Source organism: Salmonella sp. 32120201201600049SM (genome assembly GCF_017572835.1).
Taxonomy (GTDB): Bacteria; Pseudomonadota; Gammaproteobacteria; order Enterobacterales; family Enterobacteriaceae; genus Salmonella; species Salmonella enterica.
Genome location: NZ_JAGESA010000008.1, coordinates 1 through 57,671, shown reverse-complemented (window position 1 = coordinate 57,671; position 57,671 = coordinate 1). Strand labels below are relative to the sequence as shown.

Sequence of the window (57,671 nt, the reverse complement as noted above, 5' to 3'; positions counted from 1 at the left end):
GACTTTCGCTTTTGATGACGGCACATTCGCCATTTTCTGAATGATAACCAGCGCGGCCATCGACAGAATATACGGAATAATGTTCGTCACCACCGCCAGGTTAACCAGGACGTTAAACTGACTATTCAGCGACGGGCTAATGGTCATCAGCGACAGGCCAGTCTGAATAATCACAATAATCAACATCCCCTGAACCGGCGCGTCGACTTTCGTTACACGAGAGAAGACTTTCGGGAAATAGCCTTCGTCAGCGGAGGATTTAAAGACCTGAGCGATAGTGAACTGCCAGCCCAGCAGCGAGCCGCAGCAGGACATTACCATCAGCGCCATGATCACTTTACCTACCGCAGGCGTGAACATCTGTGCAAACGCCAGACCAAACGGCGCCGTGGAGTTCGCCAGATCCATGTTCGGCACAATCCCGGCAATCACGTTAGTCGAAACGATATAGATGACCGCCGCGCCCAGCGTACCGCCCAGTACCGCGATGGGGACGTTCTTTTCCGGATTCTCGACCACGTCTGCGTTGGCGCAGGCGGATTCCAGTCCAAGAAATGCCCACAACGTCATGGCGATGGAAGAACCGACCGCGCTAAAGAACGGAACATGGTGCGGGTTCCATGACGCTACGTACATGCTGGGGCTAAACCAGAACCAGCCAATAATGCACAGGCCGACAACCGGAATGATGACGCCCCAAACGGTAACGCTACTGATCTGTCCGGTAATACGCGCGCCGCCAAAGTTTGCGATGGTACAAACCCACAATACGGCGATAGTCGCCAGACCGATCTGGAGCGGCGTCAGCGCGGCGCCGAACAGCTCGGTGCCATAGCCGACAGCGGAGATGGCGATAGCCACGTTGGCGATCAGCAGCGAGACGCCGTAGGTATAGTTCGCCATAAAGTTGCCGGATTTACCGAAGGCATATTCGGCGTAACCGCCCATGCCGCCGGATTTACGGCTAAACATACCGCATTTCGCAAACGCCCAGGCCAGCGCCATCGAGCCGACGGCGGTGACCAGCCAGGAGATAATGGATATCGTGCCGACTTCAGACAGTTTGGTCGGTAGCATGATGATCCCGGAGCCCATCATGTTGACCATAGTCAGAATTGTGAGCTGCACGACACCCATTTTATTGGATTTAGGTTTACTCATAATTTTTCCTCCTTCAGCAGGGAGCGCTGCGCGTCACGAGGTTTAATGACGTAGCACCAGACCTGCTTACGGCCGTCGTGTTCTTCGATATAAACGCCCTGCAGTTCAGGCGCAAAGCCCGGCAGCAGGTTGATCCCTTCTTCCAGGGCGCTGAAGTAACGCAGGACAGAACCGCCCCAGATTTCACCCGGAACTACACACAGCACTCCCGGCGGGTAAGGCAGAGCGCCTTCAGCCGCGATACGACCTTCCGCTTCCGGCAGGCGAACCAGTTCGACCTCGCCGCGCAGATAGGCATAGTTGGCCTCTTGCGGATTCATACTGACTTTCGGGAAATGCGATTTACGGAACATTTCTTTTTGCAGTTGTTTCACGTTGTGCCGCGCATAGAGATCGTGCATCTCCTGGCAAAGCTGACGCAGGGTATAGCCGGCATAACGCGCTTCATGCTGTTTGTAGATGGACGGTAATACTTCCGCTAACGGCGCATCAGCTTCCAGCAGTTTTTCGAAACGAGCCAGCAGGGCGACAAGCTGTTGTAACTTCGCCATGTCTTCTGCCGGCGTCAGCAGGAACAGAATGGAGTTGAGGTCGCATTTTTCCGGCACAACGCCGTTCTCGCGCAGGAAGTTGGCGAGGATCGTGGCAGGAACGCCAAAGTCTTCATATTCGCCGCTCGCTGCATTAATGCCCGGTGTGGTGAGCAGCAGTTTGCAAGGGTCGACAAAGTACTGATGTTCGGCATAGCCTTCAAACGCATGCCAGTGTTCTCCCGGAACGAAGTGGAAGAAGCGCAGATCGCTGGCGATCTCTGACGTCGGGTATGACTGCCACGGCTTACCATCAATCAGTTCCGGTACGAACGGACGGATGTGATGACAGTTTTCGAGGATCAATTTACGGGCATCGATGCCGTTAACCACGCAATCCATCCACATATTGCGACCGCTGACGCCTTCGTGCATTTTGGCGTTAACGTCCAGCGCGGCGAACAGCGGATAGAACGGGCTGGTGGAGGCGTGCATCATAAAGGCGTTGTTCATGCGCTTATGCGGAACGTAGCGCGATTGCCCTTTGATATGGCTATCTTTTTTATGGATCTGCGAGGTCTGGGAGAAACCGGCTTGTTGTTTATGAACGGACTGCGTCACCAGAATACCCGGATCGTTTTCGTTCAGTTCCAGCAGCAGCGGCGAACAATCGGCCATCATCGGAATAAATTGTTCATAGCCGACCCAGGCGGAGTCAAACAGGATGTAGTCGCACAGATGACCAATTTTATCGACGACCTGACGGGCGTTATAAATGGTACCGTCGTAGGTGCCTAACTGGATGACGGCCAGACGGAATGGACGTGCTTCGCGGGCGCGCTGCGGCGCGACTTCGCTAATCAGCTCGCGCAGGTAATCTTCTTCGAAGCAGTGAGCGTCGATCCCGCCGATAAAACCATACGGGTTACGCGCGGTTTCCAGATAAACTGGCGTTGCGCCCGCCTGCAATAATGCGCCGTGGTGGTTAGATTTGTGGTTGTTACGGTCAAACAGTACCAGATCGCCCGGCGTTAACAGCGCGTTGAGGACGACTTTGTTAGAGGAGGAGGTCCCGTTCAGCACAAAGTAGGTCTTATCGGCGTTAAAGACTTTCGCCGCATGTTGCTGCGCAATGCAAGGCGCGCCTTCGTGAATCAGCAGATCGCCCATCGCCACGTCCGCGTTGCATAGGTCGGAGCGGAAGAGCGTTTCGCCAAAGTATTCCACGAACTGATTACCGGCAGGATGACGGCGGAAGAATTCGCCGCCCTGATGCCCCGGGCAGTCAAATGCGCTGTTGCCCTGGTTGACATAATCCACCAGCGCGCGGAAAAACGGCGGACGTAACTGCGTTTCGTAGTGGCTTGCCGCGGTTTCCAACTGGCGACCATAGAAGGCAGTACGGGATTCATTATATTCGAATACACCAGAGATACGCGGCAAATACTCAGGCGGTACGCGCCCTTCGTCATGAGTCGCGACAAACACGGGAATACCGTAACCCGTTGCGTCGATTTCATCGAGTTTTCCGTGTTCAATGTCGTCGATGGATAACACGATGGCAGCCACGTCGATGAAACGACTCTCATCAACATTTACAATATTACGGTGTGTAGAAAAACAATCCGGGCAATGACGGCTAACGGCAATTTTTAATTCTGACATTTTTCATCTCTTTATTTCAGGTAATAGCAGGTCCTCAATTTCTCGCATGAGAAACTGATTCTTCCGGAAAAAATCAAAGCTATCCCGCTGATAAAAAAATCAGTAAATTAGCTTTATTTTAGATGTAATAAATCCCAACCCGTCCGGTTGCAGGAAATTCAGGATTTAAGGAGTTGAGTACTACGATATACAGGCAGAAACCGCGATAACTAAAATTGCGCTGAGTCGGAATTTCTTCTGTCAAACCACATGGTTAGCTGGCTGGGCGTAAAGGAATTACCGTACTGTCGCTTTTAACAATTCGAGTTATTTAGGCAATAGACCTGAATGACATAAGGGTCGGAAAGACCTGTATGCTGAAGTACCCGTAGCAGGAAAACTACCGGGCATTAAAGAAATGAAAGTCGAAACTATTACGGTGGGCAAACATCATAATATGCGTTGTCCGCCTTATATGGGGCATAAAACGATTATTATTTTCCATTTTGAGGTCCTTTCATTGATTTATTGAAAGCATGGATATTTTATCCAGGAAGCGCCAGCAATCTGTGAACCAGATCAACAAAAAACGATCATTTGAAAAATAATTAGTCGGCGATTATGCATATCGTGCTGTGAAATAACGGATTGTTTCTTAAATGTTAATTATATGTTTTTTATATTCTCCATAAAATATAATATCGCCGCGAAAATAATTATTCGCGACGCCGAAAATAAATGACATAAAAATTAGAAGTTATTTAAAAATAATGAATAGCTATTCACGGCATAAAGCGATAGCCAATTCCAGTTTCGGTAATAAAATGGCGTGGGCGGGTGGGATCTTGTTCCAGTTTCTGGCGTAAATGTCCCATATAGATGCGCAAATAGTGGCTATGCTCCACGGCGTTAGGGCCCCAGACCTGGTTTAATAACTGCCGTTGGGTTAATACCTTGCCGGCATTATTGAGTAATACCGCCAGCAGGCGGAACTCAATCGGCGTCAGATGGATTTCTTCGTCGCCACGGTGGATTAACCGTGCGGCGAGATCGACCGTCACGCCGGAAAAGCGGACGATCGGATCGGCGCAAGGGCTGGCGGCGTGCCGTCGCAGCGCGACACGCAAACGCGCCTGCAACTCGCCAATGCCGAATGGCTTGCTCAGGTAATCATCAGCTCCGGCGTCAAGCGCGGCAATCTTATCGCTTTCTTCGCTGCGGGCGGAAAGGACAATCACCGGTATTGCGCTCCACTGACGCAGGTCGCGAATAAAATCGATTCCGTCGCCGTCCGGCAGGCCGAGATCGAGAATAATCAGATCGGGCTTTCGCGTGGCGGCTTCCAGTAAACCACGTTGTAATGTTTCAGCTTCATACACGCGCAGGCCGTCGCCTTCCAGCGCGGCGCGCAGAAAGCGGCGGATGGCCTGTTCATCTTCAACAATCAGAACGTTTGTCACATATCCTCATGAAAATCATCAAGTTCAGGTGGCTTTCCTTGCGGCAGCGTCACACGGAAACAGGCGCCGCCCTGCGGTCGATTATAGGCGGTAAGCGTGCCGCCGTGTACCTCTACGATAGCATGGCAAATCGCCAGCCCCAGCCCCACGCCAGGGACGGCGGACTCTTTGTTGCCGCGGGCGAACTTATCGAAAATCTTCTGTTCTTGCCCCGCAGGAATACCCGGCCCGTTATCCCAGACATCCAGTTGTAAACGATCGTCCTTAACCGCAGCATCAATGCCGATACTGGCCTGCGGCCCGGCGTACTTAACGGCGTTTTCCAGCAAGTTGATCAGGACGCGCTCAAATAAAGGGCCATCGACATGGATAAGCGTTAACTGTTGCGGCAGCGACAATGTAATCGGATGCAATAAACCCGGCTCTAACATCTGTAACGCGCTACCGACGACCTCTTCCAGCGTCAGCCACTCTTTTTTAAGATTAAACCCGCCGGACTGAATACGCGCCATATCCAGCAAATTATTCACCAGCCGGGTGGTGTTGAGAATATGCTGGCGGATTTCACTGGCCTGACGCGCGTGGGGCGATCCTGCGCTGGCTAAATCCAGCGTCAAAATTTCCGCCTGGCCGAACAATACCGTCAGCGGCGTGCGTAAATCATGCGACAGCGCCGCCAGCAGAGCGTTGCGAATACTTTCGCGCTCGCTGGCGAGACGCGCCTGTTCTTCGCTGGCGGTCAGCGTCAGTCGTTCCAGCGCGTTGGCGACAAGCAGAGTAAATGTTTCCAGCAGGCGTTGCTGCTCAGGCACCATTAACTGACGCAAATTACCCGGTTCGACGATAGCCAGACCGTACGTTTTATCGGCGCTTTTCAGCGGCAGGATTTGATAAGGCACGCCAGGGAGGGTATCGGTGCCTGCGCCGGCAGGCTGGCCTTTATCAAAACTCCAGCGCGCAATTGCGTCGTCCCACGGCGTCATGCCTTGCTGGTGGGTGAGAGGCAGCAACTTACCGTTAGTATCAGGTAATAAAATTTGGCTGCGCGCCTGAAACGTCGAGGCGATAAACCGCTCGCTGGTCGCGGCGATATCATGTTCGCTACGCCCGACGGCCAGCGCTTTAGACATTTCATATAAATGACGGGTACGCTGTTCCCGATAACGGGCGACGCGCGCCTGATAGCGCACCCCGGCAGTAAGATTGCCAATCACCAGACCAACCGTCAGCATCACGGCAAAGGTCAGCAAATACTGCACGTCCGAAACGGCGAGCGTACCGCGTGGCGCGATAAAAAAGAGATCGAAACTCGCCACGTTAATCACCGTCGCCACCACCGACGGCCAGCGTCCGTAAAGCAGCGCAATCACCACTACGCCCAGCAAATAGAGCATCACCAGATTGGCGGCGTCGAAGGTGACAAGCCACTGCATAGCGATAAGCGTGGTGATGGCGCAAAGCGCCACGGCGACCAGACAGCCCTGAATCTGCCCACGCCATTTCTCTTTAAAAGGTCGGTTATCAGGCGTTTGCGCCAACGCGCGGGCTGGCGGCTCTTCCAGCGCGACGATTACCTGATCGAGATCCGGCGCGCGCCTGGCAAGACGGTCGGCGAAAGCGTCACGTCGCCACCAGCGTCGCGACGCCGGGCGGCCCATGACGATTTTCCCCAGATTATGCTCGCGGGCATAGCGCACGACCGCTTTCTCTTCGGCGGGATCGGACAGGGTGGCGGTTTCCGCGCCAAGCTCCTGCGCCAGGCGCAGCGCGCTTAAAATAGCCCGCCGTTGTTTTTCCGGTAAGCGGTGTAACGTTGGCGTTTCGACATAGACGGCGTGCCAGACGCTGCCGAGCCGGGAGGCCAGACGCGCCGCGGTACGCACCAGTTTTTCGCTGCCGGTGTTATGCCCGATACACAGTAAAATCGCATCGCGGGTATGCCATACTTTTTCTTCGCCCGGATGCGCGCGCCAGGCGCGCATCTGATCGTCCACGCGATCGGCTGTCCGGCGTAGTGCCAGTTCGCGGAGGGCGATCAGATTGCCCTTGCGGAAAAAATGTTCAATAGCGCGTTCCGCCTGACCGGCGATATACACTTTACCTTCGTTAAGCCGTTGGCGCAGATCGTCGGGCGGCAGATCGACCAGTACGACTTCATCAGCGGCATCAAAAAAGGGATCGGGGACGGTTTCGCGCACCTGAATCCCCGTGACGCCGCTCACCACATCGTTCAGACTTTCCAGATGTTGTACGTTCACGGTGGTGAAAACGTCGATTCCCGCTTCCAGCAGCTCTTCAATATCCTGCCAGCGCTTAGGATGGCGTGAGCCAGGCGCGTTACTGTGCGCCAGCTCATCCATTAAAATCAGCGCCGGACGCCGGGCGAGGGCGGCATCCAGGTCAAATTCGCGAATTTGCCGCCCCCGGTGCGAGTGACGTTTTGGCGGCAGAATGGTCAGCCCGTCAAGTAGCGCGGCGGTCTCTTCACGGCCGTGCGTCTCTACCACGCCGATCACCACATCCAGCCCCTGCGCTCGCAGCCGCTGCGCTTGCGCCAGCATCGCCCAGGTTTTTCCGACGCCTGCGCAGGCGCCGAAGAAAATTTTCAACTTCCCCCGGTGGGGCGGGGGCGTTTGTTCCAACAAGCGATCCGGATCAGGACGCAAGGGTTCGTCGTTCATTTCGCTCTGTGTCCCTGTAGCGCATCCAGCGCCAGATTAAGCTCAACAATATTCACCACCGGTTGCCCAAGAAAGCGCGCCAGCGGCCTGTGCGTATATTCTGCAACCAGTTGCGCGACCTGTTCAACGGGAAGCTGGCGAGCCGCCGCCACGCGGGGGATTTGCCATGCCGCGGCGCCGGGTGTCAGATTATTATCCAGCCCGCTTGCCGAGGCCGTCGCCAGCTCAACCGGAACCGCGGAACTCGCCTGGGGGTTAGCGGCGCGTAGCGCGGCGACGCGGGCCTGTATTTGCGCATCCAGTTCGGGATTGCTGGCGGCCAGGTTGCTTCCGCCCGACGCCAGTGGATTATAAGGCGTATCGGCGGTGGCGGAGGGCCGGCCATGAAAATAGCCCGCGGCGGTAAACGATTGTCCGATAAGCGCTGAGCCGCGTATCACATTGTCTTTATGAATCAGCGAGCCATTAGCCTGCCAGGGAAACCACCACTGCCCCAGCGCCGTGGTCAGAAGCGGATACACGCCGCCAGTCAATAACAGCAGAAATAACATTGTCGAAAAAGCAGGACGTAAACCGATCATCATACACCTCACGCCAGACCCAGCAGGGTCAGCAGCACATCAATCACTTTGATGCCAATAAACGGCACCACCAGACCACCCAGACCATAGATCCATAAATTACGGCGCAGCATGGCCGATGCGGAAAGCGGCTTATAACTCACGCCTTTTAATGCCAGCGGGATCAGAAAAATGATAATCAGGGCGTTAAAGATCACCGCGCTCAGAATGGCGGAGTTCGGCGAATGCAGTCCCATCACGTTGAGCGCGTTTAGCTGCGGATAGGTAGCGGCAAACGCGGCGGGAATAATGGCGAAATATTTCGCTACATCATTCGCGATACTGAAGGTGGTGAGCGAGCCGCGCGTCATCAGCATCTGCTTACCGATATGCACCACTTCAATCAACTTGGTCGGGTTAGAGTCCAGATCCACCATATTACCGGCTTCTTTCGCCGCCTGGGTGCCGGAGTTCATCGCCACCGCGACGTCAGCCTGCGCCAGCGCCGGGGCATCGTTAGTGCCGTCGCCGGTCATGGCGACCAGCCGTCCTTCCGCCTGATATTGACGGATCAGCGCCAGCTTGGCTTCCGGCGTGGCTTCGGCAAGAAAATCGTCCACACCGGCTTCGGCGGCAATCGCTGCCGCCGTCAGGCGGTTATCGCCAGTGATCATCACCGTTTTAATGCCCATCTTTCGTAGCTGGGCGAAACGTTCTTTAATGCCGCCTTTAACGATATCCTTGAGGGCGATAACACCCAGTACGCGCGCGCCTTCCACGACTACCAGCGGCGTCGCGCCCAGACGCGCTACGTTCTCGACGTTTTGCTCGACATCGGCGGGAAAATGGCCGCCATTGCTCTCGACATGACGCCGAATCGCGTCCACCGAGCCTTTACGGATCATCCGGTTATCGATATTAATCCCGCTCATGCGGCTTTGCGCGGTAAACGGAACAAAGGTGGCATGAAGCGACTGCACATCGCGTTCACGCAGGTTAAAGCGCTGTTTGGCGAGGATCACAATGCTGCGGCCTTCCGGCGTTTCGTCGGCCAGCGAAGCGAGCTGCGCGGCGTCAGCCAGCGTGCGTTCGTCCACCCCTCGGGCGGGAATAAAATCGGACGCCTGGCGATTGCCGAGCGTGATAGTGCCGGTTTTATCCAGCAGTAACACGTCGACATCGCCCGCGGCTTCTACGGCGCGGCCGCTGGTGGCGATGACGTTCGCGCCCAACATTCGGCTCATTCCGGCTACGCCAATGGCGGAGAGTAGCCCGCCGATGGTGGTGGGGATCAGGCACACCAACAACGCCACCAACACGGTGACGCTGACCGCGTTACCGCCCCAGGCGGAGAAGGGCCACAGGGTGGCGGTCGCCAGTAAAAAGACAATGGTCAGGGCGATGAGCAAAATCGTCAGGGCAATCTCGTTAGGTGTTTTCCGCCGCTGCGCGCCTTCCACCATCGCGATCATCCGGTCAAGAAAGGTTTCGCCAGGATTGACGCTACAGGCAATCACCAGCCAGTCGGAAAGAATTCGCGTGCCGCCGGTGACAGAGGCGAAATCGCCGCCGGACTCGCGGATCACCGGGGCGGATTCGCCGGTAATCGCACTTTCATCCACCGACGCGCCGCCTTCGATCACCTCGCCGTCGCAGGGAATAATATCGCCCGCTTTGACCAGGACAATGTCGCCTTTTCGCAGTTCAGCGGCGGGCACGTTATCGGCCTGCGCATCATGGCGCGGGGCGCGCAGCCGACGAGCGAACGCGGTCTTTTTCACCCCTTTCAGACTGTTTGCCTGGGCTTTGCTGCGGCCTTCCGCCAGCGCTTCGGCAAAATTGGCGAACAGTACAGTGAACCATAACCACAGGCTGATCACCCCTGTAAACAAGGCGCTTCCCGCTATTTGTCCTGTTACCATAGCGAGCGTTAACAGAGTGGTTAGCACGCTGCCGGCCCAGACCACAAACATCACCGGGTTACGCCACTGGGCGCGTGGGCTTAATTTTTTTACGGCATCCGTTAGCGCCTGTACGAGTAAAACAGGTTCAAACAGCGCCAGTTGCTTGCGACTCATATCAATGTACTCCACATCGCTCAAGGTAAAGAGAAATGTTCCGCTACCGGGCCAAGCGCCAGGGCAGGAATAAACGTCAGCGCGCCGACCAGCAGTACCGTGCCGATGAGCAGGCCAATAAATAGCGCGCCGTGTGTCGCCAGCGTTCCCTGACTGGCCGGCTGTACTTTTTTACTGACCAGCGATCCGGCGATGGCCATGACAGGAATAATCACGCCGAAACGGCTGACGAACATGCAGAACGCCAGCAAACAGTTCCAGAAAGGCGAGTTAGCGCTCAGACCCGCAAAGGCGCTACCGTTGTTGTTGGCGGCAGAGGAGACGGCATATAGCACTTCGCTAAAACCGTGCGGGCCAGGGTTCAGCATTGCGCTGCGTCCGGCATCCGTCATCATCGCCAGCGCCGAACCCAACAAGACCAGCATCGGCGTGACCAGAATCGCCAGCGCGGTCATTTTCATTTCGCGCACGTCGATTTTTTTCCCCAGATATTCCGGCGTGCGACCGATCATCAGCCCCGCGATAAACACCGCCAGCAGGACAAACAGCAACATGCCGTACAGGCCTGAACCGACGCCGCCAAAGACCACTTCGCCAATTTGCATCAGCCACATCGGCACCATACCGCCCAGAGCGGTAAACGAGTCGTGCATGGCATTTACCGCCCCGCAGGACGCCGCGGTCGTGACGACGGCAAACAGGCTGCTGGCCAGCACGCCAAAGCGTGCCTCTTTACCTTCCATGTTGACGCTACTGTCCGCGCCTGCCGCCAACAGATGTGGATTTCCCTGAACTTCCGCCCACATCACTACCGCTACGCAGACCACAAAAATGAATGACATTGCCCACAGTAGGGCGCGTCCCTGACGGCGATCGCCCGCCGCTTCGCCAAAGGCGAAACAGAGCGCGGCTGGAATCAAAAATATCGCCAGCATCTGCGCCAGATTAGTGAGCGCGGTAGGGTTTTCGAACGGATGCGAAGAGTTGGCGTTAAAGAAACCGCCGCCGTTGGTGCCCAGCATTTTGATCGCCTCCTGCGAAGCAACCGGCCCCATCGGCAAGAGTTGTTTAGCGCCTTCAAGGGTGGTGATGGGCTGATAAGCCGACAGGTTTTGCGGTACGCCTTGTTGGATAAAAAACAGCGCGATAATTAACGCGACAGGAAATAATATCCATAGCGTAATGCGTACCAGATCCTGCCAGGCATTACCCAGCGTGTGCACATTCTGGCGCGTAAAGGCGCGGATAAGCGCAAAAACCACCGCAATTCCAGTCGCCGCCGACAGGAAATTTTGCACCGTCAGCCCGGCCATCTGGCTAAAGTAGCTCAGCGTGCTTTCGCCGCTGTAGGCTTGCCAGTTGGTATTGGTGACAAAGCTGACGGCGGTATTCAGCGCCAGATCCCAGGACAGCCCCGGTAGCCGCTGCGGATTTAAGGGCAGCCACTCCTGCCAGAACAACAGGCAAAACAGGATGCCCAGTCCCAGCAGATTGAGCGTCAGTAGCGCCAGTAAATACTGACGCCAGTTCATTTCGTGGTCGGTAATGCCAAGAGTCCGCCAGAGGATACGCTCAACGCCAGCCACGCCCGGCAACGGAACGGCGGCGATGAGCCTTGCCAGGCCCGAACCCAACGGTTTCGCCAGTACCAATAAAATCAGTAAAAAACTGGCGATCAGTAAAAATCCTTGCGCGGCCATCAGAACGCCTCCGCATTAATCAGGGCATAGACCAGATAACCTAAAAGTAAGAAAACCAGCACGATGCCGGTTATCACGCCTGCACTCACAGAGCACCTCCAGTGGCATTGTTTTACTCCTGAGAAAGGTAATTTTTTGGCTGCAAAGATTTCGCAAAAATTGGCGGGCGGAGTGTAAAAAAAGTATAAAAATGGAAAAGACCATTATTTAACTAATGATTAGTATTAATTTAACCTTTTTGTAACTAATTTACGCTTTGAATGTAAATCTGCTGGAAAAGCGTGAAAATAAGTGGTCGGATGAGTAGTAAAATTACACCGAAAGCGGTACTATTTTAATCAGGTAACGAGGTTCAATTTTTCGGTGCTATTCACCGATTCAATCTATACCGGGGCGGGTAGCGTCGGTATAAAGGGGGGAAACGTATGGAACACTATAAAGACTATCCGGCGCATGTCATTTTTGTCCGTCGTGCTTTCGCGGTGATCGCAGGCGTGCTGGCGCTGCCGGTGATGCTCTTCTGGAAAGACCGCGCGCGTTTTTATAGTTATCTGCACCGTGTCTGGTCGAAAACCAGTGATAAACCGGTATGGATGGCGCAGGCTGAAAAAGCCACCTGCGACTTTTATTAATCGCGACCAGCCTGAAAAACCGTCAGCCGCCACGCTGGCGGTTTTTTTATGCGCCAGGGTCTACACTGTTTAACGCTATTCGCCGTGACGTTTCATCTTTCAGGAGTTGTATGCCCACCCATTTAGTCTGGTTCAGGCGCGATCTGCGTTTACAGGATAACCTTGCGCTGGCCGCCGCCTGCCGCGATGCATCCGCGCGGGTGCTGGCGCTTTATATTTCCACCCCCGCGCAGTGGCAGGCCCATGATATGGCGCCGCGGCAGGCGGCATTCATCAGCGCGCAGCTCAATGCGCTACAGGCGGCCCTTGCAGAGAAAGGCATTCCGCTGCTGTTTCATGAAGTGGCGGATTTTAACGCCAGTATTGAAACGGTTAAAAACGTTTGCCGACAGCATGACGTCAGCCATCTGTTTTATAACTATCAGTATGAGTTTAACGAGCGTCAGCGTGATGCGGCGGTGGAAAAAATGCTGCCCTCTGTCATCTGCGAAGGCTTTGACGATAGCGTGATTCTGGCGCCCGGCGCGGTGATGACCGGCAATCATGAAATGTATAAAGTTTTTACGCCGTTTAAAAATGCCTGGTTGAAACGGCTAAAAGAAGATATCCCGCCGTGCGTTCCGGCCCCGAAGATCCGGGTAAGCGGCGCGCTTTCTACACCCTTAACGCCAGTCTCGCTTAACTACCCGCAACAGGCGTTTGACGCCGCGCTTTTCCCGGTGGAAGAAAACGTGGTCATCGCGCAGCTACGTCAGTTTTGCGCGCAGGGCGCAGACGGGTATGCGTTACGGCGCGATTTCCCTGCGGTCGACGGCACCAGTCGGCTTTCCGCCAGCCTGGCGACGGGTGGCCTGTCGCCGCGACAGTGCCTGCACCGATTACTGGCGGAGCAGCCGCAGGCGCTGGACGGCGGACCGGGAAGCGTCTGGTTGAATGAGCTCATCTGGCGGGAATTTTACCGTCATTTAATGACCTGGTATCCGGCATTATGCAAACACCAGCCGTTTATCCGCTGGACAAAACGCGTCGCGTGGCAGGAGAACCCGCACTATTTTCAGGCATGGCAGAAAGGCGAAACCGGTTATCCCATTGTCGATGCGGCGATGCGCCAGCTTAACGCGACGGGCTGGATGCATAACCGTTTACGCATGATTACCGCCAGCTTTCTGGTAAAAGATCTGTTGATTGACTGGCGGTTGGGGGAGCGCTATTTCATGTCACAGCTTATTGACGGCGATCTTGCCGCCAATAATGGCGGCTGGCAGTGGGCCGCCTCAACCGGTACTGACTCCGCGCCTTATTTTCGTATTTTTAATCCCACGACTCAGGGAGAGAGGTTCGATCGCGACGGCGAATTTATCCGCCAGTGGCTACCGGCATTACGCGATATCCCTGGAAAAGCGATTCACGAGCCGTGGCGGTGGGCGGAAAAAGCGGGAGTCGTGCTTGATTATCCTCGGCCTATTGTTGAACACAAACAGGCGAGAATCGCGACGCTTTCCGCCTATGAGGCGGCGAGAAAAGGGGCGTGATACAGGCCCGGTAGCGCAAACTACCGGGCCTTCTGCTATCAGGATTCGACGGCCAGCGCGCGGCTTTTGAATTTGAAGGACTGATACAGCCAAATCAGCAGGACAACCCCTACGCAGGCTAACGCGCCCCAGGTGATCTGTTCAAAAACATCCACATAGGCGTTGATGGCGTAATTAACCGCGCCGCTGGCGTCGAAGGCGCTTTGCGAGGTCTGGTCAGCGATGATGCCTGCCAGATAGTTAGCTATCGCGCCGGACAGCAGCATATAAATTCCGGTTAATACGCCGGTGACGCCGGGGATATCAATGCGCGTAATTTGCGACATGGCGACCGGGTCGATAAACAGCTCGGCAAAGCCCATCACCGCCAGTCCCAGCACCATTAGCGGCATTGAAGAGTGTCCGTAAGCGGCGGACCAGCGTGCGCTCAGGGTCAGAATACAGAATCCGGCGCTCATCAGACCGAGACCCAGCGCGAATTTGCCCCAGATACGCACGGTGCGATTACCGCTTACGCTCTCTTTAACCAGCCAGGCCAGGACGACCCCACACAGCATCACGGCAAAGGCGTTCACCGACTGGAACATGGCGGTAGGAACGGAATAGCCCAGAATATCGCGGTTCACAAAGCGGTCGATATACAGACTGATAGAACTGCCGCCCTGCTGGGCAAACGCCCAGAACAGCATACTGAACAGGGTCAGGGTGACAATCAGCCCCAGTTCTTTGCGCTGTTTGGCCGTTTGCGCCTGGTGATAAATTTTTGCCAGCACGACCAGGCCGATCGCGGTCGCCACGATTAAGGCATAGACAGACCATTCTTTCCAGAACAGAACGGTAATCAGCAACGGCGCCGCTACCAGCAAAATTAACAGCCAGCCCCAGTTCGGCAGCAGGTAGTTTCTGGCGCACAACACGGCTTTATTCACGCCGGTGGTGTGGGTGAAATGACGATTTCCACACAGGAAGATCACTAACCCCGCAAGCATACCAATGGCGGCGAGCGCAAAGCCCATCGCCCAACTGTACTCCTCTTGCACATAGCCGCAGGCGATAGGCGCCACGATCGAACCAATATTGCCCGCTGCGTAAAGCAGCGAGAACCCGCCGTCGCGGCGCGGATCTTCCGGCTGGTACAGTTCGCCCAGCAGGCAGCTAATATTCGATTTAAACAGGCCGTAGCCGCAGACAATGATCGCCAGCGACAGATAAAGGAATGTCGGCGCGATCTCACTGGCGCCCAGCACTAAATGACCTATAGCCATTAAAAATGCGCCCAGCATGACTGCCATTCGGTTGCCAAGCACCTTATCCGCCAGATAGCCGCCAAGAATCGGCGTTACGTAGACCAGCGAACAATAAGCGCTGAATAACTCATAGGCGTGGTTATCGTCGTATTTTAGCTGATTGGTGAGATAAAGAATCAGTAGGGCGCGCATACCATAAAAGCTGAAGTACTCCCAAATTTGCAGGGCGACAACGTAGTAAATAGCGCGGGGTTGAGATGCTTGTTTATTCATCGTATTTCCGGGATAGAGGCACTGCGGCAAGAAAGCGGGCATCTCAGATAATGCCTTTCTTTGTGGGCTTATTAAGCCTGCCGCATCGCCGTGTTTCCTTAAAGTTACCAACATGATACAGAACTGATTTTTTCTGCAATATGCGTTCTGATTGCATAAATATACATGAAACCGATCGTGTTTTGCTAAGTAATTTGCGCCAAACCCGGGGGTGATTGTTTCTTGATGTGTCAAACAAATGTTTATCGACGAACGGCTAACGGGAGGCTATGTTAACGGAGGCTGAACCCGTAACGGGAAAGTAGAACGTGGGTTAAAGGGAGCGATGATGAAAAACACCGAGCTGGAACAACTGATTAACGACAAGCTGAACAGTGCGGCAATAAGCGATTATGCGCCGAATGGTTTACAGGTCGAAGGAAAAGAGACGGTACAGAAAATCGTTACCGGCGTGACCGCAAGTCAGGCGCTGCTCGATGAGGCGGTGCGTTTGCAGGCCGATGCGGTCATTGTTCATCATGGTTACTTCTGGAAAGGCGAGTCTCCGGTTATTCGCGGCATGAAACGCCGTCGCTTAAAAACGTTACTGGCAAATGATATTAACCTTTACGGTTGGCATCTGCCGCTGGATGCGCACCCTGAGCTGGGCAACAATGCGCAGTTGGCGGCGCTATTGGGCATAACCGTGAAAGGAGAAATTGAGCCGCTGGTGCCGTGGGGAGAGCTCTCAATGCCGGTGCCGGGGCTGGAACTGGCCTCATGGATTGAAGCGCGTCTGGGGCGTAAACCGCTATGGTGCGGCGATACCGGGCCAGAGAATGTGCAGCGTGTCGCCTGGTGTACCGGCGGCGGGCAAAGTTTTATTGATAGCGCCGCCCGCTTCGGCGTGGATGCTTTCATTACCGGCGAGGTGTCTGAACAGACCATTCATTCCGCGCGCGAACAGGGGCTGCATTTTTATGCCGCCGGGCACCATGCCACTGAACGCGGCGGTATTCGCGCCCTGAGCGAATGGTTGAACGAAAACACGGCGTTGGATGTGACGTTTATTGATATCCCTAACCCGGCATAACTGAGAGGTAATAAAGTGCAGCGAGCGCGTTGTTATCTGTTAGGCGAAACGGCGGTCGTCCTGGAACTTGAACCGCCGATTACGCTGGCGAGCCAGAAACGCATCTGGCGTCTGACGCAGCGTCTGGTCGATATGCCGAACGTGGTGGAAGCCATTCCCGGGATGAACAATATCACCGTGATCTTGCGGGAACCGCAAACCCTGGCGCTGGATGCGATTGAGCGTCTGCAGCGCTGGTGGGAAGAGAGCGAGGCGCTGGAGCCGGACTCGCGTTCGGTTGAGATCCCGGTGATCTATGGCGGCGCAGGCGGGCCGGATCTGGCGGCGGTGGCACGGCACAGCGGTTTGAGTGAAAAGCAGGTCGTGGAGCTACATGCCTCCGTTGAGTATGTCGTCTGGTTTTTAGGCTTTCAGCCTGGCTTTCCCTATCTTGGGAATTTACCAGAACCGCTCCATATGCCCAGACGTGCGGAGCCGCGCCTGCAGGTTCCGGCCGGTTCTGTCGGCATCGGCGGCGCGCAGACGGGTATTTATCCATTATCCACGCCGGGCGGCTGGCAGCTGATCGGCCTCACGCCGTTGAAGTTATTCGATCCGATGCGGGAGCCTCCGGTTCTGCTACGCCCTGGCGATAGCGTACGCTTTGTGCCGCAAAAGGAGGGAATATGCTGAATATTATTCGCGCGGGGATTTATACCTCCGTGCAGGATAGCGGGCGTCACGGCTTTCGTCAGTCGGGGCTGAGTCACTGCGGTGCGCTGGATAAACCCGCCTTTCAGACCGCTAATCTCCTGGTCGGGAACGATGCGAATGCCCCGGCGCTGGAAATCACTCTCGGTCAACTGGTTGTCGAATTTGAAAATGAGACCTGGTTCGCTCTTACCGGCGCAGGCTGCGAGGCGCAGTTGGATGATCAACCGGTCTGGACCGGCTGGCGATTGCCGGTAAAAGCGGGTCAGCGTCTTACGCTGCATCGACCGCTTCACGGGATGCGTAGCTATCTGGCGGTGGCGGGCGGTATTGCTGTGCCGGAGGTGATGGGATCGTGTAGTACCGATCTGAAGTCCGGCATCGGTGGGCTGGAAGGACGGCTGCTAAAAGATGGCGATCGGCTGGCGACGGGTAAACCATCGCGACAGTTTAGCGGGCCGCAGGGCGTGAAGCAGTTACTGTGGGGGAATCGCATCCGTGCGCTACCGGGGCCGGAATACCGTGAGTTCGATCGCGCCTCGCAAGAAGCGTTCTGGCGTTCGCCATGGCAGCTCAGTCCGCAAAGTAATCGCATGGGCTATCGTTTGCAGGGACAATCGTTAACGCGGACAACGGATCGCGAACTGCTGTCGCACGGTTTGCTGCCCGGTGTCGTGCAGGTGCCTTACAACGGCCAACCTATTGTGCTAATGAATGATGCCCAGACAACTGGCGGCTATCCGCGCATTGCCTGCATCATCGAGGCAGATATGTACCATCTGGCGCAGATCCCGCTAGGGCAACCGATCCATTTTGTGCAATGTTCGCTGGAAGAGGCGCTCAACGCGCGCCGCGAGCGTCAGCGCTATCTGGAACAGCTTACCTGGCGACTTCAGCATGAACATTGATTTAAATGCGGATTTGGGCGAAGGTTGCGCCAGCGACAGCGAATTATTAACGCTGGTATCCTCCGCCAATATCGCCTGTGGTTTTCACGCCGGTGATGCGCAAACCATGCTGACCTGCGTGCGCGAGGCGCTGAAAAACGGCGTGGCGATCGGCGCGCATCCCAGCTTTCCGGATCGGGATAATTTTGGGCGGACGGCAATGGTTTTGCCGCCGGAAACGGTATACGCCCAGACGCTGTACCAAATCGGCGCGCTGGGGGCGATTGTTCAGGCGCAAGGCGGCGTAATGCGCCATGTCAAACCGCACGGTATGCTCTATAACCAGGCGGCGAAAGATCCCCATCTGGCACAGGCGATTGCGAAAGCGGTACACGACTATGATCCGTCACTGATACTGGTTGGACTGGCGGGAAGTGAGCTGATCCGGGCCGGTGAACGCCATCGCCTGGTGACGCGGCAGGAGGTGTTTGCCGATCGCGGCTATCAAGCCGACGGTAGCCTGGTGCCGCGCACGCAACCTGGCGCGCTGATTCACGACGAAGAGCAGGCGCTGGCGCAAACGCTGGATATGGTACAAGCCGGGAGAGTGAAAAGCGTTACTGGCGTGTGGACGACTGTCACGGCGCAAACGGTGTGCATTCATGGCGACGGCGAGTATGCGCTTGCATTCGCTCGCAGGTTACGCGCCGCGTTCAATGCGCGTAATGTACACGTTATTGCCTGAGAGCCCGACGATTGAAGCTATTATATTACGGCTGTGGATGTTCATTATGGCGTTCGATGTGCATTCCAGACAGTCAGAGGCGGTCTAGTCCATTAATCAACTGTTAACAAAGGATATTATCATGCCTGAAGGCCCGGAAATTCGTCGTGCGGCGGATAATCTGGAGGCGGCAATCAAAGGCAAACCCTTAACCGATGTCTGGTTTGCCTTTGCACAGTTAAAACCGTATGAATCGCAACTTACCGGTCAAATTGTTACCCGGATAGAGACGCGGGGAAAAGCGTTATTGACCCACTTTTCAAATGGCCTGACGCTCTACAGCCACAACCAACTCTATGGCGTATGGCGGGTGATCGATACTGGTGAAATACCGCAGACCACGCGTATATTGCGCGTCAGGCTACAAACGGCGGATAAAACTATTCTGCTTTATAGCGCGTCTGATATCGAAATGCTGACAGCAGAGCAGCTCACGACACACCCCTTTTTACAGCGAGTCGGCCCGGATGTGCTGGACGCGCGTCTCACTCCGGAAGAGGTTAAAGCTCGATTGCTGTCGCCGCGTTTTCGCAACCGACAATTTTCCGGGCTGTTGCTGGATCAGTCCTTTCTGGCGGGACTGGGGAATTATCTGCGCGTTGAAATCCTCTGGCAGGTAGGATTAACCGGACAGCATAAAGCGAAAGATCTCAACGAGGCGCAACTGAATGCGCTTTCTCACGCGCTGTTGGATATTCCGCGCCTGTCCTACACGACTCGCGGTCAGGCGGATGAGAACAAGCATCATGGCGCACTGTTTCGCTTTAAGGTTTTCCACCGTGACGGCGAAGCGTGCGAGCGGTGTGGCGGCATTATTGAAAAGACAACACTTTCCTCACGCCCGTTTTACTGGTGCCCGCATTGCCAGAAATAGCCGGAACCGCCATCGGCGCGCGGCTATTGTCTGATGGCGCGACGCTTATCAGCCCTACAAAGGTTGTTTGGGCGCATAGGTTGATATAAAACGGGCCACTGCTGGCCCAGTTAACAGAATGCTGAACAGCCGTAGGGTTTGCATTGCCATGATGAGCGCCATATCGGCACTGCTTCCTGCCGCGATCGCGGCAACCGTATCCAGGCCACCGGGACTGGTGGCGAGATAAGCCGTCATAAAATCAATCTGCATGTAGTAAGCCATTCCCCACGCCATCGCGGCGCAAATCGCCATCAGCGCGAAAATTGACAATAAGATTTGCGGCAATGGCCGCAGCGCCATAAAAAACACCTGTCTGTCAAAGCCCAGCCCAATACGCCAGCCTATCGCCATATACGCCACGGCCAGCAGCCATTCGGGTAATTCAATCTCAATGATGCCTTGCGAATGGAGAAGCGCGCCTGCCAACATGGGGAGCAGCATCGTGCCGGAAGGGATACGCAACAGGCGACCGGCAATGCCCGCCACGATCGCTAATAACAGCGTCGTCAATACATTACCGCTAAGCGGCGGAAACCAGATCACCTGTTGGCTGACCGCTGCCGCGCTGTCGCCGAGTATCAGGCGTGTCACCAGCACCGCCGCGCCAGCCACAAACAGTACCCGCAGATACTGCATAAACGCCACCAGGCGGATATCCGCCCCGTAATCTTGCGCCATCGCTACCATTGCCGCCGCGCCGCCCGGCGATGACCCCCATGCGCCGGTGTTGCCGGGCAGCGAGCTGTAACGTACCAGCAGCCAGCCGACTACCGCGCTGGAAAGCAGCGTCACCAGCAACACTAAAAGCACGACCGGCCAGTAGAGGGCGAGGGTGGTCAATATCGAACCGGTTAGATTTTGGGCGATCATACAGCCGAGAATCGCCTGCGCGGCGAGAAAAATACCGCGCGGAAGTTGTAGCGTGCTACCTCGCAAACTCAACACGATACCCGCAATCATTGGACCGAGCAGCATCGCCGCCGGAAGGTGCAGATAGAGAAAAATAAGGGAAATGAGCAGCGATAACAGGAACAACAAAAACCACTGCAGAATCGGCATTCCATGCTCCCTGAATGATATTTAGCGAAACCTTAATTAATCATAGAGAGTAACGGGGTAAGAATAAAATAATGAGGATAAGAAAAAAGGGAAAATGTACCGGATGGCGAGGGTTGCGTCGCCATCCGGTTGTCAATTAACGCTTCAGCGCCGATTTAAAATCGCGTTTATCGTAGCCGGTATACAGCTGACGAGGACGGGCGATTTTCATGCCGTCAGTGTGCATTTCATTCCAGTGGGCTATCCAGCCAACGGTACGCGCCATGGCGAAGATCACGGTAAACATCGAAGATGGAATGCCCATCGCTTTCAGAATGATGCCGGAGTAGAAGTCTACGTTCGGGTACAGTTTCTTCTCGATGAAGTACGGGTCGTTGAGCGCAATGTGCTCAAGCTCCATCGCCACTTCCAGCAGATCATCTTTGGTGCCCAGCTCTTTCAGCACTTCGTGGCAGGTTTCACGCATCACGGTGGCGCGCGGATCGTAGTTTTTGTAAACACGGTGACCGAAGCCCATCAGGCGGAAAGAATCATTCTTGTCTTTCGCACGGCGAACAAATTCCGGAATGTGTTTAACAGAGCTGATTTCTTCCAGCATTTTCAGCGCGGCTTCGTTGGCGCCGCCGTGCGCGGGTCCCCACAGGGAGGCGATCCCGGCGGCAATGCAGGCGAACGGGTTGGCGCCGCTTGAACCTGCGGTACGTACCGTTGACGTAGAGGCGTTCTGCTCATGGTCAGCGTGCAGGATCAGAATACGGTCCATCGCGCGCTCCAGTACCGGATTCACTTCATAGGTTTCACACGGCGTGGAGAACATCATGTTCAGGAAGTTACCGGCGTAGGAGAGGTCGTTGCGCGGATAAACAAACGGCTGACCGATGGAATATTTGTAACACATCGCCGCCATGGTCGGCATTTTGGACAGCAGGCGGAACGCCGCGATTTCACGGTGGCGCGGATTGTTCACATCCAGCGAGTCGTGGTAGAACGCTGCCAGCGCGCCAGTGATCCCGCACATTACCGCCATCGGATGTGAGTCGCGACGGAAAGCATGGAACAGGCGAGTGATTTGCTCATGGATCATCGTATGGCGGGTGACTGTCGTTCTGAACTCGTCATACTCTTCCTGCGTCGGTTTTTCGCCGTACAGCAGGATGTAACAGACTTCCAGATAGTTGGAATCGGTAGCAAGCTGGTCAATCGGGAAACCGCGATGCAACAAAATGCCTTCGTCGCCGTCGATGAAGGTGATTTTAGATTCGCAGGATGCGGTAGAGGTGAAACCAGGGTCAAAAGTAAAAACTCCTTTTGAACCGAGACTACGAATATCAATAACATCTTGACCGAGTGTACCTTTTAGCACATCCAGTTCAATAGCAGTGTCACCAGTAAGGGTGATTTTTGCCTTTGTATCAGCCATTTACGGTCTCCTTAGCGCCTTATTGCTTAAGACTGCCGGAACTCAGACTTGCCTTCTCCACGTCATCTTCCTCGTCGTTAGTGCAGGGAAGATTCTGTGTATGCATCAATCAACCGTTACCAGTTTGTTATTTGGCTCGCCGCTCTGTGAAAGAGGGGATGACCTGGGTACAGAGCAATGGGCGCTTGCAGGTAACGGCTTGATTAATTTCGAATTAGCAGCAAATCAGGAACGTAGCAATCCGAGTAATGTAACCTGTCTATCACTAATAACTGTCCTGAAAGAATGGGTCAATATCATTGTACTGTTGCATAACTTATTAACAGGTGAAAGAGTGACCCCATAACTTTTACGCATTATATGCTTTTTCTGGTGTCGTTTGTAACAATTTTGTTTAATGTTTGTCAAATCAGATGATTGAAAATTAAAAAAATGTTGTTATCGTGACCTGTGTCACTGTTCAGGATAAAACCCGACAAACTATATGTAGGTTAATTGTAATGATTTTGTGAACGTCCTATACTGCCGCCAGGTCTCCGGAATACCCTGCAATCCCGAGCCACCCAGCGTTGTAACGTGTCGTTTTAGCTACTGGAAGCAGTGTTTTACATGACGCGCAGTTATAGAAAGGACGCTGTCTGACCCGCACGCAGACCGGAGGAAGGAAATCCCGTCGTCTTTCTGGCTACAGGTAGATTCACCTCTGTAACCGAAGTCTTAAGGGAATAATAAGAACAGCATGTGGGCGTTATTCATGATAAGAAATGTGAAAAAACAAAGACCTGTCAATCTGGATCTACAAACGATTCGGTTCCCCATCACAGCGATAGCGTCCATTCTCCATCGCGTATCCGGTGTGATTACTTTCATCGCCGTCGGCATACTACTGTGGCTACTGGGCACCAGCCTCTCTTCTCCGGAAGGATTCCAGCAGGCCGCCGATATCATGGACGGCTTCATCGTTAAATTTATCATGTGGGGCATCCTTACCGCGCTGGCGTATCACGTCATCGTGGGAATTCGTCACATGTTAATGGATTTTGGCTATCTGGAAGAAACATTCGAAGCGGGTCAACGCTCTGCCAAAATCTCTTTTGTTATCACTGTCGTGCTTTCACTTCTCGCAGGAGTCCTCGTATGGTAAGCAACGCCTCCGCATTAGGACGCAATGGCGTACATGACTTCATCCTGGTTCGTGCTACCGCTATCGTTCTGACGTTATACATCATCTACATGGTGGGTTTTTTCGCCACGAGCGGCGAGCTGACCTTTGAAGCCTGGACCGGTTTCTTCTCATCGGCCTTCACCAAAGTCTTCACCCTGCTGGCGCTTTTTTCCATCTTGATTCATGCCTGGATCGGCATGTGGCAGGTGTTAACCGACTACGTTAAACCACTGGCAGTGCGTCTGATACTGCAACTCGTTATTGTTGTTGCGCTGGTGGTTTACGTCATCTATGGATTTGTTGTGGTGTGGGGTGTGTAATGAAACTGCCAGTCAGAGAATTTGATGCTGTTGTGATTGGTGCCGGTGGCGCAGGTATGCGCGCGGCGCTGCAAATTTCCCAGAGCGGCCAAACCTGTGCGCTGCTCTCGAAAGTCTTCCCGACCCGTTCCCATACCGTTTCCGCGCAGGGCGGTATCACCGTGGCGCTCGGCAATACCCATGAAGATAACTGGGAATGGCACATGTACGACACCGTTAAGGGGTCGGACTACATTGGTGACCAGGATGCCATCGAATATATGTGTAAGACCGGACCGGAAGCGATTCTGGAACTGGAGCACATGGGGCTACCGTTCTCCCGTCTTGATGATGGACGTATCTATCAGCGCCCGTTCGGCGGCCAGTCGAAAAACTTTGGCGGCGAGCAGGCGGCACGTACCGCGGCGGCGGCTGACCGTACCGGTCACGCCTTGCTGCACACGCTGTATCAACAGAATTTGAAAAACCACACCACGATTTTCTCCGAATGGTATGCGCTGGATCTGGTGAAAAACCAGGATGGCGCGGTGGTGGGGTGTACCGCACTGTGCATCGAAACCGGTGAAGTGGTGTACTTCAAAGCCCGCGCGACGGTGCTGGCGACCGGCGGCGCAGGCCGTATCTACCAGTCCACCACCAACGCTCATATCAATACTGGTGATGGTGTCGGTATGGCGCTGCGTGCCGGTGTCCCGGTGCAGGACATGGAAATGTGGCAGTTCCACCCGACCGGTATCGCCGGGGCGGGCGTGCTGGTGACAGAAGGCTGCCGCGGCGAAGGCGGTTACCTGCTGAACAAACACGGCGAGCGCTTTATGGAGCGTTATGCGCCGAACGCCAAAGACCTGGCGGGTCGTGACGTGGTGGCGCGTTCCATCATGATCGAAATCCGTGAAGGCCGCGGCTGCGACGGCCCGTGGGGGCCGCACGCTAAACTGAAACTGGATCACCTGGGTAAAGAGGTGTTGGAATCTCGCCTGCCGGGTATCCTGGAGCTGTCCCGCACTTTCGCCCACGTTGACCCGGTGAAAGAGCCGATTCCGGTTATCCCGACCTGCCACTACATGATGGGCGGTATTCCGACTAAAGTGACCGGTCAGGCGCTGACCGTGAACGAGCAGGGCGAAGACGTGGTGATTCCGGGGCTGTTTGCGGTAGGCGAAATCGCCTGTGTATCGGTTCACGGCGCCAACCGTCTGGGCGGTAACTCACTGCTGGATCTGGTGGTCTTTGGCCGCGCGGCGGGGCTGCATTTACAGGAATCCATCGCCGAGCAGGGCGTGCTGCGCGACGCCAGCGAGTCTGACGTTGAAGGTTCTCTGGAGCGCCTGAATCGCTGGAACAATAACCGCAATGGCGAAGATCCGGTGGCTATCCGCAAAGCGTTGCAGGAGTGTATGCAGCATAACTTCTCCGTATTCCGTGAAGGCGACGCGATGGCGAAAGGGCTTGAGCAGTTGAAAGTGATCCGCGAGCGTCTGAAAAACGCCCGTCTGGATGACACGTCCAGCGAGTTTAATACCCAGCGTGTTGAGTGTCTGGAGCTGGATAACCTGATGGAAACCGCCTACGCCACTGCCGTATCAGCCAACTTCCGAACGGAAAGCCGCGGCGCGCATAGCCGCTTCGATTTCCCGGAGCGTGATGATGCCAACTGGTTGTGTCATACCCTGTATCAGCCGCAAACGGAATCCATGACGCGCCGAAGCGTCAATATGGAGCCGAAACTGCGTCCGGCGTTCCCGCCGAAGATTCGTACTTATTAATTGCGGAGACAGGATGATGAAACTCGAATTTTCGATTTATCGTTATAACCCGGATGTCGATAACGCTCCGCGTATGCAGGATTACACCCTGGAAGGCGAAGAAGGGCGCGACATGATGCTGCTGGATGCGTTAATCCAGCTTAAAGAAAAAGATCCCAGCCTTTCTTTCCGCCGTTCCTGCCGCGAAGGCGTGTGTGGTTCTGATGGTTTGAATATGAACGGTAAGAATGGTCTGGCCTGTATTACCCCTATTTCGGCGCTGACTCAGCCGGGTAAGAAGATTGTGATTCGCCCGCTGCCCGGTTTGCCGGTGATCCGCGATTTGGTGGTAGACATGGGGCAATTCTACGCACAATATGAGAAGATTAAGCCTTACTTATTGAATAATGGGCAAAATCCACCGGCTCGTGAGCATCTGCAGATGCCGGAGCAGCGTGAAAAACTCGATGGGCTGTATGAATGTATTCTTTGCGCCTGTTGCTCAACATCCTGCCCGTCATTCTGGTGGAACCCGGATAAGTTTATCGGTCCGGCGGGTCTGCTCGCGGCGTATCGATTCCTGATCGATAGTCGTGATACCGAGACCGATAGTCGTCTGGAAGGGATGAGCGATGCATTCAGCGTATTCCGCTGTCACAGCATTATGAACTGCGTCAGTGTATGTCCTAAGGGACTGAACCCGACGCGCGCTATCGGCCATATTAAGTCGATGCTGTTGCAGCGTAGCGCATAAGTAGTTGTAGTGGTTGCCGGATGGCGACGTACCGTCTTATCCGGCCTACAGGCGCAATCCCGTAGGCCGGATAAGCGCAGCGCCATCAGGCAATAGAAGTGCAGGAAACCTCTAAAAACTGCCATATGATTAGTAATAATCGAGATGTTCAGAGCGAGACAAGGCGCGGTCTGAACGAATCTTCGGGAGCATAGTTAACTATGTGACCGGAGTGAGCGAAGGCCGCAACGCAGTCGTAGCCTGAACAGCGAAGATTATTAGACAGTTTTTAAAGGTTCCTTAGCGGACGCAGATGACACGACAGTCCGCAACAAGTGAACCCCGGCACGCATACAGCGTATGCGTGGTTAGTATCCACGGCGAAATACTCGTCATAGATCACGTTGCATGTGCGTTGGCTGCACTTGCTCACCCCGGTCACTTACTGGATGTAAGCTCCCAGGGATTCGCAAGCTTGCCGCCTTCCTGAAACGTGACCTATTTAGAGTATTAAATAAGCAGAAAAGATGCTTAAGGGATCACGATGCAGAACAGCGCTTTGAAAGCCTGGTTGGACTCTTCTTACCTCTCTGGTTCGAATCAGAGCTGGATAGAACAGCTCTATGAAGACTTCTTAACCGATCCTGACTCGGTAGACGCTAACTGGCGTTTGACGTTCCAGCAGTTACCTGGTACCGGAGTCAAACCGGATCAACTCCATTCAAAAACACGTGAATATTTCCGGCGGCAGGCGTTGGCTGGCTCACGTCACTCTTCTACGATTTCCGACCCTGACACCAATGTGAAGCAGGTTAAAGTCCTGCAGCTTATCAACGCTTATCGTTTCCGTGGCCATCAGCATGCAAACCTCGATCCGCTGGGTCTTTGGAAACAAGAACGCGTGGCGGATCTGGATCCTTCTTTCCATGATTTGACCGAGGCCGATTTCCAGGAAACCTTCAATGTCGGCTCCTTTGCCAGCGGCAAAGAGACGATGAAGCTGGGCGAGCTGCTCGACGCGCTCAAACAGACCTACTGCGGCCCGATTGGCGCTGAGTATATGCACATCACCAGCACCGAAGAGAAACGCTGGATCCAACAGCGCATCGAATCCGGTCGTGCGGCCTTTAGCGCTGACGAGAAAAAACGTTTCCTGAACGAACTGACCGCCGCTGAAGGGCTGGAACGTTATCTGGGCGCCAAATTCCCGGGGGCGAAACGTTTCTCGCTCGAGGGGGGAGATGCGCTGATACCCATGCTGAAAGAGATGGTTCGCCATGCGGGTAACAGCGGCACTCGCGAAGTGGTGCTGGGGATGGCGCACCGCGGTCGCCTGAACGTGCTGATCAACGTACTGGGTAAAAAACCGCAGGATCTGTTCGACGAATTTGCCGGTAAGCATAAAGAACATCTGGGTACTGGCGACGTGAAGTATCACATGGGCTTCTCGTCAGATATCGAAACCGAAGGCGGTCTGGTTCACCTGGCGCTGGCGTTTAACCCATCGCATCTGGAAATTGTGAGCCCGGTGGTGATGGGCTCCGTGCGCGCCCGTCTGGACAGACTGGACGAACCGAGCAGCAACAAAGTGCTGCCGATCACTATTCACGGCGACGCCGCGGTGACCGGCCAGGGCGTGGTTCAGGAAACCCTGAACATGTCGAAAGCGCGCGGTTACGAAGTGGGCGGTACGGTACGTATCGTTATCAACAACCAGGTGGGCTTCACCACCTCTAACCCACTGGATGCGCGTTCAACGCCTTACTGCACCGATATCGGTAAAATGGTCCAGGCGCCGATTTTCCACGTCAATGCGGACGATCCGGAAGCCGTCGCTTTTGTGACCCGTCTGGCGCTGGACTTCCGTAATACCTTTAAACGCGATGTCTTTATCGATCTGGTGTGCTACCGCCGTCACGGCCACAACGAAGCCGACGAGCCAAGCGCAACCCAGCCGCTGATGTACCAGAAAATCAAAAAGCATCCGACGCCGCGTAAAATCTACGCCGACAAACTGGAAGCTGATAAGGTCGCAACGCTGGAAGATGCCACTGAAATGGTCAACCTCTATCGCGATGCGCTGGATGCAGGCGAATGCGTGGTGAAAGAGTGGCGTCCGATGAATATGCACTCGTTCACCTGGTCGCCGTATCTAAACCACGAATGGGATGAAGCATACCCGAACAAGGTAGAAATGAAGCGTCTGCAGGAGCTGGCAAAACGTATCAGCACCGTGCCGGAAGCCATTGAAATGCAGTCTCGCGTGGCGAAAATTTATGGCGACCGTCAGGCAATGGCGGCAGGCGAGAAATTGTTTGACTGGGGCGGCGCGGAAAATCTGGCTTACGCCACGCTGGTCGATGAAGGCATTCCGGTGCGCCTGTCCGGGGAAGACTCCGGTCGCGGCACCTTCTTCCATCGTCATGCGGTGATCCACAACCAGACGAACGGCTCAACGTATACGCCGTTGCAGCATATTCACAGCGGTCAGGGACAGTTTAAAGTCTGGGACTCCGTGCTGTCTGAAGAAGCGGTACTGGCTTTTGAATACGGTTATGCCACGGCGGAACCACGTACCCTGACTATCTGGGAAGCGCAGTTTGGCGATTTTGCCAACGGCGCGCAGGTAGTGATTGACCAGTTCATCTCCTCCGGCGAGCAGAAATGGGGCCGGATGTGCGGTCTGGTGATGCTGTTGCCGCACGGCTATGAAGGGCAGGGCCCGGAGCACTCTTCCGCGCGTCTGGAACGTTATCTGCAACTTTGCGCCGAGCAGAATATGCAGGTTTGCGTGCCGTCCACCCCGGCGCAGGTCTACCATATGCTGCGCCGTCAGGCGCTGCGCGGGATGCGTCGTCCGCTGGTGGTGATGTCGCCGAAATCGCTGCTGCGTCACCCGCTGGCGGTTTCCACGCTTGATGAACTGGCGAACGGTTCCTTCCAGCCGGCCATTGGCGAAATTGACGAGCTGGACCCTAAAGCCGTAAAACGCGTGGTAATGTGTTCTGGTAAGGTTTATTACGACCTGCTGGAACAACGTCGCAAAAACGACCAGAAAGATGTCGCTATCGTGCGCATCGAACAGCTCTATCCGTTCCCGCATAAAGCGGTGCAGGAAGCGCTGCAACCATACGCTCACGTCCATGATTTTGTCTGGTGCCAGGAAGAGCCGCTCAACCAGGGCGCATGGTACTGCAGTCAGCATCATTTCCGTGAAGTGATTCCGTTTGGGGCCGCTCTGCGTTATGCAGGTCGCCCGGCCTCCGCCTCTCCGGCGGTAGGGTATATGTCCGTTCACCAGAAACAGCAACAAGATCTGGTTAATGACGCGCTGAACGTCGATTAAATAAAGGATAAATAATGAGTAGCGTAGATATTCTTGTTCCCGACCTGCCTGAGTCCGTAGCGGACGCGACCGTCGCCACCTGGCATAAAAAACCGGGTGATGCGGTTGTTCGTGACGAAGTGCTGGTAGAAATCGAAACTGACAAAGTGGTACTGGAAGTACCGGCTTCAGCGGACGGCATTCTGGATGCGGTTCTGGAAGAGGAGGGGACGACTGTCACCTCTCGCCAGATCCTGGGTCGCCTGCGTGAAGGCAACAGCGCGGGTAAAGAGACCAGCGCGAAATCTGAAGAGAAAGCGTCTACGCCGGCACAGCGCCAGCAGGCGTCGCTGGAAGAACAAAACAACGATGCGCTCAGCCCGGCGATCCGTCGCCTGCTGGCTGAACACAATCTGGAAGCCAGCGCCATTAAAGGCACTGGTGTGGGTGGGCGTCTGACCCGTGAAGATGTGGAAAAACATCTGGCGAAAGGCGAGTCTAAAGCACCCGCTGTTGAACCTGCAGCACAACCCGCTCTGGGCGCGCGCGGCGAAAAACGCGTGCCAATGACCCGCCTGCGTAAGCGCGTGGCCGAGCGTCTGCTGGAAGCGAAAAATTCCACCGCCATGCTGACGACCTTCAATGAAGTCAACATGAAGCCGATTATGGATTTGCGTAAGCAGTATGGCGAAGTGTTTGAAAAACGTCATGGTATCCGCCTGGGCTTTATGTCCTTCTACGTGAAAGCGGTAGTGGAAGCGCTGAAGCGTTATCCGGAAGTGAACGCCTCTATCGACGGCGATGACGTGGTGTATCACAACTACTTTGATGTGAGCATGGCGGTGTCTACGCCGCGCGGCCTGGTCACGCCGGTATTACGTGACGTGGATACGCTGGGCATGGCTGACATCGAGAAAAAAATTAAAGAACTGGCTGTCAAAGGCCGCGACGGCAAGCTGACCGTAGAAGATCTGACCGGCGGTAACTTTACCATTACCAACGGCGGCGTATTCGGTTCGCTGATGTCTACCCCGATCATCAACCCGCCGCAGAGCGCGATTCTGGGAATGCATGCTATTAAAGACAGGCCGATGGCGGTGGATGGCAAGGTGGAAATCCTGCCGATGATGTACCTGGCGCTCTCTTACGATCATCGCCTGATCGATGGTCGCGAATCCGTGGGCTTCCTGGTTACCATCAAAGAGTTGCTGGAAGATCCGACCCGTCTGCTGTTGGACGTGTAGTCAGCAAGAGCATCACCTGCTACCTGTAGGCTGGATCAGGCGTTCACGCCGCCATCCGGCGATGGTGTAATGCCTGATGGCGCGCAGCTTTCAGGCCTACAGGTCTAAAGATAACGATTACCTGAAGGATGGACAGAACACATGAACTTACATGAATATCAGGCAAAACAACTTTTTGCCCGCTATGGCTTACCGGCGCCGGTGGGTTATGCCTGTACTACTCCGCGTGAAGCCGAAGAAGCCGCGTCTAAAATCGGTGCCGGCCCGTGGGTAGTGAAATGTCAGGTTCACGCTGGCGGCCGCGGCAAAGCGGGCGGTGTGAAGGTAGTAAAAAGCAAAGAAGAGATTCGCGCCTTCGCGGAAAACTGGCTGGGCAAACGTCTGGTGACCTATCAAACAGACGCTAATGGCCAACCGGTAAACCAGATTCTGGTTGAAGCGGCGACCGACATCGGCAAAGAACTGTACCTCGGCGCGGTGGTTGACCGTAGTTCTCGTCGCGTGGTCTTTATGGCGTCTACCGAAGGCGGCGTAGAGATCGAAAAAGTCGCGGAGGAAACCCCGCATCTGATCCATAAAGTCGCGCTCGATCCGCTGACCGGCCCGATGCCGTATCAGGGACGGGAACTGGCGTTCAAATTGGGTCTGGAAGGTAAACTGGTGCAGCAGTTCACCAAAATCTTTATGGGCCTGGCAACCATTTTCCTTGAGCGCGACCTGGCGCTGATCGAAATCAACCCGCTGGTGATCACTAAGCAGGGCGATCTGATTTGCCTCGACGGCAAGCTGGGCGCTGACGGCAACGCGCTGTTCCGCCAGCCGGATCTGCGCGAAATGCGCGACCAGTCTCAGGAAGACCCGCGTGAAGCGCAGGCGGCACAGTGGGAACTGAACTACGTCGCGCTGGACGGCAACATCGGTTGCATGGTGAACGGCGCGGGCCTGGCGATGGGCACCATGGACATCGTTAAGCTGCATGGCGGCGAACCGGCTAACTTCCTTGACGTAGGCGGCGGCGCAACCAAAGAGCGCGTCACCGAAGCGTTTAAAATTATCCTCTCGGATGACAACGTGAAAGCGGTTCTGGTTAACATCTTCGGCGGTATCGTCCGTTGTGACCTGATTGCCGACGGTATCATCGGCGCGGTGGAAGAAGTGGGCGTTAACGTTCCGGTGGTGGTGCGTCTGGAAGGCAACAACGCCGAACTCGGCGCGAAGAAACTGGCTGACAGTGGCCTGAATATTATTGCAGCGAAAAGTCTGACGGATGCAGCTCAGCAGGTTGTTGCCGCAGTGGAGGGGAAATAATGTCCGTTTTAATTAATAAAGATACCAAGGTTATCTGCCAGGGCTTCACCGGTAGCCAGGGGACTTTCCACTCCGAACAGGCGATTGCTTACGGTACGCAGATGGTCGGCGGCGTAACGCCGGGCAAAGGCGGCACCACGCATCTGGGTCTGCCGGTGTTCAACACCGTGCGCGAAGCGGTAGAAGCTACCGGTGCGACCGCATCCGTTATCTACGTGCCGGCGCCGTTCTGCAAAGACTCCATTCTGGAAGCGATCGACGCAGGCATCAAACTGATTATCACCATCACCGAAGGTATTCCGACGCTGGATATGCTGACCGTGAAAGTGAAGCTGGACGAAGCGGGCGTACGCATGATCGGCCCGAACTGCCCAGGTGTGATCACCCCGGGCGAATGCAAAATCGGCATCATGCCGGGTCACATTCATAAGCCGGGTAAAGTGGGTATCGTTTCCCGTTCCGGCACGCTGACCTATGAAGCGGTTAAGCAGACCACCGACTACGGTTTCGGCCAGTCCACCTGCGTGGGTATCGGCGGCGACCCGATCCCGGGCTCTAACTTCATCGACATTCTGAAATTGTTCCAGGAAGATCCGCAGACTGAAGCGATCGTGATGATCGGCGAGATCGGCGGTAGCGCAGAAGAAGAAGCGGCGGCTTATATTAAAGACCACGTGACCAAGCCGGTTGTTGGCTATATCGCGGGTGTTACCGCGCCGAAAGGCAAGCGTATGGGCCACGCTGGCGCCATCATTGCCGGTGGTAAAGGCACTGCGGATGAAAAATTCGCCGCGCTGGAAGCCGCGGGCGTGAAAACCGTTCGCAGCCTGGCCGATATCGGCGAAGCGCTGAAAGCAATTATAAAATAAAACTCGCTGTTCCTGCGGGAACAGATAAATGTCCGTTTTCGACATGGTTGGCCACCTTTACGGTGGCCTTTTTTATGGCTTTATTGTTTGTGGCAAAGTACGGGTGAAGCATCCGGGATATAAAATTATTGGCTTTGTAAATATTGAGCCATAGGAAAATGATGCCTCAGTAAAAAACATGGTGGAGTCTAAAAATAATTGATAATAACCGTCTGGCAGCGGCAGTAAATTTACTCTGTTTGCCGGTTAACTCTTTTTCAGCAAATACAGATGCTGTCTTAGTGAAAGACCTGCCGACCTCACTGGAGACGGATTATGCGCTTTCCGCCATGAAAAAAACGCATTGCAGCATTACACTATGTTGACGCTAACCTCTATAGTAAATTGATGCTTGACTCTGTGGCCGCGCATGTTTGCCTGAGCGCGAACTACATGTCTCCTCAGATGTATCGCGCTTACACAGACTGCTTGTTTAATGGCAGAATAAAACAGCTATTTTAATCATAAGAGTACCAGCATCACTTCTCTGAAGTATTAAAGATATCGTTTAATAAATCATATGAACTTTTGCTGGTTAAAAGAGGTTAACTTTAAAAATTATTAAGAACTTATTGACACTATTCGTTCGTGATTAATCATGTTTAAAGGGTATTTATGGCTGCGAATAAACAGAATTATCACTATGAGTGACGTAGATATTGAGGGTAAATCTGTGAAGGTGATAACAGAATCTTCACTATAATAATTATAGAGAGGCAAATACGGTGTTATTGAAATAAAGAAAAAGTAGCGAATAAAATGTTTGTTTCTGGCTATCTGGAAAGCTTATTAGCGATAATTAAGGCGATAACCTGGCAAGATGATCCTGGCCGTTAGTCGTCGGGAAAGGGAAGTTGGGGCAGGGTAATCCCGGTGGGATGATGGCGCGTGTGCAATGAGATAGTTTCTTTGCGGTGTTAATTATAAGTAAAATAAAAATAGACTAAATGTATAAAATAATAAGTGTTGATAACCTGCAGAAAAAATCTGTGAGCTATTTAGCAATAATTGAACATCAATGTGGAATGTTTTTTACTGGATGCGGGGCAGTAAAAAACGCACAAAATGTTTAGCCTTATCGAATAAGCCTCTTTTTACAGGGGGTTTGAAATTACTCTTTGCAAAAACAAAAAGTTAACAAAAAATTCACCATGCATTCAATGAATAAACATTATTAACATTAACTTCAAAAATTGATTTTAATCAATATTTAAATGTTGGAAAAGAGTATCAAAACTGGTTAAATTGTCCGTGATCAAATTCCCTGAAAAGCGATAGATTAGCCATAAATTGATCGCTGTCGAAAAAAGCAAATCTGACCCACTAAAAACCTGTTTATTGTAAGGGTTTTACGGCGTAATATATTTGCGGGATCAATTTGGGTTTTTTATTAACATGTTTGTAACTTTTCATCATTACTGTTTCCTTCCCGAGGGGATAGTACGATGAGAGGCCGCAAATAAATTTGTATTGGGGCATGCGTGTGACCCTTTCTAACGGGGTTCACTCTCGGAGTCTTCATGCGATGAGCAAGGAGTCATGATGTTAGATATAGTCGAACTGTCGCGCTTACAGTTTGCCTTGACCGCGATGTACCACTTCCTGTTTGTGCCGCTAACGCTCGGTATGGCGTTCCTGCTGGCCATTATGGAAACGGTATACGTCCTTTCCGGCAAACAGATTTATAAAGATATGACCAAGTTCTGGGGCAAGTTGTTTGGTATCAACTTTGCTCTGGGTGTGGCTACCGGTTTGACCATGGAGTTCCAGTTCGGGACAAACTGGTCGTACTACTCCCACTATGTTGGGGACATCTTCGGTGCGCCGCTGGCCATCGAAGGTTTGATGGCCTTCTTCCTCGAATCCACCTTTGTAGGTCTGTTCTTCTTCGGCTGGGATCGTCTGAGTAAAGTTCAGCATATGTGCGTCACCTGGCTGGTGGCTCTGGGGTCCAACCTCTCCGCGTTGTGGATTCTGGTAGCGAACGGCTGGATGCAAAACCCAATCGCTGCGGATTTCAATTTCGAAACCATGCGTATGGAAATGGTGAGCTTCTCTGAACTGGTGCTGAACCCGGTAGCACAGGTGAAATTTGTTCACACTGTGGCGTCCGGCTATGTCACCGGCGCGATGTTCATCCTCGGTATCAGCGCTTACTACATGCTGAAAGGTCGTGACTTCGCCTTTGCTAAACGCTCCTTTGCTATTGCTGCCAGCTTCGGTATGGCTGCCGTACTGTCCGTTATCGTACTCGGTGACGAATCCGGTTACGAAATGGGCGACGTGCAGAAAACCAAGCTCGCTGCGATTGAAGCTGAATGGGAAACGCAACCTGCTCCGGCCTCCTTTACCCTGTTCGGCATTCCTGACCAGGACAAACAGGAAAACCATCTGGCGATTCAGATCCCTTATGCGCTCGGCATTATCGCTACGCGTTCCGTGGACACGCCGGTTATTGGCCTGAAAGATCTCATGGTTCAGCATGAAGAGCGTATCCGTAACGGGATGAAAGCCTATGAACTGCTGGAGCAGCTGCGCGCCGGTTCTACCGACCAGGCCGTTCGCGACCAGTTTAACAGCATGAAGAAAGATCTCGGTTACGGCCTGCTGCTGAAACGCTATACGCCTAATGTGACTGACGCGACCGAAGCGCAGATCCAGCAAGCGACGAAAGATTCCATTCCTCGCGTTGCGCCGCTGTACTTCGCTTTCCGTATCATGGTGGCGTGCGGCTTCCTGCTGCTGGCGATCATCGCACTTTCCTTCTGGAGCGTGATTCGTAACCGCATCGGTGAGAAAAAATGGCTGTTGCGCGCGGCGCTGTACGGTATTCCACTGCCGTGGATTGCGGTTGAAGCAGGTTGGTTCGTCGCCGAGTATGGTCGTCAGCCGTGGGCGATCGGCGAAGTGTTGCCGACAGCCGTGGCGAACTCATCGCTGACCGTGGGCGATCTGCTGTTCTCCATGTTCCTGATTTGCGGCCTGTATACCCTGTTCCTGGTGGCAGAATTGTTCCTGATGTTCAAATTTGCACGCCTTGGCCCAAGCAGCCTGAAAACCGGTCGCTATCACTTTGAGCAGTCCACCGTGACTTCTCAGCCGGCACGCTAAGACAGGAGTCGTCAAATGATCGATTATGAAGTACTACGTTTTATCTGGTGGCTGCTGGTTGGCATTTTGCTAATTGGTTTCGCTGTCACCGATGGGTTCGACATGGGGGTGGGGATGCTCACCCGTTTCCTCGGTCGTAACGACACCGAACGTCGAATTATGATTAACTCTATCGCCCCGCACTGGGACGGTAACCAGGTGTGGTTGATCACCGCGGGCGGCGCGTTGTTTGCTGCCTGGCCGATGGTTTACGCCGCGGCGTTCTCCGGTTTCTATGTGGCGATGATCCTGGTGCTGGCGTCTTTGTTCTTCCGTCCGGTCGGTTTTGATTACCGTTCCAAGATTGAAGACCCGCGCTGGCGCAACATGTGGGACTGGGGCGTGTTCATCGGTAGCTTTGTGCCGCCGCTGGTGATTGGCGTGGCCTTTGGCAACCTGTTGCAGGGCGTACCGTTCCATGTGGATGAGTATCTGCGTCTGTACTATACCGGTAACTTCTTCCAGTTGCTGAACCCGTTTGGTCTGCTGGCGGGTATCGTAAGCGTAGGGATGATCATCACGCAGGGGGCGACTTACCTGCAAATGCGTACCGTTGGCGAACTGCACCTGCGCGCGCGCGCCACCTCGCAGATTGCGGCGCTGGTGACATTAGTGTGCTTTGCGCTGGCGGGCGTTTGGGTAATGTATGGTATTGATGGTTATGTCGTGACATCCGCGATTGATCATCATGCTGCCTCTAACCCGCTGACTAAAGAAGTGGCGCGCGAAGCCGGCGCCTGGCTGGTGAACTTTAATAATGCTCCGATCCTGTGGTTGGTTCCGGCTCTGGGCGTGGTTTTGCCGCTGCTGACTATCCTGACTTCCCGTATGGAGAAAGGCGCGTGGGCATTCCTGTTCTCTTCGCTGACGTTGGCCTGCATTATTCTGACGGCGGGTATCGCTATGTTCCCATTTGTGATGCCGTCCAGCACGATGATGAATGCCAGTCTGACCATGTGGGATGCGACATCCAGCCAGATGACGCTGAATCTGATGACCTGGGTTGCGGCGGTGTTCGTACCGATCATTCTGATCTACACCAGCTGGTGTTACTGGAAAATGTTCGGTCGTATCACTAAAGAACATATTGAAAGCAACACCCACTCTCTGTACTAAGTAAGGAGCTTAAAATGTGGTATTTCGCATGGATTCTGGGAACGCTTCTTGCCTGTGCATTCGGGATCATTACCGCCCTGGCGCTTGAGCACGTTGAAGCGGGTAAAACCGGTCAAGAAGAAAGCTAATGATTCATATTGTCGCTATGCAATATACAAAATCATTTAAGTTGCATCGCGGCGGCAAGGCTGCGAATCCCCAGGAGCTTACATCAGTAAGTGACTGGGGTGTGCAGCCGCAGCCAACAAAGAGGCAGCTTAGAGGATGAAGTATATTTATGCGGTAATGGACAAGCGCCCGTTAAGGGCGCTTTCCTTCGTGATGGCGATAGTGCTGGCAGGATGTATGTTCTGGGACCCGTCACGGTTTGCCGCCAGGACCAGCACGCTTGAAATCTGGCACGGATTATTGCTGATGTGGGCGGTTTGCGCAGGCATAATCCACGGCGTGGGTTTTCGCCCTGAATCCGTACACTGGCAAGGGATTTTTTGTCCGCTCCTTGCGGATATCGTCCTTATCGTCGGCCTGATTTTCTTCTTCTTGTGAATAAGAAACCTCCTTAAAAATATAGGGGCTTGCATAAGCCCATATATTTTTACTCTCCCTTAACTTCCCCCCATTCCCAAGCCTCATTCCCACGCGTATAGTAGCAACGTTTAAAAGCTCTACTTTTGTTGCATTACTGGGATGTAAAGTGAATACAAGGCGATATACAACGGCATTCTTGAGGCATTACGGCGGCAAGCGGATGACGCCAATAAAGAGGCTGCAGGGATGAATAAGTATATGTTTCGATGGCCAATTCGAGTTTATTACGAAGACACGGACGCCGGCGGTGTGGTTTATCACGCCAGCTATGTCGCTTTTTATGAAAGAGCGCGCACGGAGATGCTGCGTCACCATCACTTCAGCCAACAGGTGCTGCTGGCGGAGCGGGTCGCCTTTGTGGTGCGCAAGATGACGCTGGAATACTATGCGCCTGCGCGGCTCGACGATATGCTTGAAGTTCAAACAGAAATTACGTCAATGCGTGGCACCGCTTTGGTTTTCACGCAACGCATTGTCAACGCAGAGAACACGCTGCTAAATGAAGCAGAGGTTCTGATTGTTTGCGTTGATCCACTCAAAATGAAGCCTCGTGCGCTTCCTAAGTCTATTGTCGCGGAGTTTAAGCAGTGACTGACATGAATATCCTTGATTTGTTCCTGAAGGCAAGCCTTCTGGTTAAACTTATCATGTTGATTTTGATTGGTTTTTCAATAGCATCCTGGGCCATCATTATCCAGCGAACGCGTATCCTGAACGCCGCTGCGCGTGAGGCGGAAGCGTTTGAAGATAAATTCTGGTCCGGAATCGAACTATCGCGTCTGTACCAGGAAAGCCAGGGGAGACGCGATAGTCTGTCGGGCTCGGAACAAATCTTTTATAGCGGGTTCAAAGAGTTTGTCCGGCTCCATCGCGCCAACAGCCATGCGCCGGAGGCAGTGGTAGAGGGGGCGTCGCGTGCGATGCGCATCTCCATGAACCGAGAGTTGGAAACGCTGGAAACGCATATCCCGTTTCTTGGCACGGTAGGCTCTATCAGTCCTTATATCGGTCTGTTTGGCACCGTATGGGGGATTATGCATGCGTTTATCGCCCTGGGCGCGGTGAAACAGGCGACTCTGCAAATGGTTGCGCCGGGTATTGCCGAAGCATTGATTGCCACGGCGATTGGTCTGTTTGCCGCTATCCCTGCGGTTATGGCTTACAACCGACTGAATCAGCGCGTGAACAAGCTGGAACTGAATTACGACAACTTTATGGAAGAGTTCACCGCGATTCTGCACCGCCAGGCGTTTACCGTAAGCGAAAGCAACAAGGGGTAAGCCATGGCCAGAACGCGTGGACGAGGTCGTCGCGAACTTAAGTCCGAAATCAATATCGTACCGCTACTCGACGTACTGTTGGTGCTGCTGCTGATCTTTATGGCAACCGCGCCGATCATTACCCAGAGCGTGGAAGTCGACTTACCGGAGGCGAATCAGTCGCAGGCGGTCAGTAGTAACGACGATCCACCGGTCATTATTGAGGTTTCCGGAGTAGGGCAATACAGCGTAGTGGTTGATAAAGATCGAATGGATCAACTGCCGTCTGAACAGGTGATCGCAGAAGTAAAGCGTCATCTGCAGGCTAATCCGAAAACAGTCTTTTTAATCGGCGGCGCGAAAGAGGTGCCGTACGATGAAATAATTAAAGCGCTGAACTTGTTACACAGCGCGGGCGTAAAATCGGTTGGCTTAATGACGCAGCCAATCTGAAGTCTGCGTCCCGTTGGCTTGAAAGACGGCGAGTAACAGGCGAACAGTTTTTTGGGAACCGAGAGTGTCAAAGGCAACCGAACAAAACGACAAGCTCAAACGGGCGATAATTATTTCAGCCGTGCTGCATATCATCTTATTTGCAGTGCTGATCTGGAGTTCGTTTGATGAGCATATAGAGGCTTCTGCCGGCGGCGGCGGTGGTTCCGCTATCGACGCGGTGATGGTCGATCCTGGCGCCGTTGTGCAGCAGTACAACCGTCAGCAGGATCAACAGGCCAGCGCCAGACGCGCGGAAGAAGAGCGTAAAAAGCTGCAACAGCAGCAAGCAGAGGAGTTGCAGCAGAAGCAGGCTGCCGAACAGGAGCGGTTGAAACAACTTGAGAAAGAACGTTTAGCGGCTCAGGAGCAGCAAAAGCAGGCTGAAGAAGCGGCAAAACTGGCGCAACAGCAGCAGCAACAGGCCGAAGAAGCGGCGAAAGCGGCGGCGGACGCGAAGAAGAAAGCGGAGGCCGAGGCGGCGAAAGCGGCGGCGGACGCGAAGAAGAAAGCAGAGGCCGAGGCGGTAAAAGCGGCAGCGGACGCGAAGAAGAAAGCGGAAGCCGAAGCGGCGAAAGCAGCGGCGGACGCGAAGAAGAAAGCAGAGGCCGAAGCGGCGAAAGCAGCGGCGGAGGCGAAGAAGAAAGCGGAAGCCGAAGCGGCGAAAGCAGCGGCGGAGGCGAAGAAGAAAGCGGATGCCGAGGCGGCGAAAGCGGCGGCGGAGGCGAAGAAGAAAGCGGATGCCGCGGCGGCGAAAGCAGCGGCGGACGCGAAGAAGAAAGCGGCAGCCGAAAAAGCGGCCGCCGCAGAAGGCGTCGACGATCTGCTTGGCGATCTCAGCTCGGGTAAGAATGCGCCGAAAACCGGCGGCGGCGCGAAAGGGAATGGTCAGCCATCGAAAGATAGCGGTACATCGGGCGCTAACGGTGGGACGACAGGCGCTGATATCAGCGCCTACGCGAAACAGATTCAGGTCGCCATTCAGAGCCGTCTGTATGATGCGAGCCTGTATCAGGGCAAACAATGTGTCTTGCATATTAGCCTGGCGCCGGATGGCTCATTAAAAAGCATTACGTCTGAGGGCGGCGATCCGGCGCTTTGTCAGGCGGCGTTAATGGCGGCAAAAACCGCGAAAATTCCTAAACCGCCAAGCCAGGCTGTTTATGAGAAAATAAAGGATGCCAAACTAGACTTTAAACTGTAGATACTTTTCTTTATGGAAGTTGGAGCGGTTGAGTTGTTACTGGTCCTGGTGGTTTTGTGTATTTGAGTTTGTTAACATTCTGCTAAATTATCGTGGGTCGCAGGCCCAGGTATGGGAGATATGATGAAGCAGGCATTACGAGTAGCATTTGGTTTTCTGATGCTGTGGGCGGCGGTGCTGCACGCAGAAGTCCGTATCGAGATCACCCAGGGGGTGGACTCGGCGCGACCGATTGGCGTTGTGCCTTTTAAATGGGCCGGGCCGGGCGCTGCGCCTGAAGATATCGGCGGCATCGTGGCGGCAGATTTACGCAACAGCGGTAAATTTAATCCGTTAGACCGGTCCCGACTGCCGCAGCAGCCAGCCACCGCTCAGGAAGTTCAGCCTACCGCATGGTCTGCGCTGGGTATTGATGCCGTCGTCGTTGGACAGGTCACGCCGAATCCGGACGGTTCCTACAATGTTGCTTATCAGCTGGTTGACACTGGCGGCGCGCCGGGTACCGTACTGGCGCAAAACTCTTATAAAGTGAACAAGCAGTGGCTGCGTTATGCAGGTCATACCGCCAGTGACGAAGTCTTTGAAAAACTGACGGGCATTAAGGGCGCGTTCCGTACTCGTATCGCCTATGTGGTACAGACTAATGGCGGTCAGTTCCCGTATGAACTGCGTGTGTCGGATTACGATGGTTACAATCAGTTTGTGGTGCACCGTTCTCCGCAGCCGTTGATGTCTCCGGCGTGGTCTCCGGACGGCTCAAAACTGGCTTACGTGACATTTGAAAGCGGTCGCTCCGCGCTGGTTATCCAGACGCTGGCAAACGGCGCAGTGCGTCAGGTTGCGTCCTTCCCGCGTCACAACGGCGCGCCGGCCTTCTCGCCGGATGGGACGAAACTGGCGTTCGCGTTATCGAAAACCGGAAGTCTGAACCTGTACGTTATGGATCTCGCCTCCGGCCAGATTCGTCAGATAACGGACGGGCGTAGCAACAATACGGAGCCGACCTGGTTCCCGGACAGCCAGACTCTGGCCTTTACTTCTGACCAGGCTGGACGTCCGCAAGTGTATAAAATGAACATTAACGGCGGTGCGGCGCAGCGTATTACCTGGGAAGGTTCGCAAAACCAGGATGCGGATGTCAGCAGCGACGGTAAATTTATGGTAATGGTAAGCTCAAATAACGGGCAGCAGCACATTGCCAAACAAGATCTGGTGACGGGTGGCGTACAGGTTCTGTCGTCAACGTTCCTGGATGAAACGCCAAGTCTGGCACCTAACGGCACGATGGTAATCTACAGCTCTTCTCAGGGGATGGGATCTGTGCTGAATTTGGTTTCTACAGATGGGCGTTTCAAAGCGCGTCTTCCGGCAACTGATGGTCAGGTGAAATCGCCTGCCTGGTCGCCGTATCTGTGATAATAATTAATTGATTACTAAAGGAATTAAAGAAATGCAACTGAACAAAGTGCTGAAGGGCCTGATGATTGCCCTGCCTGTTATGGCAATCGCGGCATGTTCTTCCAACAAGAACGCCAGCAATGACGGTAGCGAAGGCGGCATGCTGAACAGCGCCGGCACTGGTATGGACGCTAACGGCAACGGCAACATGTCATCTGAAGAGCAAGCGCGTCTGCAGATGCAGCAGCTGCAGCAGAACAACATCGTTTACTTCGATCTCGACAAGTACGATATCCGTTCTGACTTCGCGGCAATGCTGGATGCGCACGCTAACTTCCTGCGTAGCAACCCGTCTTACAAAGTCACCGTAGAAGGTCACGCGGACGAACGTGGTACGCCTGAGTACAACATCTCCCTGGGCGAACGTCGTGCTAACGCCGTTAAAATGTACCTGCAGGGTAAAGGCGTTTCCGCTGACCAGATCTCCATCGTTTCTTACGGTAAAGAAAAACCTGCCGTACTGGGCCACGACGAAGCGGCTTACGCTAAGAACCGTCGCGCTGTACTGGTTTACTAAGAGAATTGCATGAGCAGTAACTTCAGACATCACCTGTTGAGTCTGTCGTTACTGGTTGGCATAGCGGCCCCCTGGGCCGCTTTTGCTCAGGCGCCAATCAGTAGTGTCGGCTCAGGCTCGGTCGAAGACCGCGTCACTCAACTTGAGCGTATCTCTAACGCTCACAGCCAGCTTTTAACCCAACTTCAGCAGCAGCTCTCCGATAATCAGTCTGATATCGATTCTTTGCGCGGCCAAATCCAGGAAAATCAGTATCAACTGAATCAGGTGATGGAGCGCCAGAAGCAAATTATGCTGCAGCTGGGGAGCTTAAATAATGGCGGCGCAGCGCAGCCAGCGGCTGGTGACCAGAGCGGGGCGGCAACCGCTGCGACCCCCGCCCCGGATGCCGGTACGGCAACCTCAGGGGCGCCGGTACAAAGTGGCGATGCGAATACCGATTACAATGCGGCAATTGCGCTGGTGCAGGATAAGTCTCGCCAGGATGATGCGATTGTGGCGTTTCAGAACTTCATCAAGAAATACCCTGATTCTACTTATCAGCCGAACGCCAATTATTGGCTGGGCCAGTTGAATTACAACAAGGGTAAAAAAGATGACGCCGCCTATTATTTCGCCTCGGTAGTAAAAAACTATCCTAAGTCGCCGAAGGCTGCGGACGCGATGTACAAAGTTGGCGTTATCATGCAGGACAAAGGTGATACGGCAAAAGCGAAAGCGGTTTATCAGCAGGTGATTAACAAATATCCTGGCACTGATGGCGCGAAACAGGCGCAGAAGCGTCTTAACGCGATGTAATGCGTACCATGCGACCAGAAAACGCCTTTTTTCTGGTCGCGTCGTGCGATTCCTAAGCAGTTGAGCCCTCTGCGTCGAAATTTTTGTTGCGCTCAAATCTGAAATCAGTAATATATGCCGCCGTTGCCACGGGATATTAAACAACTCGAAAGCAACGCAAAAGTGGGTCGTTAGCTCAGTTGGTAGAGCAGTTGACTTTTAATCAATTGGTCGCAGGTTCGAATCCTGCACGACCCACCAATCGTTCGGTGGAAACGAGAATAAAGCGTGAAGGATAACGTTGCGTCAGCAACGGCCCGTAGGGCGAGGCGAAGCCGAGTCATCCTGCACGACCCACCACTAACTTCGGTTAGTCAGTAATATCCAGCGTAGTATCGGGTGATTAGCTCAGCTGGGAGAGCACCTCCCTTACAAGGAGGGGGTCGGCGGTTCGATCCCGTCATCACCCACCACTTGGGTCGTTAGCTCAGTTGGTAGAGCAGTTGACTTTTAATCAATTGGTCGCAGGTTCGAATCCTGCACGACCCACCAATTTAACATCAAACTCAGATGTTGAACGTGAAGGATAACGTTGCGTCAGCAACGGCCCGTAGGGCAAGGCGAAGCCGAGTCATCCTGCACGACCCACCATCTTTAGATGGTCCGAGTAAAATCTTTCAGGCAGCACCCGTATGGGTCGTTAGCTCAGTTGGTAGAGCAGTTGACTTTTAATCAATTGGTCGCAGGTTCGAATCCTGCACGACCCACCAATATACAAGGTGGTAACTGGTAGAGAACGTGAAGGATAATGTTGCTTTAGCAACGGCCCGAAGGGCGAGGCGAAGCCGAGTCATCCTGCACGACCCACCATCCTGAATGATTGAAGCAGTAACCCTTATCCAAGGGGTCGTTAGCTCAGTTGGTAGAGCAGTTGACTTTTAATCAATTGGTCGCAGGTTCGAATCCTGCACGACCCACCAATGTAAAAAAGCGCCTTAAAGGCGCTTTTTTGCTATCTGCGATTTATAAGATTCGAACCTGCCGCAGGTCCGGGTCTCACGCAGTGAGACAACGGAGCCGTTTACGGCGACGGCCCGAAGGGCGAGCGAAGCGAGTCATCCTGCACGACCCACCAATGTAAAAAAGCGCCCTAAAGGCGCTTTTTTGCTATCTGCGATATGGAAGATTCGAACCTGCCGCAGGTTCGGGTCTCACGTAGTGAGACAACGGAGCCGCTTGCGGCGACGGCCCGAAGGGCGAGCAAAGCGAGTCATCCTGCACGACCCACCAATGTAAAAAAGCGCCCTAAAGGCGCTTTTTTGCTATCTGCGATTTATAAGATTCGAACCTGCCGCAGGTTCGGGACTCACGCAGTGAGACAACGGAGCCGCTTGCGGCGACGGCCCGAAGGGCGAGCGAAGCGAGTCATCCTGCACGACCCACCAATGTAAAAGAGGGCGCTGGCGGCGCCTTTTTGCTATCTGCAATATGGAAGATTCGAACCTGCCGCAGGTTTGGGTCTTGCCTGATGCGCTGCGCTTATCAGGCCTACAGACGGCACCGCTCAAGTAGGCCAGATAAGACGTTACGCCGCCATCAGATATGGGGCTACGTAATTATTGTGACTTTCCTTATTGAATCAGCTATCTTGTTTAGCATATAAAACAAATTAACCGATTGTGGCGTTTGTTACGCTTTCATTCGGTTATTTCGTTAAGTCAGTAAAACGAGAAACCACGATGAGCGTAATGTTTGACCCACAAGCCGCAATCTACCCGTTCCCGCCGAAACCAACGCCGTTGAATGACGATGAAAAGCAATTTTATCGTGAGAAAATCAAGCGGTTGCTCAAAGAGCGCAATGCCGTCATGGTGGCGCACTACTACACCGATCCGGAAATTCAACAGTTGGCAGAAGAAACCGGCGGCTGTATTTCCGACTCGCTGGAAATGGCCTGTTTCGGCGCGAAGCACGCCGCATCCACGCTACTGGTAGCGGGCGTACGGTTTATGGGGGAAACCGCCAAAATCCTCAGCCCGGAAAAAACCATTCTTATGCCTACCCTGGCGGCGGAATGTTCGCTGGATTTAGGCTGCCCAATAGACGAATTTAGCGCTTTTTGTGATGCGCATCCTGACAGAACCGTAGTGGTCTATGCTAACACCTCGGCTGCTGTTAAAGCGCGTGCGGACTGGGTTGTGACCTCCAGTATCGCCGTAGAACTGATTGAGCATCTGGATAGTTTGGGGGAAAAAATTATCTGGGCGCCGGACAGACACCTGGGGAATTACGTGCAAAAACAGACCGGGGCCGATGTACTGTGTTGGCAAGGGGCGTGTATCGTGCATGACGAGTTTAAAACCCAGGCGTTGACCCGTTTAAAAAAAATCTATCCCTATGCCGCTCTTCTGGTTCACCCTGAATCGCCGCAGTCCATTGTCGAGATGGCCGATGCGGTGGGCTCCACCAGTCAGCTTATTAAGGCGGCAAAAACGCTGCCGCACAGACAGCTTATCGTGGCGACCGATCGCGGCATCTTCTACAAAATGCAGCAGGCGGTGCCTGAAAAAGAGCTGCTTGAAGCGCCCACGGCTGGCGAGGGGGCGACCTGCCGTAGCTGCGCGCACTGTCCGTGGATGGCGATGAATGGCCTGAAAGCCATTGCTGAAGGGCTGGAGCAGGGAGGCGCGGCGCATGAAATACAGGTTGATGCGGCGCTACGCGAGGGCGCATTACTGCCGCTCAACCGGATGCTGGATTTTGCGGCTACACTTCGGGCGTAAAGACGGAAATCTTTGGGGGAGAGAATGGATTTTTTTAGTACGCACAACATACTGATTCATATTCCGATTGGCGCTGGCGGGTACGATCTCTCGTGGATCGAAGCGGTAGGAACCATCGCCGGCCTGCTCTGTATTTGGCTTGCCAGTCTGGAGAAGATCAGCAACTACTTTTTTGGACTGGTTAACGTCACCCTGTTTGCGATTATTTTCTTTCAGATCCAGCTTTATGCCAGCCTGTTGCTGCAACTCTTTTTCTTTGCCGCCAATATTTATGGCTGGTATGCGTGGTCGCGGCAAACAAAGGATAATGAAGCCGAGCTTAAAATCCGCTGGCTGCCGTTGCCAAAAGCAATGGCATGGCTGGCGATATGTGTGATAGCTATCGGTTTGATGACGCGATATATCGATCCCGTATTCGCCGTCCTGACGCGCGTGGCCGTCGCCATTATGCAGATGCTGGGGTTACAGGTGACAATGCCTGTACTGCAACCGGACGCTTTCCCGTTCTGGGACTCTTGCATGATGGTGCTGTCTATCGTGGCGATGATTTTGATGACACGCAAATATGTCGAAAACTGGCTCCTGTGGGTGATAATCAACGTAATCAGTGTGGTGATTTTTGCTTTGCAGGGCGTCTATGCGATGTCGCTGGAATATCTGATCCTGACATTTATCGCCGTGAACGGTAGTCGCCTGTGGATAAACAGCGCGCGGGAGCGAGGATCGCGCGCGCTTTCCCGTTAATGGTGATGAACATGCCCGGATGGCGTCTGATTCAGATGACAGTCCGGGCCGTGACACACTTGATACTCCATCTGAATCGTAGCGTGCGCAATATGGTATTCGTGCATCAGGAAATCCTGGATACGTTCCAGCAGCGCATCATGGTCGTGTGGCGGAATGACCTGAGCGTGCAACGTCATGACCGGTTTTTCGCCGACCATCCAGACATGCACATGGTGTACGTTGCGGACTTCGGGGATTTCCCGACTTAAATGGCGCTGTAAGGCATTAATATCCAGTGAAACCGGCGCGCCTTCCAGCAATTCGTTGACGCTATCTTTTAACAAACGCCAGGCGCTGCGTAGCACCAGTACCGAAACCAGAATAGAGAGAATCGGGTCCGCTGGCGTCCAGCCTGTCCAGATAATGATCAACGCGGCGACTATTGCGCCGACGGAACCCAGCAAATCGCCCATCACATGTAGCGCGGCAGCGCGCACGTTCAGGTTTTTTTCATCGCTTCCCCGATGGAGAATCCAGAACGCAAACAGGTTCGCCAGCAGACCCGCAACCGCAATCACCATCATCAGATTGCCCGCCACCGGACGTGGCGTGTAAAAGCGCTCTATCGCTTCCCAGACAATGAGAAGGGTAATGACCACCAACGCAATGGCATTCACAAAGGCCGCCAGAGTGGTGAGTCTTAGCCAGCCAAAAGTGTGGCGAACAGTCGGGGGACGACGGGAAAATTGAACCGCCAGCAGCGCAAAGAGAAGGGCCGCCGCGTCGGTGAGCATATGTCCCGCATCCGCCAACAACGCCAGAGAGCCGGAGAGTATCCCGCCCACCACCTCAAGGAGCATAAATCCGGCAGTGACGATAAAGGCGAAAAGCAGGCGACGAGCATTATTATCTTTCGGCAGGTGTGAATCGGCATGAGAGTGTGAGTGCGCCATAACGTCATTCCTTTGTTATTCTCATCAATACTGTAGACATCATACTGATTTTTCGCTGACAAAATAAAAAGGAGAGCGAAAGCTCTCCCGTTATCAGACTTTTTTCTGCATTACTGTGTGGTACCGTCGGTTTTGGTATTCACGTCATTATTGACGCCATTACCGGTTTCCACTTTTTTATTAATATCCGGGCAGCGACCGTCTTTACACATGGTATTTTTATGCTCTTCATCCTTGGTCATTCCGTCATGATTCATGGTTGAACCGTCTGGATGCTGCATCGTGCTGTTAGTATTGCCGTTGGTATTGATGTCGTTGTTATTCACATCATTCGGCGCTACATTCTGGCGGGCGTCCGGGGCAACCTGACCGGCATTTGCCGCCGAGTTCGCCTGGCCATTACTGGATTGCGCGTTAGATTCAGCAGCTAACGCTGCGCCGCTGGCAAGGCCGAGGGTAGCGGTGAGTAAAAGCGTAGTCAGTTTTGTCATTTTCATAAGATGCTCCTGTTATGGTGGATATGTCGGATAACCTCTTCCAACAGTGCACGTGTCAGTCAAATCCTCAAATAAGGGATAAAAAGCGTTCGCCGCCGCGGGTTAACGCAGCAGAGAATCTTGCAATAATTCATAAACAGAGTGGTTACAGTTAAAAAGTGTAGGTTAGATCCCATTTTTCGCTACATTTGTGCGTTTTTTTCCTGAATTCCAGGATTATTCCGTTCAAAGTGTAAAAGCCCGTTTACACTATTTAATTGAAGAGATAGATTGGAGGGATTGCATTCATTGGGATAAGTACGGCAACACTGGAATAAACATGAATTATCAGAACGACGATTTACGCATTAAAGAAATCAACGAGTTATTACCTCCGGTCGCGCTGCTGGAAAAGTTTCCCGCCACGGAAAATGCAGCAAATACCGTTGCTCACGCGCGCAAAGCTATCCATAAAATTCTCAAAGGCAATGACGATCGTCTGCTGGTGGTGATCGGTCCTTGTTCAATTCATGATCCGGCAGCGGCGAAAGAGTATGCCGCCCGTTTGCTGGCGCTACGTGATGAGCTTCAAGGCGAGCTTGAAATTGTCATGCGCGTCTATTTTGAGAAACCGCGTACCACCGTCGGCTGGAAAGGGCTGATTAACGATCCGCACATGGATAACAGCTTCCAGATTAACGACGGTCTGCGTATTGCGCGCAAACTGCTGCTGGATATTAACGACAGCGGCCTGCCTGCCGCCGGCGAATTCCTCGATATGATCACGCCGCAATATCTGGCCGATCTGATGAGCTGGGGCGCCATTGGCGCGCGGACTACTGAATCCCAGGTTCATCGCGAACTGGCGTCTGGCCTCTCTTGTCCGGTCGGTTTTAAAAATGGTACTGATGGCACGATTAAAGTCGCCATTGACGCCATCAACGCCGCCGGCGCGCCGCATTGCTTCCTCTCCGTCACTAAATGGGGTCATTCGGCGATTGTGAATACCAGCGGCAACGGCGACTGCCATATCATTCTGCGCGGCGGTAAAGCGCCAAACTATAGCGCGCAACATGTTGCTGAGGTGAAAGAAGGCCTCATCAAAGCGGGACTGACGCCGCAGGTCATGATCGATTTCAGCCATGCCAACTCCTGTAAGCAATTTCAAAAGCAGATGGAGGTTTGCGCCGATGTCTGTCAGCAGATAGCAGGCGGTGAAAAAGCGATTATTGGCGTGATGGTAGAGAGTCATCTGGTGGAAGGAAACCAGAGTCTGGAAAGCGGTCAGCCGCTGACCTACGGTAAAAGCATTACTGACGCCTGTATTGGCTGGGAAGATACCGATGCGCTGCTTCGTCAGTTGTCGGCAGCGGTAAAAGCCCGTCGCGGCTAATTTTATTTTCTATCCTGTGGTGAAGTGCAGGATAGAAAACATATCGGTCCGGTAACAGCCTACCGGACCGATATTGCCAATATTAATGTATTATTATTTGGCGTACTTAGGTACTTCCTGCTTCTGGAGGGTATTTCCTTCCGAATCAATTCCTACAATGACTCTATAGCGGTCAAAATATAACTTCTTAATGGATTCTGTTCCTAATTCTTCGTAGGCAACAATTTCTACTGATTTAACATGTTTTGTATTAATTGCAGACGCTCCTCCAATCCCGAGTAGCGAAACCCCACCGTATTTTTTACAAAGCTCAGCGACATAATCAGCACGATCGCCTTTGCCAAGAAACGCAGTTGCCCCTTGTTGAAACATCATTTCTACAAATGGGTCCATACGCGCGGCCGTTGTAGGACCGTTGGAGCCAATAGGTAAACCAGGTCTGGCAGGGCAGGGGCCAGCATAGTAAATCGTTTGGTTTTGAAAATCGACTGGTGATTTTTCTCCGTTACTAAGCGCTACTTCGATTTTTTTATGCGCGGCGTCACGGCAGGTGTAAGCAAATCCAGTGAGAAATAATATATCGCCGACCTTAAGAGTTTTCGCTTTCTCTTTAGTCAATGGTAATGTTAATTCCATCATAGCTTCTCCAGGTATTAAATGATTTCACTAGCGTGGCGGCTTGCATTACATTGGAAATTGATTGCGACTGGCAATGCAGTAATATGGCAAGGATAGTAATCGACATGCACGCCTAACGCCGTAATACGCCCGCCCATACCTAAAGGGCCGATCCCTGTATTATTCACGGCCTCTAATAATTCAGCTTCGAGCTGGGCATAAAGTGGTTTTGCATTGAACTCACCAAGAGGGCGTAATAATGCTTTCTTCGCCATCCACGAACAGTGATCCATTGTACCGCCAACGCCGATACCAATAATATAAGGAGGGCATGGATTGCCTCCTACACGACGGACAGTTTCCAGAACAAAATCTTTTATACCATCAATACCATCGCCGGGAAGCAATGTTTTAAAAGTTCCCATATTTTCGCTACCGCCGCCCTTTGGCATAACGGTAATTGTCACTCGGTCACCATCAACAATTTCAGTATGTAAAATTGCAGGAGTATTATCATTAGTATTAATACGTTCTAATGGATCTGCAACCATGGATTTTCTTAAGTATCCATTTTCATAGCCCTGGCGAACACCCTGGTTCACCTGATCTTTAAGCGGCTTACCTTCCCAGCATACATGTTGTCCAATTTCCATTATAACGATACAAGTGCCGGTATCATGGCAGCATGCAAGTTGTTCTTTTTTTGCATACTCTCCATTATCAATTAATATCTTAATGGTTTCCTTGCCGATCTTTGACTCTTCTTTATCATATGCTTTACGAAAAGAACACATGAGATTATCATCCAGTTCATAACAAGCTTTTTTTACAAGTTTTTCGATAACCGGAATGATAATTTCTGTATTTAATATACGACTCATACTCCCTCCAGTGCTATGTTGCATTGTTTTATCCATTGATCACATTTTCATGATATTCGTATTCATTGTAGGAAGGAAATATGTTATTTTTATTAAATGATAAATTTTATTTATAGTAGTGAAAAATAGATGGAAATTAGACAATTAGAATATTTTGTAAGCGCTTCTTTGTTAGGTAACTTAACCAGAGTTGCTGAGCGGCATTTTGTTTCTCAACCTAATATCACCATTGCTATTAAGAAGTTAGAGACTGAATTAGGGGTGACATTATTTGATAGAAAGAAAAATAAACTTGTCCTTACTGAGGAGGGCATGTTTTTCTTACAAAAAATTGAACCTATCCTTATTGCGTTAAAAAATAGCGTAGCGGAAATGAAAGATTATCGTAATGAAAATGGTGGCATAGTAACTTTGGGGATCCCACCGATGATAAGTTTGTTTCTTTTTTCACCGCTCTTCAAGCATTTCCGAGAGATTTATCCAGAGATGGAACTCTCTCTTGTTGAAGAGGGGACTTTTGGTTTACATGATAAACTTTCTGCTGGAGAGCTGGATCTTGCTATTGTTATTATTAATGACTGTCCAAAAGAATTAGTTACGGTACCATTAATGACTCAGCAGCACGTGGTATGTATGTCAGATAAACATCCTCTGGCAAAAAAGGATAGTATCGATTGGGAAGATCTACAATATGAGCCATTGATACTAATGAAAAAAGATTCCTGGCATAGAAAAACGATTATTGAAGAATGTACAAAGCGAGGAATTCATACACATATTTTTCTATCATCAAACAGGATTCAAACCAACATAGATCTGGTTGCTAAAAATGAAGGAATTTCTTTCATTTTGGACGCTGTCGATCTTAAAGCCGAAAAAGTAATAACCAAGGCCATGACTGAGCCGACTTATGTTACGATTGGTTTGGCCTGGAAGAAAGATAAATATTTATCATATGCAACCAGAGCGTTAATTAAATTCATTGAGGATTATATTAAAGAACATTTTACAATTAAATAATTATATTTGTTCTTCAACAAAAATTTCCCATAGCTCTTCGGCATCTGGAGGCATTCTCTTGGCTGGTCTATAAAGTCTTATTTCTATGGGTACCCATAAATTGCTTTCTTTTTCCGCTGCAGTAACAATAGTTTTAGCCTCTATATCTTGCCTGGCAAGGCTTTGAGGTATCCAGGCAACACCATCGCCAGATCTGACCATTGCCAATAGTGTTGCTGCCAGATCGGCCACAAAGGCAACATTTATATTATGGGTAATTCTGTTAATAGACGCTGTATTTGCTATTATTCTTCCCAGACCTGATTGTGATGAAAAAGAAAGGTAAGGGAATTGAATCTTATTATTTATATTCCACAACGGTTTTAACGTTTCTGAGTCTGGTTTACTGAATGGAATTAATGTATCAAACCCAAGACGAATGCTCATAAAGTTATTTTTATTTAAATTTAGATGCATATGTGGGTGATGGTGACACAGCAAAAATTGTGAATCTCCCTGCCGCATCATTTTTTCACACGCATTCAATGAGTCAGATAAAAGACGAAATGAACCAAATTTTGCAATTTTATCACTTTGCTTTAACAAGTGCGGTACAAAAGAGAAAGACAAAGCATGCGTTGCTGAAAAAACAAGACTAGGTTGTTTATTACCTGCGGCCTCAAGGGTATCACTTTTCAATGTGTACAAGGAGTGGATCAGTTCGGGAAGCTGGTCTGTAAATACTTCTCCGGCCTTGGTAAGGGTGACTCCCCGTTTACTTCTTTCAAAAAGGGGCGTACCCACCCATTCTTCGAGAGATTGTATCCGACGACTAAATGCGGGTTGAGTCACATATCTTGAGGCAGACGCTTTTGAGAAATTCAACGTTTCTTTTAGAGCCAGACAGTCTTCGAGCCATGTTAGTTCGAGGTGATGCCGATATTGCATAAGCTGCAACCTTATTAGCATTGGATGAGTTTCATTTATATAAGTAGCATTATACACAGACAGATTTTAAGAGGAAATTATTTGATTAAATAGAAACAAAAGCAGTAAGAATATGTTATGCCTTTGTCGGGTAAGTGTTGTTATTTATGTGAGTGTATTCTTTCTCAATAGAAATTAATTAGATGTAATTTTAGTATAACATGTGATTTATGCTTGTTGCAGTTGTATTCATGACTGTAATGAGTTGTTTTTGTACCCTAATAATATAAGGACGTATACATGTCACCAGCGATTATTACTTTGTTGGTTTTAGTGGTTGCAATAATTATCTTTGTTAGCGATCGTCTTCCTATGGGATTAGTTGCATTTATGGTCCCAATGGCACTTTATTTTACCGGTGTTATCGATGCTAAGGATATTTTTGCTTCAATCGTAAATGCGAATGTTATTCTTATCGTCGCCATGTGTGTACTCGGTGCGGCATTTTTTAAAACAGGTTTGGCATGGCAATCAAGTAAAATTTTACTAAAATATGCTAAAACAGAAAGAAGCCTTAGTGTATTGATTTTTCTTATTGGTGGAGTTATGTCTGCCTTTGTTTCTAATAGCGGAACAGTTGCTGTGCTAATTCCTATTGTTTTAGGTATTGCCGCCAGTAGTCAGATTAAGCCTATTAAACTTCTTATGCCTCTGGTTTTTGGGGCAACAATCGGTGCTGACATTTCTATTATCGGTTCGCCAGGAAATCTGATTGCTAAAAATACTATTGAAACTTTTAGTAAGGGAAGTCTGTCGGTGCCATTTTTCGAATACGCTAAAATTGGTATTCCTTTGCTGATTGCATGCTCTATATTTCTCTATTTCTTCGGTTCAAAACTCATCGCAGATCGTGATGGAAATACACAATCTGATTCTCAAATGGATTATAGCCAAATTCCGGCCTGGCATAGAAATTTAACTTTAGCCGTTTTTATTCTGTCTATCGCTGGAATGGTGGCAACTGATTATATTAAGTTTCTGCCTCCAATGCATATTATTGCATGTTGTGCGGCTATTGTTCTTGTATTCGCTGGCGTTTTAACACAAAAGGAAACTTTTAATTCTTTTGAAACGCTAACTGTTTTCATGCTTGCGTTTATGATGCCTTTAGGTGCCGCGATTAATTCTACTGGTGCTGGAGAAATGATTGCCAATGCCGTTATTTCAGTAACCGGAGATTCTGGCGTTATGATTATTATGGCGTCATTGTGGATACTTACATGGGCTTTGACTCAAGTAATGAGTAACACTGCAGCATGTACGTTGTTATGCCCGGTAGGATGGACTATCGCACAATCTATTGGCGCAGACCCTCGTGCAGTTGTTATTGCTGTTTTTATTGCGAGTAGTGTTGCTGTTTGTACCCCAATGGCTATTCCAGCAAACTCAATGATTATTGGCCCGGGGAATGTTAAATTTAAAGATTTCTTAAAACCCGGATTGGCGATTAGTTTGGTTTGTTTTATCGTTAGTATGATTTTACTACCGGTATTTTATCCCTTCTATTAATGCCTGATATTACTTTTCTATTTTAGATTATTAAATTTGAGACTTTATTATGAATAGTTCGGTGCTATTAGGTGAAGGCTTCACTCTGATGTTCCTCGGCATGGGGTTCGTGCTGGCGTTTCTGTTCTTGCTGATTTTCGCCATCCGCGGCATGTCCGCCGCCGTCAACCGTTTCTTCCCTGAACCGGTCCCAGTACCGAAGGCGGCACCTGCCGCCGCCGCGCCCGCTGACGACTTTGCCCGCCTCAAGCCGGTGATTGCCGCCGCTATCCACCACCATCGCCGCCTTAACCCTTAATTTACGGAGGAATCCATGACCATTGCCATTACCGACGTCGTCCTGCGTGACGCCCACCAGTCCCTGTTCGCCACCCGCCTGTGCCTTGACGATATGCTGCCGATTGCCGCCCAGCTTGATGACGTGGGCTACGGATCCCTCGAATGCTGGGGCGGCGCCACCTTTGACGCCTGCATCCGTTTCCTCGGCGAAGACCCGTGGCTGCGCCTGCGCGAACTCAAAAAAGCCATGCCCAAAACCCCGCTGCAGATGCTGCTGCGCGGCCAGAACCTGCTCGGCTACCGCCACTACGCCGATGACGTGGTGGAACGCTTCGTCGAACGCGCGGTGAAAAACGGCATGGACGTGTTCCGCGTCTTCGATGCCATGAACGACCCGCGCAATATGAAAGCCGCACTGCAGGCGGTACGCAGCCACGGCGCCCACGCCCAGGGCACGCTCTCGTACACCACCAGCCCGGCGCACACCCTGCAGACCTGGCTGGATTTAACGGAGCAACTGCTGGAAACCGGCGTCGATTCCATCGCCATCAAGGATATGTCCGGTATCCTGACGCCAGTGGCGGCGTATGACCTGGTCAGCGAAATCAAAAAACGCTATGACGTGCGCCTGCACCTGCACTGTCATGCCACCACCGGGATGGCGGAGATGGCGCTGCTGAAAGCCATTGAAGCGGGCATCGACGGCGTTGACACGGCGATTTCCTCCATGAGCGCCACCTACGGCCACCCGGCCACCGAAGCGCTGGTCGCCACGCTTGCCGGAACCGGATATGACACCGGGCTGGATATCCTGAAGCTGGAAAACATCGCCGCGTACTTCCGCGAGGTGCGCAAAAAATATCACGCCTTTGAAGGCCAGCTGAAAGGCTACGACAGCCGTATTCTGGTGGCGCAGGTGCCGGGCGGGATGCTGACCAACCTCGAAAGCCAGCTGAAGCAGCAGAACGCTGCGGACAAACTCGACCAGGTGCTGGCGGAAATCCCCCGCGTGCGCGAGGACCTCGGCTTTATCCCGCTGGTGACCCCGACCTCGCAGATTGTCGGCACCCAGGCGGTGCTCAACGTGCTGACCGGCGAGCGCTACAAAACCATCGCGAAGGAAACCGCCGGGATACTGAAGGGCGAGTACGGCCACACCCCGGTGCCGGTCAACGCCGGGTTACAGGCCCGCGTGCTGGAAGGGGCTGAACCGGTGACCTGCCGTCCGGCGGATTTACTCAAACCGGAGCTGGCTGAACTGGAAGCGGACGTGAAGCGCCAGGCGCAGGAGAAGGGCATTCAGCTTGCGGGAAACGCCATCGACGACGTGCTCACCGTGGCGCTGTTCCCGCAGATTGGGCTGAAATTCCTCGAAAACCGCCATAACCCGGCGGCGTTTGAGCCACTGCCGCAGGCGGAAGCCGCGCAGCCGGTGGCAAAAGCAGAGAAGCCTGCCGCCTCCGGTATCTATACCGTGGAAGTGGAGGGCAAAGCCTTTGTGGTCAAAGTCAGCGACGGCGGCGATATCAGCCAGCTGACGGCGGCTTCGTCTGCGCCGGTTCAGGCGGCATCCCCGGTTGCCCCGGCAGGCGCCGGCACACCGGTCACCGCGCCGCTGGCGGGCAACATCTGGAAGGTGATTGCCGCCGAAGGCCAGAGCGTGGCCGAAGGCGACGTGCTGCTGATTCTGGAAGCCATGAAGATGGAAACCGAAATCCGCGCCGCGCAGGCCGGCACCGTCCGCGGTATCGCGGTGAAGTCCGGGGACGCCGTCTCCGTGGGCGACACCCTGATGACGCTGGCGTAACGGAGAACTGAAATGGAAAGTCTGAACGCCCTGCTTCAGGGCATGGGGCTGATGCACCTTGGCGCAGGCCAGGCCATCATGCTGCTGGTCAGCCTGCTGCTGCTGTGGCTGGCGATAGCGAAGAAGTTCGAGCCGTTGTTGCTGCTGCCGATTGGCTTCGGCGGCCTGCTCTCCAACATCCCGGAAGCGGGTATGGCGCTGACCGCGCTGGAAAGCCTGCTGGCGCATCACGACGCCGGGCAGCTGGCGGTGATTGCCGCGAAGCTTAACTGCGCGCCGGACGTGCACGCCATTAAAGAGGCATTAGCGCTGGCGCTGCCGTCGGTGCAGGGCCAGATGGAGAACCTGGCGGTGGACATGGGCTACACGCCGGGGGTGCTGGCGCTGTTCTATAAAGTGGCGATTGGCTCCGGTGTCGCGCCGCTGGTCATCTTTATGGGCGTGGGCGCGATGACCGACTTCGGCCCGCTGCTGGCGAATCCGCGCACCCTGCTGCTCGGCGCGGCGGCGCAGTTCGGCATCTTCGCCACGGTGCTGGGGGCGCTGACGCTGAACTACTTCGGCCTGATTGCCTTCACCCTGCCGCAGGCGGCGGCCATCGGCATTATCGGCGGCGCGGACGGCC

General features: G+C 52.9%; 52 protein-coding genes, 5 tRNA genes and 3 other RNA genes (1 of these 60 running past the window's edge). 43 read left to right on the top strand and 17 right to left on the bottom strand.

The genetic code is table 11. The features are described 5' to 3' along the window. From potE to kdpF, 9 genes are all read right to left on the bottom strand, one after another. On the bottom strand, positions 1-1,161 hold the 5' portion of the coding sequence (potE, locus tag J4650_RS16060) for a putrescine-ornithine antiporter (RefSeq protein WP_000042658.1). Its footprint begins 159 nt before the window's first position; the window shows 1,161 of its 1,320 coding nt (coding positions 1-1,161); its start codon is at positions 1,159-1,161; the stop codon falls past the left edge of the window. Then, positions 1,158-3,356 carry an ornithine decarboxylase SpeF gene (speF, locus tag J4650_RS16055; RefSeq protein ID WP_001292402.1) on the bottom strand — a complete coding sequence of 733 codons (2,199 nt, stop codon included), beginning with the start codon at positions 3,354-3,356 and terminating at the stop codon, positions 1,158-1,160. Before speF ends, potE begins: the two co-directional genes overlap by 4 nt. A 379-nt stretch (positions 3,357-3,735) precedes the next feature. After that, positions 3,736-3,840, bottom strand: a complete 105-nt coding sequence (speFL, locus tag J4650_RS16050; RefSeq protein WP_015632840.1) for a leader peptide SpeFL — start codon at positions 3,838-3,840, stop codon at positions 3,736-3,738. 277 nt (positions 3,841-4,117) lie between these two features. Beyond that, positions 4,118-4,795, bottom strand: a complete 678-nt coding sequence (gene kdpE / locus J4650_RS16045; RefSeq protein ID WP_000186053.1) for a two-component system response regulator KdpE — start codon at positions 4,793-4,795, stop codon at positions 4,118-4,120. Continuing rightward, complete coding sequence (gene kdpD / locus J4650_RS16040) at positions 4,792-7,476, bottom strand: two-component system sensor histidine kinase KdpD (RefSeq protein WP_000997473.1); 2,685 nt, start codon at positions 7,474-7,476, stop codon at positions 4,792-4,794. The genes kdpE and kdpD overlap by 4 nt, the downstream gene beginning before the upstream one ends. Then, the gene (kdpC, locus tag J4650_RS16035; RefSeq protein ID WP_000579804.1) at positions 7,473-8,057 is read right to left on the bottom strand and encodes a potassium-transporting ATPase subunit KdpC; all 585 of its coding nucleotides are present in this window, start codon (positions 8,055-8,057) and stop codon (positions 7,473-7,475) included. The genes kdpD and kdpC overlap by 4 nt, the downstream gene beginning before the upstream one ends. Positions 8,058-8,065: 8 nt before the next feature. Further along, positions 8,066-10,114, bottom strand: coding sequence for a potassium-transporting ATPase subunit KdpB (gene kdpB / locus J4650_RS16030; protein WP_000088034.1), 2,049 nt, complete (start codon positions 10,112-10,114; stop codon positions 8,066-8,068). Between the two features lie 20 nt (positions 10,115-10,134). Continuing rightward, positions 10,135-11,814, bottom strand: a complete 1,680-nt coding sequence (kdpA, locus tag J4650_RS16025) for a potassium-transporting ATPase subunit KdpA (RefSeq protein WP_023993914.1) — start codon at positions 11,812-11,814, stop codon at positions 10,135-10,137. Further along, positions 11,814-11,903, bottom strand: a complete 90-nt coding sequence (gene kdpF / locus J4650_RS16020) for a K(+)-transporting ATPase subunit F (RefSeq protein WP_001670793.1) — start codon at positions 11,901-11,903, stop codon at positions 11,814-11,816. The genes kdpA and kdpF overlap by 1 nt, the downstream gene beginning before the upstream one ends. A 336-nt stretch (positions 11,904-12,239) precedes the next feature. On the opposite strand from kdpF, the gene J4650_RS16015 reads away from it, so the two are divergent. Next, positions 12,240-12,446: a YbfA family protein gene (locus J4650_RS16015; RefSeq protein WP_000401437.1), complete on the top strand. Its 207-nt coding sequence runs from the start codon at positions 12,240-12,242 to the stop codon at positions 12,444-12,446. Positions 12,447-12,556: 110 nt separating this feature from the next. Further along, positions 12,557-13,978 carry a deoxyribodipyrimidine photo-lyase gene (phrB, locus tag J4650_RS16010; protein WP_023993913.1) on the top strand — a complete coding sequence of 474 codons (1,422 nt, stop codon included), beginning with the start codon at positions 12,557-12,559 and terminating at the stop codon, positions 13,976-13,978. 38 nt (positions 13,979-14,016) lie between these two features. On the opposite strand, the gene J4650_RS16005 is transcribed toward phrB, so the two are convergent. Next, the gene (locus tag J4650_RS16005) at positions 14,017-15,498 is read right to left on the bottom strand and encodes an MFS transporter (protein ID WP_001041121.1); all 1,482 of its coding nucleotides are present in this window, start codon (positions 15,496-15,498) and stop codon (positions 14,017-14,019) included. A 328-nt stretch (positions 15,499-15,826) separates the two neighbouring features. Between J4650_RS16005 and ybgI the strand changes: the two genes are divergently transcribed. The 5 genes from ybgI to nei all read left to right on the top strand — a co-directional run bounded on the left by ybgI (position 15,827) and on the right by nei (position 19,805). Then, positions 15,827-16,570 carry a radiation resistance protein YbgI gene (gene ybgI / locus J4650_RS16000; RefSeq protein WP_000798844.1) on the top strand — a complete coding sequence of 248 codons (744 nt, stop codon included), beginning with the start codon at positions 15,827-15,829 and terminating at the stop codon, positions 16,568-16,570. A gap of 15 nt (positions 16,571-16,585) precedes the next feature. Next, the gene (gene pxpB, locus J4650_RS15995) at positions 16,586-17,242 is read left to right on the top strand and encodes a 5-oxoprolinase subunit PxpB (protein WP_001188371.1); all 657 of its coding nucleotides are present in this window, start codon (positions 16,586-16,588) and stop codon (positions 17,240-17,242) included. Then, complete coding sequence (pxpC, locus tag J4650_RS15990; protein WP_000932044.1) at positions 17,236-18,168, top strand: 5-oxoprolinase subunit PxpC; 933 nt, start codon at positions 17,236-17,238, stop codon at positions 18,166-18,168. The genes pxpB and pxpC overlap by 7 nt, the downstream gene beginning before the upstream one ends. After that, positions 18,158-18,892, top strand: a complete 735-nt coding sequence (pxpA, locus tag J4650_RS15985) for a 5-oxoprolinase subunit PxpA (RefSeq protein ID WP_023993912.1) — start codon at positions 18,158-18,160, stop codon at positions 18,890-18,892. The genes pxpC and pxpA overlap by 11 nt, the downstream gene beginning before the upstream one ends. A 121-nt stretch (positions 18,893-19,013) precedes the next feature. Further along, positions 19,014-19,805 (top strand): endonuclease VIII, encoded by a 792-nt coding sequence (gene nei, locus J4650_RS15980; protein WP_001727712.1) that lies wholly within the window; start codon positions 19,014-19,016, stop codon positions 19,803-19,805. A 54-nt stretch (positions 19,806-19,859) separates the two neighbouring features. Here nei and J4650_RS15975 read toward each other — a convergent pair whose 3' ends face one another. Continuing rightward, a complete protein-coding gene (locus J4650_RS15975) occupies positions 19,860-20,906 on the bottom strand; it encodes an AbrB family transcriptional regulator (RefSeq protein ID WP_023993911.1) in 1,047 nt (348 codons plus the stop codon). A 136-nt stretch (positions 20,907-21,042) separates the two neighbouring features. Then, positions 21,043-22,326 carry a citrate synthase gene (locus tag J4650_RS15970; RefSeq protein WP_000785811.1) on the bottom strand — a complete coding sequence of 428 codons (1,284 nt, stop codon included), beginning with the start codon at positions 22,324-22,326 and terminating at the stop codon, positions 21,043-21,045. Between the two features lie 100 nt (positions 22,327-22,426). Between J4650_RS15970 and J4650_RS15965 the strand changes: the two genes are divergently transcribed. The 30 genes from J4650_RS15965 to pnuC all read left to right on the top strand — a co-directional run bounded on the left by J4650_RS15965 (position 22,427) and on the right by pnuC (position 47,162). Continuing rightward, positions 22,427-22,672 (top strand): hypothetical protein, encoded by a 246-nt coding sequence (locus J4650_RS15965; RefSeq protein ID WP_001539488.1) that lies wholly within the window; start codon positions 22,427-22,429, stop codon positions 22,670-22,672. Between the two features lie 393 nt (positions 22,673-23,065). Further along, complete coding sequence (gene sdhC / locus J4650_RS15960) at positions 23,066-23,470, top strand: succinate dehydrogenase cytochrome b556 subunit (protein WP_000263340.1); 405 nt, start codon at positions 23,066-23,068, stop codon at positions 23,468-23,470. Continuing rightward, a complete protein-coding gene (sdhD, locus tag J4650_RS15955) occupies positions 23,464-23,811 on the top strand; it encodes a succinate dehydrogenase membrane anchor subunit (protein WP_000254356.1) in 348 nt (115 codons plus the stop codon). The genes sdhC and sdhD overlap by 7 nt, the downstream gene beginning before the upstream one ends. Further along, a complete protein-coding gene (sdhA, locus tag J4650_RS15950) occupies positions 23,811-25,577 on the top strand; it encodes a succinate dehydrogenase flavoprotein subunit (protein ID WP_000775561.1) in 1,767 nt (588 codons plus the stop codon). The genes sdhD and sdhA overlap by 1 nt, the downstream gene beginning before the upstream one ends. Before the next feature lie 16 nt (positions 25,578-25,593). After that, positions 25,594-26,310: a succinate dehydrogenase iron-sulfur subunit SdhB gene (gene sdhB / locus J4650_RS15945; RefSeq protein ID WP_001537859.1), complete on the top strand. Its 717-nt coding sequence runs from the start codon at positions 25,594-25,596 to the stop codon at positions 26,308-26,310. Between the two features lie 523 nt (positions 26,311-26,833). After that, the gene (sucA, locus tag J4650_RS15940; protein ID WP_001181500.1) at positions 26,834-29,635 is read left to right on the top strand and encodes a 2-oxoglutarate dehydrogenase E1 component; all 2,802 of its coding nucleotides are present in this window, start codon (positions 26,834-26,836) and stop codon (positions 29,633-29,635) included. 14 nt (positions 29,636-29,649) lie between these two features. Beyond that, positions 29,650-30,858, top strand: a complete 1,209-nt coding sequence (gene odhB / locus J4650_RS15935) for a 2-oxoglutarate dehydrogenase complex dihydrolipoyllysine-residue succinyltransferase (RefSeq protein ID WP_000099858.1) — start codon at positions 29,650-29,652, stop codon at positions 30,856-30,858. Between the two features lie 141 nt (positions 30,859-30,999). Next, positions 31,000-32,166 carry an ADP-forming succinate--CoA ligase subunit beta gene (gene sucC / locus J4650_RS15930; RefSeq protein ID WP_001048590.1) on the top strand — a complete coding sequence of 389 codons (1,167 nt, stop codon included), beginning with the start codon at positions 31,000-31,002 and terminating at the stop codon, positions 32,164-32,166. Then, positions 32,166-33,035, top strand: coding sequence for a succinate--CoA ligase subunit alpha (gene sucD / locus J4650_RS15925; RefSeq protein ID WP_000114631.1), 870 nt, complete (start codon positions 32,166-32,168; stop codon positions 33,033-33,035). Before sucC ends, sucD begins: the two co-directional genes overlap by 1 nt. Positions 33,036-34,616: 1,581 nt before the next feature. Beyond that, positions 34,617-36,185, top strand: a complete 1,569-nt coding sequence (gene cydA, locus J4650_RS15920) for a cytochrome ubiquinol oxidase subunit I (RefSeq protein WP_000884369.1) — start codon at positions 34,617-34,619, stop codon at positions 36,183-36,185. Positions 36,186-36,200: 15 nt separating this feature from the next. Then, a complete protein-coding gene (gene cydB / locus J4650_RS15915; protein WP_000568258.1) occupies positions 36,201-37,340 on the top strand; it encodes a cytochrome d ubiquinol oxidase subunit II in 1,140 nt (379 codons plus the stop codon). 14 nt (positions 37,341-37,354) lie between these two features. Further along, positions 37,355-37,468, top strand: coding sequence for a cytochrome bd-I oxidase subunit CydX (gene cydX, locus J4650_RS15910; RefSeq protein WP_000270278.1), 114 nt, complete (start codon positions 37,355-37,357; stop codon positions 37,466-37,468). Between the two features lie 136 nt (positions 37,469-37,604). Next, on the top strand, positions 37,605-37,886 hold the full coding sequence (ybgE, locus tag J4650_RS15905) for a cyd operon protein YbgE (protein ID WP_000875305.1): 282 nt from the start codon (positions 37,605-37,607) through the stop codon (positions 37,884-37,886). Between the two features lie 228 nt (positions 37,887-38,114). After that, positions 38,115-38,519 carry a tol-pal system-associated acyl-CoA thioesterase gene (gene ybgC / locus J4650_RS15900; RefSeq protein ID WP_001046240.1) on the top strand — a complete coding sequence of 135 codons (405 nt, stop codon included), beginning with the start codon at positions 38,115-38,117 and terminating at the stop codon, positions 38,517-38,519. Then, a complete protein-coding gene (gene tolQ / locus J4650_RS15895; protein WP_000131318.1) occupies positions 38,516-39,208 on the top strand; it encodes a Tol-Pal system protein TolQ in 693 nt (230 codons plus the stop codon). The genes ybgC and tolQ overlap by 4 nt, the downstream gene beginning before the upstream one ends. Positions 39,209-39,211: 3 nt before the next feature. Next, positions 39,212-39,640, top strand: coding sequence for a colicin uptake protein TolR (gene tolR, locus J4650_RS15890; protein WP_000124676.1), 429 nt, complete (start codon positions 39,212-39,214; stop codon positions 39,638-39,640). A 64-nt stretch (positions 39,641-39,704) separates the two neighbouring features. Next, positions 39,705-40,883, top strand: a complete 1,179-nt coding sequence (tolA, locus tag J4650_RS15885) for a cell envelope integrity protein TolA (protein WP_023136707.1) — start codon at positions 39,705-39,707, stop codon at positions 40,881-40,883. A gap of 123 nt (positions 40,884-41,006) precedes the next feature. Beyond that, complete coding sequence (gene tolB, locus J4650_RS15880; RefSeq protein WP_001562341.1) at positions 41,007-42,299, top strand: Tol-Pal system beta propeller repeat protein TolB; 1,293 nt, start codon at positions 41,007-41,009, stop codon at positions 42,297-42,299. Between the two features lie 34 nt (positions 42,300-42,333). After that, positions 42,334-42,858: a peptidoglycan-associated lipoprotein Pal gene (gene pal / locus J4650_RS15875; protein WP_023993909.1), complete on the top strand. Its 525-nt coding sequence runs from the start codon at positions 42,334-42,336 to the stop codon at positions 42,856-42,858. A gap of 9 nt (positions 42,859-42,867) precedes the next feature. Then, positions 42,868-43,656 carry a cell division protein CpoB gene (cpoB, locus tag J4650_RS15870; protein ID WP_000097547.1) on the top strand — a complete coding sequence of 263 codons (789 nt, stop codon included), beginning with the start codon at positions 42,868-42,870 and terminating at the stop codon, positions 43,654-43,656. 164 nt (positions 43,657-43,820) lie between these two features. Next, positions 43,821-43,896, top strand: a tRNA-Lys gene (locus J4650_RS15865). A 136-nt stretch (positions 43,897-44,032) separates the two neighbouring features. Further along, positions 44,033-44,108, top strand: a tRNA-Val gene (locus tag J4650_RS15860). Between the two features lie 3 nt (positions 44,109-44,111). Further along, positions 44,112-44,187, top strand: a tRNA-Lys gene (locus J4650_RS15855). A 142-nt stretch (positions 44,188-44,329) separates the two neighbouring features. Then, positions 44,330-44,405 (top strand) — tRNA-Lys (locus tag J4650_RS15850). 134 nt (positions 44,406-44,539) lie between these two features. Continuing rightward, positions 44,540-44,615, top strand: a tRNA-Lys gene (locus J4650_RS15845). A gap of 29 nt (positions 44,616-44,644) precedes the next feature. Further along, positions 44,645-44,770, top strand: a non-coding RNA gene (locus tag J4650_RS15840) — RtT sRNA. A 29-nt stretch (positions 44,771-44,799) separates the two neighbouring features. Then, positions 44,800-44,925, top strand: a non-coding RNA gene (locus J4650_RS15835) — RtT sRNA. A gap of 29 nt (positions 44,926-44,954) precedes the next feature. Beyond that, positions 44,955-45,080: non-coding RNA, RtT sRNA (locus J4650_RS15830), on the top strand. A gap of 294 nt (positions 45,081-45,374) precedes the next feature. Continuing rightward, the gene (nadA, locus tag J4650_RS15825; protein WP_023993908.1) at positions 45,375-46,418 is read left to right on the top strand and encodes a quinolinate synthase NadA; all 1,044 of its coding nucleotides are present in this window, start codon (positions 45,375-45,377) and stop codon (positions 46,416-46,418) included. Positions 46,419-46,442: 24 nt separating this feature from the next. Next, positions 46,443-47,162 (top strand): nicotinamide riboside transporter PnuC, encoded by a 720-nt coding sequence (pnuC, locus tag J4650_RS15820; protein WP_000345361.1) that lies wholly within the window; start codon positions 46,443-46,445, stop codon positions 47,160-47,162. Here pnuC and zitB read toward each other — a convergent pair. Beyond that, the gene (gene zitB, locus J4650_RS15815) at positions 47,159-48,097 is read right to left on the bottom strand and encodes a CDF family zinc transporter ZitB (protein ID WP_000951250.1); all 939 of its coding nucleotides are present in this window, start codon (positions 48,095-48,097) and stop codon (positions 47,159-47,161) included. The two genes, pnuC and zitB, sit on opposite strands and share 4 nt — an antisense overlap. Positions 48,098-48,207: 110 nt before the next feature. Next, positions 48,208-48,594 carry a YbgS-like family protein gene (locus tag J4650_RS15810; protein WP_000784380.1) on the bottom strand — a complete coding sequence of 129 codons (387 nt, stop codon included), beginning with the start codon at positions 48,592-48,594 and terminating at the stop codon, positions 48,208-48,210. A gap of 319 nt (positions 48,595-48,913) precedes the next feature. Here J4650_RS15810 and aroG point away from each other — a divergent pair, with 319 nt between their 5' ends. Then, entirely contained in the window at positions 48,914-49,966 is a 1,053-nt protein-coding gene (gene aroG / locus J4650_RS15805; RefSeq protein ID WP_001109233.1) for a 3-deoxy-7-phosphoheptulonate synthase AroG, read from the top strand. Between the two features lie 93 nt (positions 49,967-50,059). On the opposite strand, the gene J4650_RS15800 is transcribed toward aroG, so the two are convergent. Together J4650_RS15800 and J4650_RS15795 are read right to left on the bottom strand one after the other, a co-directional pair. Then, positions 50,060-50,605: a FumA C-terminus/TtdB family hydratase beta subunit gene (locus tag J4650_RS15800; protein WP_000970374.1), complete on the bottom strand. Its 546-nt coding sequence runs from the start codon at positions 50,603-50,605 to the stop codon at positions 50,060-50,062. Positions 50,606-50,619: 14 nt separating this feature from the next. Then, positions 50,620-51,465, bottom strand: a complete 846-nt coding sequence (locus tag J4650_RS15795) for a fumarate hydratase (protein ID WP_000086831.1) — start codon at positions 51,463-51,465, stop codon at positions 50,620-50,622. Between the two features lie 129 nt (positions 51,466-51,594). On the opposite strand from J4650_RS15795, the gene J4650_RS15790 reads away from it, so the two are divergent. Then, the gene (locus J4650_RS15790) at positions 51,595-52,485 is read left to right on the top strand and encodes a LysR family transcriptional regulator (RefSeq protein WP_000405924.1); all 891 of its coding nucleotides are present in this window, start codon (positions 51,595-51,597) and stop codon (positions 52,483-52,485) included. Here the strand turns inward: J4650_RS15790 and J4650_RS15785 are convergent, their stop codons facing one another. Further along, complete coding sequence (locus J4650_RS15785; protein WP_000282119.1) at positions 52,486-53,469, bottom strand: LysR family transcriptional regulator; 984 nt, start codon at positions 53,467-53,469, stop codon at positions 52,486-52,488. A 222-nt stretch (positions 53,470-53,691) separates the two neighbouring features. Between J4650_RS15785 and J4650_RS15780 the strand changes: the two genes are divergently transcribed. The 4 genes from J4650_RS15780 to J4650_RS15765 form a co-directional block, all read left to right on the top strand. Further along, positions 53,692-54,960, top strand: coding sequence for an SLC13 family permease (locus J4650_RS15780; protein WP_023993907.1), 1,269 nt, complete (start codon positions 53,692-53,694; stop codon positions 54,958-54,960). 49 nt (positions 54,961-55,009) lie between these two features. Beyond that, positions 55,010-55,258 (top strand): oxaloacetate decarboxylase subunit gamma, encoded by a 249-nt coding sequence (locus J4650_RS15775; RefSeq protein WP_001089087.1) that lies wholly within the window; start codon positions 55,010-55,012, stop codon positions 55,256-55,258. Between the two features lie 15 nt (positions 55,259-55,273). Continuing rightward, positions 55,274-57,046, top strand: coding sequence for a sodium-extruding oxaloacetate decarboxylase subunit alpha (oadA, locus tag J4650_RS15770; protein WP_039511466.1), 1,773 nt, complete (start codon positions 55,274-55,276; stop codon positions 57,044-57,046). 12 nt (positions 57,047-57,058) lie between these two features. Next, the coding region (locus tag J4650_RS15765; RefSeq protein WP_085407993.1) for a sodium ion-translocating decarboxylase subunit beta at positions 57,059-57,671 on the top strand (613 nt) is incomplete at its 3' end.

Coding starts and splice junctions, on each gene's coding strand:
- ybgE (WP_000875305.1), top strand. CDS start 37,605: ATGAAGTATATTTATGCGGTAATGGACAAGCGCCCGTTAAGGGCGCTT.
- kdpB (WP_000088034.1), bottom strand. CDS start 10,114: ATGAGTCGCAAGCAACTGGCGCTGTTTGAACCTGTTTTACTCGTACAG.
- J4650_RS15795 (WP_000086831.1), bottom strand. CDS start 51,465: ATGAGTCGTATATTAAATACAGAAATTATCATTCCGGTTATCGAAAAA.
- J4650_RS15975 (WP_023993911.1), bottom strand. CDS start 20,906: ATGCCGATTCTGCAGTGGTTTTTGTTGTTCCTGTTATCGCTGCTCATT.
- oadA (WP_039511466.1), top strand. CDS start 55,274: ATGACCATTGCCATTACCGACGTCGTCCTGCGTGACGCCCACCAGTCC.
- cydB (WP_000568258.1), top strand. CDS start 36,201: ATGATCGATTATGAAGTACTACGTTTTATCTGGTGGCTGCTGGTTGGC.
- J4650_RS15965 (WP_001539488.1), top strand. CDS start 22,427: ATGCATCAATCAACCGTTACCAGTTTGTTATTTGGCTCGCCGCTCTGT.
- cydX (WP_000270278.1), top strand. CDS start 37,355: ATGTGGTATTTCGCATGGATTCTGGGAACGCTTCTTGCCTGTGCATTC.
- cydA (WP_000884369.1), top strand. CDS start 34,617: ATGTTAGATATAGTCGAACTGTCGCGCTTACAGTTTGCCTTGACCGCG.
- J4650_RS15800 (WP_000970374.1), bottom strand. CDS start 50,605: ATGATGGAATTAACATTACCATTGACTAAAGAGAAAGCGAAAACTCTT.
- speF (WP_001292402.1), bottom strand. CDS start 3,356: ATGTCAGAATTAAAAATTGCCGTTAGCCGTCATTGCCCGGATTGTTTT.
- pal (WP_023993909.1), top strand. CDS start 42,334: ATGCAACTGAACAAAGTGCTGAAGGGCCTGATGATTGCCCTGCCTGTT.
- sdhB (WP_001537859.1), top strand. CDS start 25,594: ATGAAACTCGAATTTTCGATTTATCGTTATAACCCGGATGTCGATAAC.
- J4650_RS15780 (WP_023993907.1), top strand. CDS start 53,692: ATGTCACCAGCGATTATTACTTTGTTGGTTTTAGTGGTTGCAATAATT.
- pnuC (WP_000345361.1), top strand. CDS start 46,443: ATGGATTTTTTTAGTACGCACAACATACTGATTCATATTCCGATTGGC.
- sdhA (WP_000775561.1), top strand. CDS start 23,811: ATGAAACTGCCAGTCAGAGAATTTGATGCTGTTGTGATTGGTGCCGGT.
- sucC (WP_001048590.1), top strand. CDS start 31,000: ATGAACTTACATGAATATCAGGCAAAACAACTTTTTGCCCGCTATGGC.
- tolB (WP_001562341.1), top strand. CDS start 41,007: ATGAAGCAGGCATTACGAGTAGCATTTGGTTTTCTGATGCTGTGGGCG.
- ybgI (WP_000798844.1), top strand. CDS start 15,827: ATGAAAAACACCGAGCTGGAACAACTGATTAACGACAAGCTGAACAGT.
- kdpD (WP_000997473.1), bottom strand. CDS start 7,476: ATGAACGACGAACCCTTGCGTCCTGATCCGGATCGCTTGTTGGAACAA.
- zitB (WP_000951250.1), bottom strand. CDS start 48,097: ATGGCGCACTCACACTCTCATGCCGATTCACACCTGCCGAAAGATAAT.
- pxpC (WP_000932044.1), top strand. CDS start 17,236: ATGCTGAATATTATTCGCGCGGGGATTTATACCTCCGTGCAGGATAGC.
- sdhD (WP_000254356.1), top strand. CDS start 23,464: ATGGTAAGCAACGCCTCCGCATTAGGACGCAATGGCGTACATGACTTC.
- J4650_RS15810 (WP_000784380.1), bottom strand. CDS start 48,594: ATGAAAATGACAAAACTGACTACGCTTTTACTCACCGCTACCCTCGGC.
- J4650_RS16015 (WP_000401437.1), top strand. CDS start 12,240: ATGGAACACTATAAAGACTATCCGGCGCATGTCATTTTTGTCCGTCGT.
- cpoB (WP_000097547.1), top strand. CDS start 42,868: ATGAGCAGTAACTTCAGACATCACCTGTTGAGTCTGTCGTTACTGGTT.
- nadA (WP_023993908.1), top strand. CDS start 45,375: ATGAGCGTAATGTTTGACCCACAAGCCGCAATCTACCCGTTCCCGCCG.
- pxpA (WP_023993912.1), top strand. CDS start 18,158: ATGAACATTGATTTAAATGCGGATTTGGGCGAAGGTTGCGCCAGCGAC.
- J4650_RS15970 (WP_000785811.1), bottom strand. CDS start 22,326: ATGGCTGATACAAAGGCAAAAATCACCCTTACTGGTGACACTGCTATT.
- nei (WP_001727712.1), top strand. CDS start 19,014: ATGCCTGAAGGCCCGGAAATTCGTCGTGCGGCGGATAATCTGGAGGCG.
- kdpC (WP_000579804.1), bottom strand. CDS start 8,057: ATGATCGGTTTACGTCCTGCTTTTTCGACAATGTTATTTCTGCTGTTA.
- sucD (WP_000114631.1), top strand. CDS start 32,166: ATGTCCGTTTTAATTAATAAAGATACCAAGGTTATCTGCCAGGGCTTC.
- sdhC (WP_000263340.1), top strand. CDS start 23,066: ATGTGGGCGTTATTCATGATAAGAAATGTGAAAAAACAAAGACCTGTC.
- J4650_RS15775 (WP_001089087.1), top strand. CDS start 55,010: ATGAATAGTTCGGTGCTATTAGGTGAAGGCTTCACTCTGATGTTCCTC.
- ybgC (WP_001046240.1), top strand. CDS start 38,115: ATGAATAAGTATATGTTTCGATGGCCAATTCGAGTTTATTACGAAGAC.
- tolR (WP_000124676.1), top strand. CDS start 39,212: ATGGCCAGAACGCGTGGACGAGGTCGTCGCGAACTTAAGTCCGAAATC.
- kdpA (WP_023993914.1), bottom strand. CDS start 11,814: ATGGCCGCGCAAGGATTTTTACTGATCGCCAGTTTTTTACTGATTTTA.
- aroG (WP_001109233.1), top strand. CDS start 48,914: ATGAATTATCAGAACGACGATTTACGCATTAAAGAAATCAACGAGTTA.
- phrB (WP_023993913.1), top strand. CDS start 12,557: ATGCCCACCCATTTAGTCTGGTTCAGGCGCGATCTGCGTTTACAGGAT.
- J4650_RS15790 (WP_000405924.1), top strand. CDS start 51,595: ATGGAAATTAGACAATTAGAATATTTTGTAAGCGCTTCTTTGTTAGGT.
- sucA (WP_001181500.1), top strand. CDS start 26,834: ATGCAGAACAGCGCTTTGAAAGCCTGGTTGGACTCTTCTTACCTCTCT.
- odhB (WP_000099858.1), top strand. CDS start 29,650: ATGAGTAGCGTAGATATTCTTGTTCCCGACCTGCCTGAGTCCGTAGCG.
- speFL (WP_015632840.1), bottom strand. CDS start 3,840: ATGGAAAATAATAATCGTTTTATGCCCCATATAAGGCGGACAACGCAT.
- J4650_RS16005 (WP_001041121.1), bottom strand. CDS start 15,498: ATGAATAAACAAGCATCTCAACCCCGCGCTATTTACTACGTTGTCGCC.